This window comes from Ktedonobacter racemifer DSM 44963 (assembly GCF_000178855.1).
Lineage (GTDB): Bacteria > Chloroflexota > Ktedonobacteria > Ktedonobacterales > Ktedonobacteraceae > Ktedonobacter > Ktedonobacter racemifer.
This window is the reverse complement of sequence record NZ_ADVG01000001.1, coordinates 288,358-346,028: the sequence shown is the minus strand read 5'-3', so window position 1 is coordinate 346,028 and position 57,671 is coordinate 288,358. Positions and strand designations below refer to the sequence as shown.

Sequence of the window (57,671 nt, the reverse complement as noted above, 5' to 3'; positions counted from 1 at the left end):
GCAGCAAATCGCTCCAGGGTCCAGACGGCCAGACGCCGAGGGTCAACGTCTCGCGTCATCTGACGTGGCTGCTTGGTTGCCTGAGTATTCCCAGACAGTTGGTGCAGGAGTTGTGTCGTGGCCGTGCCAAAGAGTCGCTCAATGACGGAACCCATGCGCGGCTGCGCCGTTGGGCGGTCTTTTTTGGTGACAGCGTGCCGCGTGAGCAGCGTCTCAAAGTAGACACTTCCGAATTCTGGGCCACGGTCCACAAAACACTCCTGTGGCAAACGCTGGTGACGCTGGACGCAGACCCGCAGCGCCATCATCACCGAGCGATAACTGGGAGGATCGTAGGTGAGATAGCACGCTAAAATGCGTCGGCTGTAGGCGTCGGTAAGCAAGGTGGCCCAGGGTTTGCCAAGTGGTTTGCCAGTGAGCGAGGAAACCAGCACAATATCCAGCTCAGTATGATCCAGGTGGGCGAAGGCAAAGGGGCGTTCTCCGTGGCGAGGAGTCGCCTGATCTAACCAGGAAAACGCTTGAGAGGCGTAGGCAGCACGTGTGCCACGGCGTTTGGCCTCGACTTCATTGGTGGTGAAACGAGCACGAACCCGGTAAAAGGTGGGTTGGCTGACGGGAGGAAGTCCGAGTTTCTCACACTGTTCTCGGTACAAACGGTAAACGGCTGCCGCGCTTTTTCCTTGAGGAGCGGCGTAGTGCGCTTGCAATGCGGCTTCCAGTAGCTGGAGTGAGGCTGGTTCGATGCGCTGATTTCGATTCCCACGTGCGGCCACCCGATCGAGTAATCCCAGATACCCACATCGATGCCTTTCTTGAGCTTCCTGGTAGGCTTTCCACCAGCGTTGGACAGAACGCTTTGGCGCAGTGGTCGTTTCCCCCCGTGCGTAGGCAAGCATATGGATCATCCGTTGATTCGCCGCCCGTTGGGCCTTGGAACCTGCTTTGACCAGGATCTGACGCACCTCTGGGGTCATGGGAGAGGGATCTGCCTCCCCAACAATCCACAAGGAGCCCTCCTGCTTCAAGTGTTCAAACTCGACTCGTGGAAGGGCCAAAATCTCACCGATTTCTGGGCGCAACTGGACCACCTCTTCTCCCCATTCCTCGACGTGCCAGAGCCTTCCATCCCAGGCCAGAAGGGTAGCAGCCAGAGAGGAGGGAAAGGTTGCCATCTTGCTTTGGGATGCGTTGAGAACCTGTGTCGCCTCAGCATAGAGGGCAACAGACTCATGGCGCATGAGCAAGGTGGCCGAGAGATCGGTAAAAACACGACGAGTCCCAAGTAAGGTCCATATGACATCGACGGAGAGATCGGGATACGCCGCTAGCAATTCAGAGAGAAGGATACCAGGATGAGCTTGCAGATGGGCGAGCACAAGTGCTTCTTGTGCTTCGTTTGGAGGAACCTCATGTGCCCAGAAATCCTGCAAAAACTTCAGGTTTTGAATCTCAAGAGGCCGAAACTCAGCGGAAGAACGAAAGCGATAGGTTAAACCAAGCTGCTCAGCATATCTCTCTCCTGGAGGACAACGCCACTGTCCATTCGCCGCAGATTGATACCGGGCGGGTTGGGCTTCAGCCAGAGAAGCCAGCGTCTGCTCTTGCTTCCATTCTTCCCAACCTGCCGACTCGCGACGGAGCACAAAGAAGTCTGGGGTATGCCACTGAGTCGTCCTGCGACCTGATTTGGCCTGATAGCTGAGAGGAATACGCGAGGACTGCTCGTAATATTCCAGCACATCGTCATCTCGTTCCAGCGTGTGGAGCGCCCAGAATTCTACCCGATCACTTTCAAACTGGATAGACACACCCATTTTGGGGCTAGGATAGCGTCCGGTGATATTACTGGCACGCCCACTCACGTGGCGAATCGGGCGAGATGAACGAATGGAGGAGATGAGCGCTTCCGTTTCAGGAGTCAACTGAAGATGCTGGCTCCAGGTATGAAATGCCTCGGATGTCATTTTCATGGCCACGTTCCCTTGCGTTGTGCCGGAATCGCCAGTTTCTTGCTCTCTCAAAAGCAAGTATACTTGAGATTCACCCAAAACGCCGCAGGATGCCCCTGCCCTTTCAGGCATGGGGAGGAATGCGGCGTTCCTTTGTCGGTGGCTTGGGTGGAATACGCCGTAGACATTCTCTCATCTGCTCATGTATTGTTGACAGTCAGATGAAAACTATGGTATAATTTAGCATATGCAAACGGTAGTAACAGCGAAACTCAAATTAAATACAACGCCCGAGCAATTCAAGGCATTACGTACAACGCAACTGGCGTATCGGGATTCTCTCAACTATGTGAGCCAGTACGCCTTTGCGCATGGCAAGATGAGCAATGCTGTTCGTTTGCAAGATGCCACCTACGAAGAGATCCGCCTCCGTTTTCATCTCCCTTCGCAAATGGCCTGTTCTGTTCCTCGCCAAGTTGGTGCCTCGTATAAAACCCTCTGGACAAAGGTCAAGAACAATGCTGTTCATCGTAAGGAAGGGAAGACCAAGAAACGCTACAAAGGGCTTGATAAGGCTCCCAAGTTCATCTCCCCCACGTTGACCTATCAGTACAAGAAAGACTACACCTTCAAGAAAGAGCAGCAGGTGAGCATCCTGACCCTTGAGGGACGTGTTATCGTGCCCTATACTGGCTACAATAAGCATGTGGCATTGATCCAGCGTGGAGCGGAGATTGGTGCATCGAAACTCTGGTATGACAAGCCCAAGAAACAATTTTACCTCCTTGTCTCTCTTGAAATTGAGACGGCTGATCCTACACCTGAAACGCACAAGCAGGTTGCCGGCGTGGATGTGGGGATGCGATACCTTGCCGTCACGGCGACGATGCAAGGGGATTGCACCTTCCATTCAGGCAAACAGATTGTCCCCAAGGCAAACCACTCCGCACGACTGAGAAAACGTCTGCAAAAGAAAGGCACTCGTTCAGCGACAAGAAGGCTCGTTGCCATCAGTGGACGAGAGAGACGGTTGAAGCAGAATACCAATCATGTCGTGAGTAAGCGGATTGTCCTACAGCACCCTCAAAGCTTGATTGGACTGGAGCATCTGACAGACATTCGAGAGCGTACCAAACGACGCAAAGGCAAAAATGCAAAACAGCGAAAAGCCAATCGTACCTTCTCCAAATGGTCCTTCGCTGAGTTGCATAGCATGATTGCCTATAAAGCGCTCTTACATCGAAGTATGGCGATCGAGGTCGATGCCAACTACACCTCCCAGGCCTGCCCCAAATGTGGGCACACCTGCAAAGAGAATAGGCCCAACAAAGGATTGCTCTTCGTCTGTCAGAATTGTCAGTACACGCTCCATGCCGATCTGGTTGGTGCAAGAAACATTGCGATGCGAACGCTTCTTCTCCGGCAAGACTGGAGAGGAACGGGCCTCTTGTCAGTACGCCCTGATGTATCGGACGATGAAGCCAAAGCAGCACGCCTGAAACGGTATGCTGAATTGAGGTGGAGTTCAGACACAACTCCAAGCCCTCGGCTTTAGCCGTAGGGTACTGACTAGAAAATGCGACCACTTTTAAGCATTTCCTGGCGTCTTTCTCAGATATCGTGGCGAGGATGTCAGAGGATCTCAGGAACAAGAGCAATGGAAAGCAACGAAAGAACAAGAAATGATGCAGCGCCAAATTATGTGAGAAAGCTCATCCTCTAAACGCGCCTGACAGCGTGGCGCGTTTTCTGAGAAACCATCAATTTTATCTGATAAATGACACATTTGAGCGTGAAACAGTGGAGAATAGGCAAAATAACAGATGCAAATCCATGTTTTTGCCTGTTTTCCTTGTTTAAACCATGCCGCTTTTGCCGTTTTTCCCTAATTCCTATTATTCCATCATCCGGGAGATACCCCGGACAGGGTCACCGTAAAGGTCGAGCCTTTCCCGACGGTGCTGTCCACCGTGATGGTCCCTCCATGATGTTTAACGATCTCGGCCACAATGTAGAGCCCCATGCCCAGGCCCGGAATCGCTTTCCGCTTGGAATCAGTGACCCGATAGAACCGCTCAAAAATTTTGTCGCGCAGTTCTCGCGGGATGCCCAGGCCATGATCGCGGACATGGATCGTGACCGCATCGTCGGAGGCGGAGAGATCCATCTCAACGGTCTGGGCATCGGGCGAATACTTGATGGCATTGCTGAGCAGGTTGGTGAAGACCTGTCCCAGCCGGTCTCGATCCCCGATCAGGCTGGTCTGCACGCTCCCGCGGACCAGGATGGTATGGCTTGGATGGAGGTGGTGGATGGTGGCGGTGACCTCCCGCAACAACTCGTCGAGGTCCACCCGCTCCCGCCGATACTCGAGGCTCCCTGCCTGCATCCTGGAGACATCCAATAACTCTGCGATCAGACGTTCGAGTTGCTTGACGGGCCCCTCCACCCGGGCAAGCGCGGTGGCCGCCTCGGGCTGGGAGTGCTTTTCCAGTCGTTTGCGCACCAGTTGGATCTGCAGCTTGACCGCCGTGAGCGGGGTCTTCAGTTCATGGTTGGCCATGCTAATAAAGTCATCCTTGCGCTGCTCCAGTTCCTTGCGCGCCGAATTATCCAGCATAAAGGGGTGGAGTGAAGGTTACTGTCACCAGGGGCAGGACATCGGGCATTACGGGCAATTGAAAATTATCTCCCTTATGAATTCTGTTCTTGTTTAAACTAACAGCCTCTACCAGAACGCCAGCAGGCGTTCTGTGAAAGGACACCAACGTTATGATTGGCGAGCCAAAGAGCTAGATGGGAACCAATTTGGGCAGTTTGGGCGTCTTTTTGACGACCGAAAAGCGCTTGGCCTTCCCGATTCTGGTTCCTTTTGCTCGCCCTGGCGATTTTCCGCGGGGTTGGACGGGTCTGGCTGGGGTCCCCAAACGTGGCAACAATTTGCTGATGCCGCGGCGCACATGTTGCGGGGTGGGCACGCGTTGCGTGTTCTCCCACGGACGCAGTTCTGCTGCCTGATTACGCGGGCAACGGTGCCTTCGAGGCTATGGGCAATATCCTGGAGACCGGCAAAGCCACGCTGCTTGTGCCTGGCTATGCCGAGCAGTTAGCGCTCTGCATCGTTGGCGATGCCGTGATTCTGGAACCAGCACACCTGCCCGCCTTTTTGCGCGAGCAATGTCGTGGCGCTCAACGGGTCATCGCGATTACCGTACAGCATGTCGAGTGGCAGAACGGCAACTGGACGGACGCGCTGGTCTATGAACGAGCGCGCGCGCAAATGCTGGCGGAAGCTAGGCGAGCCGCTCAGAGTTGTTCACTATGAGTTTTCGCGAGAAAATGGTGGAGGGCGGGCGCGCATCACACGCCCTCCATATTGGCCAGAAACAGCTAGATCTTATTTCTGGCTGCTTCTGGCCAATAGAGTGGAGACAAGGATTTATTTTAGATGCTGATTTTTGTATGGATAGTGAAGTTGTTTGTCGCCTTCCCAGTTGGCAATGAGTTCCGGCTTTGTGATATCCCAATCGGGACGAATCTTCTGGGTGACGGCACGGAGATCCAGGCGTAACTCCTCGGCAGATGGGCGTCCCCAGAACCAGTAGCCGTTGTAGACCTTGTAGATCACCAGCCCAGGCTCAAGCACCAGCGTGTGAGGGATCATTGGATTGTGATGGGGATCTGTGTATTCCTGGATCTGTAAATCTTGCTGGATCTTGCGCTCCGAATCGGAGAGAAAGGTCCACTGCGCGCCGACCGAGGCGCGGAATTCATTCAACTCAAGAATATTGTCAGTCGAGATGGTCACAATCTGAGTATAGGCAACGGCGATCTTGGGATAAAATGCTGCCAATTCTAGATGGTGCTGATGCTCTTTCGGGCAATAATGTCCACGTGACAAAATCAAGATCATCGGGTCATTGCCCTGTAACTCGCTCAGTTTACGCCGCGTTCTGGCGTGATCGGTGAGCTCATAATCAGGAAAATGTCCTCCAGGAACAATGTCTGAACGCATAAGTAATCCCTTCTTTTCTGAGGATGTGGGCCAATCGCCGAAGGAGCACAGGTACCTCACATCCTTTAATCTTTGTCTGTTTGCACTTAGCCCAATCTCAGGAGACCTAATGTGTAAGAGAGAGCATCCCTCATCTTCGTTGAACACAGGAACGCTGGCTCTATTGCACTACAGGTCTCTGGAACCTGCACTAAGTACAATCGAGTAACTTTCTTGGCAATGAAACTGCTCGCTGAGGGCAGATCATGCTCAAAACCTTGTGTGATTGTACTTAGCGCTGACCTTCGCAGGAAACATACTCTAGAAAGAGAGCCCATTCAAGAGTCATTTTTGTAAATTTCATGGTATCATTTGCTGGAGGCTTCCTTTTCAATCATGTCAAAAAGACGACAAGCACTTCAAAACACAGCAAATCTTTGTCGTTTGAGCCAATTCTCTTCGTTCCTCCGCAGGATAACTTTTTCGTGAGCATATTGTGGATCAGCCTGCAAAGCCAGATTGAATGTCGCTCAAGAAAAAGAGTGGTGCAGCATAACTTTTCCAGACCAGATTGGAACCTTTTTTCGCTACCGTGCCAGATCAAAACACACTCAGTTCTGCACCATAATGTTTCATCTGGCATATCGCAAATGGCTTGAGAAGCAGCTTCATGCAGTGCAGCATAACTTTTCGTCTCTCCAGGAAAAAGGCCGTTTCAGTGGTCTTGATGGAGAGCAAATGAGAATGATGTTGCCTGGAAAAGTTATGCTGCAAAGCACGCATGTTTTGCCTTTTAAGTTCCACAATACCTTGAAAAGATATTCTTCAAACCGAAAAAGAATTGATTCAAATGACATTTATATATATGCTTTTTTGTCTTTCCAATACAAACGATCAGCACGTTTCAGCCACAAGCCGGCAAAAAACGACCGACGCAAGAACATCTTATTACGGGTTCTTAGACACATTCAGTGTGCCTGTTTGCTTCCGCTGACAACCGAGCAAACCTCTGCACAGAAACGATGAAGAGTTTGCTCCTTGAGAGGAGGCTCTTGGCCGTATGATGACTCAGACTCGGAAGAAGCTTCTTCTTGTCAGGACAAGGTGACCTTTGCTCAGGTCAGATGATGGACTGCTCTCGATGAGGCCTCCAGCATAGATGGACCTCGACCTGTCCACACCAGGGCGCAAGGAAAGCGAGCCAGCTGGGCCAGCGTCCCATTCAAGGAGCGTCCAGCTGTCTCTCCTTGAGAGAGCACACGTTCAGGCTCGGAAGTCGGTTGTTTGCCCGACTTCGATGAGATAGTTGTCAGGGTCACGCATGTAGCAGCGAATCTCTCTGCCGTGATCCTTTGGCTCGGTCAGGAATTCGGCTCCTCTGCTGCGCCACTGCTCGTAGCAGGCCCTGATGTCGGCGACACGAATATTCAGGAAGCTGGACACCTCATTGGGGTTCACAGGAGGACGAAGCGTCACGCTGGGTTTATCGTCGGTTGGGCCGCCACCGACGTTCACAATCAGCCAACTATTGGCAATCTGAATGAGGGTGGGTTCCCCGCTGCGAACAACGGTGCCTCCGAGAATGCGCACATAAAACTCCGCGGAGCGGTTCACATCCGCGACGGTCAAGAAGTGTGTCAAGACAAAGCCTTCTTTGGGAGGCAATTGATAGTCTTCTCTGTTGCTCATGGTCTCTTCCCTTCGCGCTGATTTTTCTTGGGTTGATGAGTCTCACGACGTCTCCAGGCAGCATAATCTAGAAAGAGAGTCCCTTCAAGAGTCAATTTTGCAAATTTTATGGTATCATTTGCTGGAGGCTTCCTTTTCTATCATGGCAAAAAGACGACACGCACTTCAAAACACAGCAGATCTTGCCCTCAATCGCACCTTAATGCACCTTCGCACAAGAGCAGCAGCGTGAAAGCGCACAGCAGCCCCTTCGGCCTCACGCCTCGCTTTCAGGAGCCGTCTGCTCGTCTTGCAGGAGGGCAAGACGACGTGGACTCGGGCTGGGTACATAGTAGGTGAAGGCCCAGAAGATCCACAGGCAACTGCACAAGCCCAGACTTACATAGGGATTCCAGAAGGCCAGCAGAGTCGCCAGCAGGTAGAGCGGCAATCCCAGCAGTTGGTTGCGTGTCAGCCTCTTTACCTGGCGGGAAGTCACGGCTGGGTGCAGCAGACGGCGCTGATGCGTGGCTGCCCACCAGAGCAGGTTGTAGGCCACATTGATCACAACAAAGACTCCGGCATAGACGGCACACGCCAGGGACGCCGCGGGCGTGATGAGGTACTGGGCCACCAGTGAGGTGGGAAAGGGCACCACGGTGACTAACAACAGTAGCAAGCCATTGGCGAACAGAAAGGGGGTGTCGGTCTTGTGCACCAATTTGAAAAGGCCATGATGGCTTGCCCACATGATCAAGATCGTGGCAAAACTCGTCATGAACGTGAGGTAAGACGGCCACCGCGCAAGCAGCGCGCTGTCCAACGCGGGCACGGAGATTGCTCCCGGCAGGTGTGGCACCTGCAAATTGAACACCAGCAACGTAATGGCGACGGCAAAGACGCCATCGCTGAAGGATTCGAGGCGACCGGTCTCTTTTTCGACGGCCCCTGCTCGCTGTTCACGGCTCATCCTCTCTCCTTGCAGATACGCCAAGTACGTTGCCGTACATCTTGGGGTAATGGGAGCATCTGTGTCATGTTTTATCTTCTGCTCAAGCTATAGGCTTGGTTTTGTCGCCCTGCGTGAGTTGGCCTGCAATGATAACGACGCTTGCAGCGGCAAGGAAGAGTCCATTGCTCATTGCACCACCGTAGGCGACGCCGGGAGTGAACCAGGGGGCAGGCATACCATCCAGCATGAAGTAGTTCAGACCGAGCAGTCCTGCACCAATGGCGGCAAGCAGCGCCAGGATCACCGGCAGCCGATCGCCATAGGCGAACAGGATCGCACTTCTTCCTCTGAGTGCACGCTTGGCAAATGGGCGCAGCAACGTTACCAGACCAGCGGTAATGAGTCCCAGACCGGCGAGTGTCTCACCCCACTCGACGAGGAAGCCGAAGAGTGCAGCGTTAGGCACAACCAGTCCCTGCAGCAGAGCCACGAAGAGGCCCGGCAAGCGCCCGCTGCTGGTGGTGGTGCGAAGAAGCTCACTGAGCTGATCAGGGAAGGTTCTCAGCAGGATCTTATCGACACCAGCTAGCAACCAGGCATAGCCAACGAGGAGTTGTAGGCCGACCAGCGCCAGATTCGCGGTCGGAATTACGCGTTCTTGAGACGGTCTGTCAGATTGCGGCTTTACAGGTTCTTCTAGTCGTGGTCGAGTTTCACTACGAGGATGAGTCGTTGTATTCATTGCTTTCACCTTTACTAGCCCACCACGCGCCTGAAAATGTGCGGCTGGTGCGCTCTCATCTTTTGTGCCTTTTTGTTTATTTAGGAAGGGACGGTATGTATTTCATTCATTCCTGCTTGACGGTTCGGTACTCCTACACTACCTGGACAGTCAGGTTCATACCGGAATGGATCGTACAATAGAGCTTGAACGTTCCTGCCGTCGTGAAAGGACCAATCGTCTGCGAACTATTGCCTGCAACTTGCAAATCCTTGACCTGCGGTGCACCCGGCTCGGCGCCTGGATGTGCCTTACCCTGCTCCCAGGTTCCATTAGCGATAATGTGCGGCGTTATCGTATCAGCAACCAATGTGACGCTTTCTCCCTTTTTAATAGTGATGGACGACTGGACAAACTGCATACTGCTCATGTGAACAGTATTCTCTGTAGAGTGAGAAGCAGGATTAGTATTGCTAGCAGTGCCACAGGCTGCTAGGAGAAGGACGATAACGCTACATAGGGCCAGGATGACACCTGATGTTCTCAACATATGCTTTATCTCAATTCTAAAATAGTTTGTTGTCTATCTATACAATAGGCGCCATATATATTGTTCGTAGAGTAAATTTTCGCTTTCCCGGTCTCATATAATTTCTAATGAATCCCCTAAAAACGTTCTGGATACAGATTGATGACAGGGTACCGCGAAAATATCCTGACTCAAGAATTGTGTCAGGCAAGCTAGAAATGCACCGCTTCTGCCTCTCAGCTACTGAGATACGCGAATGGTTATGAGTCAAGAAACGAAATTTTCTTCTACGAAGAACGGAACATCTATGAATTCGATCTCGTTGTGCTCAAACCACATTGGTTCCCGTAGCGAGTCCAGAGCAATCAGGTAAAAACCAAAAAACGGGTCATCTTCTTCGCCATCAATGATGTTGACGCGCACAATCGTTCCTTTCATTCCTCGGAACGGACCGTAATTCGTGACCCGTATTCGCTTTCCTTTAGCAAAGTGCTCATGACTCATGATAGGTCAACTCCTTTGTTCATCGCTTGTGCTTCAAGGTGAGAAATCTCTTTCTCTCTAAAGGATTGGAGTTTGGATAACCTAAGAAAAAAGGCAGCCTTGATTGCCAAGAGCCGCCACATCACGTAATGTTCTTTCAACAAGAAAAAACAACAAGAAATGAGCATTACGTGAATGTACTTTAACACATTGATCGATTTTCGTCAGCAGGCCTACGCGTGCTTTGAGCGTGGAGCCGATGCGTTGTTCAATCTCTGTGATGCTTTGCTGAGTGAACCTCAAGCTCGCTCGCTGGTGGAATTGTCGCAATCGCCTTGCTTCCAACGCCGCTGGTCGAGTCTCTATCAAGGATTGAGCACTGGCAAGATCAATGAAGCGGCCTTGCGCACGGTCTGCATCCAGGCGTTCTTGCAGCAGCGAGCGGGCGAGGACCCCATCTGCATCAGTGTCGATAGCAGTAGTGTGCCTCGTCCTGAAGCAGAGACCAGCCCAGATCGTGGCATCATCTACGTCCCCAACATGCCTCGTGCCAGCAAACCAGTGAGTGTGGGATGGCAGTTTTCGACAGTGATGCTCTTGCCCACTTCCCCTGGCAGTTGGGTGGGTATTTTGGACCAACGGCGCATCCGCACCGATCAAACGGCCATCGAGGTGGCCATTACCCAACTGCGCGAGGTCGTTCCTCAGCTCAAGCGTCGGGTGATCATCCTGGCTGATCGCTGGTATGCCACTGCTGACTTCTTGCGTGCTTCTCACCAGTTGGGCTGCCAGGTGCTCATTCGCCTCAAGCGCAACCGCAAGCTCTATCGCAAGCCGGTGCGCAAAAGCTCGAAAGGTCGGATCCCCTTGGATGGACCACTGCTGCAAGGCAGTCGACCAGAGACGCTGGAGGGAGCCGAGAGCAGCTTCAGTGGAACTGATGAGAAGGATGGGGCCATCAGTATTACCCGTTGGAGTGGATTGCACTTCAAGCAAGGTCGTGACGTCGAGGTCTGTGCCGTTCGCGTGGTACGCGAAGGAGCCAAAGACACCAAGCGCGATCCGCGTGAGAGCTGGTTTGTTCAGCTTTCGGCTGAGATGCCTTTGCGAGAGATTGCTCCAACGTATGCCTCTCGCTTTTCTCATGAGCACGGCTATCGTTTCATGAAGCAAGACTTGCTCTGGACTCAGGCCCATGTCCGAACGCCTGAGCAATTTGAGCGCTGGAGTCTGTTGGTGGCTTTGGCCTTGAATCAATTGGTATTGGCTCGTCAGCTTGGACAAGCCGTGTATCGGCCCTGGGAACCGATGCAACGTCCACTGACCCCCCGACAGGTTCGTCGGACGATGCCCTCCCTTTTGGTGCAGTTTGGAACCCCAGCTCGGACGTGCCAACCACGAGGAAATTCGCCAGGACGAGCCTGTGGGTTTCACCCGCAGCCTGCTCCACGCTATGGCGTGGTTCTCAAAAGCAAGCGCAAAGCTAAAACCAAGGGCTAATCTCTCGACGAGAGTCGTCAATGTGAGCATGTTTTCCTTTTTGCAGAACTTGCGTTGCAAGTTCTCACAAGTCCTGTTTATCTAAACAGCAATAAAGGAAAGAGAGCAACACTTGCTCACACATGCATCATTTTATATTTTCCTGCTATCACAGACGCAACACGTTATTACCAGAAAAAGGCGTATGAGAAAGGCGAACACATCAAACGAGCCTTCTGGATCCAAAGACAAACGAATGCAGAGATCACATGCTTCTTCCGCTCACGCCGCTGCCAGCGTGTGGGCCACATTCATACGCAAAAAGATGCTTGAGGTTTCAACATCCTCAAGCATCGCCATCAACGCATCGACAGGCAGCAGCTTCCTAATTTCGCACATCAGCCCCAGAATAATCGCCTGCTCCATCGCCGTGGTGCTCAGGCCAAGACGGCTGGCTTGAGCACTTCCTCACACCACTGGCGAAAGCTGGTAGGGGCGGTGGACTCGGGGGTGCGCGGCTCAGCGTTGTCGATACCGTTGTCCTTGGCCACCATCATATTGACCATGCCCTGCGCCATAGCGTCGGACCACCCGGATCCGGTCAGCTCGGCCTTCAGGGCCTCGCCGGGGATCTGCTGGTAGCGCACTGGCCTGCCTAGCACCTCCGACATGATCTGCGCCATGTCGTTGAAGGACAGGTCCTCAGGGCCAAGCACCGGGACGTTGCCCTGTCCACTCCAGGAGTGATCGAGTAGCAGTCTGGTGGCGACGGAGGCGATGTCGCGGGTGGCGCAGGTTGGGACCTTGCGCTCCCCGGATACCATGTCGAAGAACATACCCTGGCTCTTGATCGACCTGACCTGGCGGAGCAGGTTATCCATGTAGGAGGCTATCGTCAGTGCCCGGTAACTGACCCCCGTGCTTGCGATCAGGTCGTCCTTGGCCAGCAACCCCGCCACCAGCCCGGAGTTTTTTTCCACCGCCGTGCCGCGACCGAGGGCCGAGATCCCAACCACTCGCTTAACCCTCTGACTCTTGAAGGCCTCGCACGCTGGCCTGCTGAAGTCCACGTAGGCGGCCTCGACGCTCGCGGCGTGGGGGGCCGGGGGGACCACCCAGAATACAGAGTCGGCACCTGCGAACGCCCGGTTGACGACGTCGAGGTCGTCATGCGATCCTTGCACGACCTCGACGCGCTCACGTGTGTGCGCGGGAAGGCGAGAGGGATCGCGTACGATCACGCGGATCGGCTCGTTACTATTGAGCAGGTTGTTCAGAACTTGATGGCCGAACTGGCCTGTAGGTGTGGTGACGACAATCATGAAAACTACCTCCAAGGTTGTGAAAAACCTTTTCCCGTATGAGAAATACCTGTTTGTGTCTAGTGCAATCTCAGGAGACCTAATATGTAAGAGAGAGCGTCCCTCATCTTCGTTGAACACAGGAACGCTGGCTCTATTGCGCTACTTGCAGTCAGAACTAGTGCAATCTCAGGAGACCTAGTGTGTAAGAGAGAGCGTCCCTCATTCTTCGTTGAACACAGGAACGCTGGCTCTATTGCACTATAGGTCTCTGGAACCTGCACTAGCGCTGACTTTCGCAGGAAGCATACTCTAGAAAGAGAGTCCCTTCAAGAGTCAATTTTGCACATTTCATGGTATCATTTGCTGGAGGCTTCCTTTTCTATCATGGCAAAAAGACGACAAGCACTTCAAAACACAGCAGATCTTGCCCTCGATCGCACCTTCACGATGCCATTGCATCGCCAGTTGTATGATCGACTGCGTCATGCCATCCTGAGTGGTCAATTGCATCCAGGTCAAGTTCTCCCATCAACACGGGCTCTGGCAAGCGATTTAGGTATTTCTCTGAATACAGTGAGCCATGCCTATGAACAACTCTGTGCTGAAGGCTATATCGAGAGAAAGGTCGGCCAGGGAACCAGGGTGGCGTACGATCTTCCTGAGACCTTTTTCCTTCCAAGAGGAGTTTCACAGAGAAAAACAGCTCCCGACGAAAGCACACACGCCACCCTCTTCTTGTCTCACTTGGGAGAGGATTTAACGCGCCAGGCCCCTGTGTCCTCCATCCAGACCTATCTTCGACCGACTCCCTCACGTGCTTTTCGCACGGGCATCCCAGACCTACGTGCATTTCCCTTTCAACAGTGGAACCAGATCGCGGCTCACTGCGCACGATCTATGCTGAGAAACATGGCCGCTTATCAGGAGATCGCAGGCTATTACCCGCTCCGTGAAATGATCGCCAACCATGTGAACATCACACGAGGCGTGCATTGCCAGGCCGAGCAGGTCATTATTGTGCCAGGAGCGCAGGCAGCATTAGATATGGCAGCACGCCTCCTCCTGAACCCAGGTGATCTTGCCTGGGTGGAAAATCCGGGCTATCTCGGAGCACAACGGGCTCTCCTCAACGCGGGCGCGCAACTGGCTCCTATCCCTGTGACATCGGAAGGGATCAATGTTGAAATTGGGCAAAAGCGGTATCCCCAAGGACGCCTGGCCTACGTCACTCCATCTCATCAATTCCCTTCGGGTATCACCATGCATCTGTCGCAACGCATTGCCCTCCTGCAATGGGCGAAGCAAGCTAATGCCTGGATTCTCGAAGATGATTATGACAGCGATTATCGCTTCAGTGGTCGACCACTTGATGCCTTACAGGGACTTGATCTCGCCCAGCGCGTCATCTACATTGGAACGTTCAGCAAAGTGCTTTTTCCAGCACTTCGTATCGGCTATCTGATCGTCCCCCCGCCACTCGTCCCCCCTTTCCTCTCCCTCTGTAGTTCTACCCATATTCACGTGCCTATTCTTGACCAATTGACCCTGGAAGCCTGGATGACCAAAGGGTATTTTCTGCGTCATATCCGCCGTATGCGCGACCTCTATGCGGCCAGAAGAGCGCTCCTCATCGAGTCGTTGCAGAAGGAACTTGGGGGGAGCATAGAAGTGCAACCTCCTCAAGCCGGTTTACATCTTATGGGGTGGCTTCCGCCGACTCTAGACGATCAGCAGATGGCACAACAAGCAGCAAACTGCGGGCTCGAGATCATTCCCCTGTCCGCGTTGACGCTCGGTTCGTCGCAGCGAGGAGGTCTGGTTCTTGGCTATGGAGCCGTCAATGAGCAGGAGATTCAGGCTGGCGTTCGTCAACTGGCAAGCGTTTTCCCTTCCTAGTTCGAAACCTTTTCAGGGGGAAGATGATTCTGCAGCGAGGCGCGCGAAACGCGCTTCCTGTCCAGCCTTCAGGATGCGAGACAGAAAAAGACGGTGAGAGAAGGATCGACAGGTAAATCGTGTTCTTGCGCAAATTGATCCGGAACAGACGACACTTCGCTGTATGATGGTTGACGCCCGTGGGCAGTCGAATTGAGCAAAAAAGTCACCTCCTAAGAGAGGGTAAACGGGCCTCTTGAGCCGTGCGAGACATTTCTTGCTTCCTGTTTTTTTGCTCAAGTTGGCTGCCCACTCCTGTCAACGCTCATATGACGGGGTGTCTGCCAGCAAAACCAGAGCGAGCTGTCCTGTTGGTATCGCAGCTAATAGCCCATTAGGTGCGATAGCTTGCCCTTTTCCAACGAAAACAGTACACTGGTCCCGCTTACCAGGAGACACGAGATTCCGCATTAGGTGCAATAACGTATGGAGAGATCGGCCCATTTCCCATCGATCACCGTGAGACAGGCCTTCGCGCAGTTCCTCGAAGGCTCCTCCTTTGCCCGACGAACCCGCGAAAGCTATGCTGAAGATCTTCACCCCTTACTCACTCAAATAGGCCAGGCACCGATCACCGCACTCACTGATGACGTTGCCCGCTCCTTTCTGGCCACGCAGGAAGCGCTTGCTCCCGCGACGTACAATCGACGCCTGGCGGCATTGCGCAGTTTCAGCGGCTTTCTCTTCAATCGAAGATGGCTCACCGAAGCGCTTCTGGAGGGTGTTGAGCGCAAACCTGAAAGAAAAGCAGAAGCCCGTGCCCTGGATGCCCAGAAAGTTGAAGCTGTCTTACGTGGGATAGAGAATCCACGCGATCGTGCGCTCTTCTGGCTCACCTATGATGGAGGACTGCGTTGTCAGGAAGCGCTGGCCATCGACATCGACGACATCTCCTGGTCCGATCGCTCGATTCTGCTCCATGGCAAAGGAGGCCGCTCGCGTGAGATTGCCCCGATTTGAAAGAGTCCCGAAAGCTGAGATATACTCGAAGCAGATCAGAAAGGGGCTTATCAATGGGAAAGAGCCAAAAGGTCTACACAAAAGAATTCAAAGAGGAAGCCGTGCGGCTGGCGCAAACATCAGGCAAGCCGATTGCACAAATAGCGCGCGAGCTGGGTATCTCCGACAGCGCGATTCATGGGTGGCGCAAGGAATTAGCAGAACATGGGAAAGAAGCATTTCCAGGCAAAGGGCATCAAACCACGCTTGAGGAAGAAAATCGTCGCTTGAAACGCGAAGTCGAAAGACTCCAGCAGGAGCGTGACATACTAAAAAAAGCAGTGAGCATCTTCTCACGGGAATCCAAATGAAACATCAATTTATTGAACAGCACAAGCATGAATTCTCCATTGTTATCATGTGCGATGTGCTCGGAATCTCGGAAAGCGGCTTTTATGCCTGGCGCAAACGTTCAGCCTGCCTGCGCGAACGAGAAGATGCTCATTTAACGCAGAAGATACGGCAGGTGTTTGTAACTCATCAAGGACGATATGGAAGCCCACGCATTTTGAGAGAGCTGCGTGACGAAGGGATCACCTGCTCACGCAAACGGATCGCCAGGCTCATGCGGCAGAAGAACCTTTCTGCCAGACGTAAACGGCGTCGAGTAGTGACCACAAAAAGAGATATGGCTCATCCAGTCGCTCCCAACCTTTTAAATCGGGAATTTCGTGCTGAAGCGCCAAACAAAAAATGGGTGACGGATATCACGTATATCCCAACTCGACAAGGATGGCTCTATCTCGCGGTCATTTTAGATCTGTATTCACGAATGGTTGTGGGATGGTCGATGTCGAGCAATTGCGATGAGAGATTAATAGAACAGGCACGCTAACCTTGCCCTTGCCCGCCGTCGCCCTAAAGCGGGGTTGCTGCATCACAGTGATAGAGGAAGTCAGTACACTTCAAGAGCGTATCAGGCGTGTTTAGAACAAGCTGGAATACAGTCAAGTATGTCACGTAAAGGAAATTGTTGGGACAATGCCGCGATGGAGAGTTTCTTTGGAACCTTAAAAGATGAATGTGTAGGGGAACGCATTTATTCATCACATGATGAAGCGCGATTAGCACTCTTTACCTACATGGAAGTCTATTATAATCGTGTTCGTCGGCATTCTACACTCGGATACGTAAGTCCACTGAATTATGAGCGGACGGGGAATTAAAAAACATAACGTAACGTTTGACGTAGTACAATTTTTATACTATAATAAAAACGTTAACGTCACGTTGCGTCAAAACATTTTTCACTCTCCTCACCTCAAACCTCTAGAGACTCTACGAAAACGGGGCAAGCTCAATTCCAGGAAAGGAGTGAGTTGTGACCACCAGGCAAACGCCGCCCCAACGACAGGATGCACAAGCACCGGATCAGCAGCTCGCGTTCGACTATTCTCTTCTCGATGAGGAGACGCGTCACTTTGTGTATCAGAAGACGTTGAGACGCAGGGGTACCTGAAACGAACGGCTGAAGATGTCGTGCGCATTGGGCTCAATCTCCGTGCCGTCAAAGATCGCCTCCCGCATGGGCACCTTATGGCCTGGGCGAAAGGCGAACTGGGACTCAGTCGACAAAGCTGCCAGAACTTTATGCGCGTGGCAGAGCGCTTTGGGGAACGCATCCATCGGTTTGGCGCGATCCCCATCAGCGCCCTGTATGAGTTGCTCAATGCCCCTGAGGAAGTGCTCAAGCAGATTGAAGAGCAGCATATCCCACTCACGCGCCCCGCTGTGCGCGCGGCCAAAGAGCAGGCTCGCCAGGAGCAGTAGAACAGAGCACACCAGTGGCAGAGGAACAGAGGCCAGACGAGATCGAACTCTTCCAGCTTCGCAGGCAGGTCACACATCTGGAACAAGAACGCCGACACTTGCTCCAGGAAGTGGCCGACTATCGACACAAGAAACAAGAGGATCCAGTCCTTCCAGCACAGATAGAGCAGCATATCCAGATGTTAGAGCAGCGCGTGAGCGAGCTGACCACACAACGCGAGACCCTCTCACGACACCTTGCCAGCGTGAGCGAGCAAGCGCGCCAACAGGTGCTGGAACACAATAGCTTGAGCCACGAGCAGCAGGCACGTCTGCGCTGGCGCGAAATCACCATGGAATTTCTCCGTAGTAGAGGGATGTTGTTCTCTAACATGCCTTCCCCACTGATGCTGGAGACCTTTGAGGCTGAAGATTGGGCCAGACTGGAACAGATCGAACAGGGTCCTGACACCGTTACTCCAGGCAGTCAATCAGCTCTACTCCCATTCAGCCTCTACTGTTGAAGCTGGGTGATAGAGGTTCGCTTCCCCCGACGAACGCTGTGACGCTTCGGGAAGAACCTCTTGCCTCAATATACTGTCCCACCCACAGACACAAGTTGCCCAATGTGCTTCATTGGGCAACTTGGTAGGTAACATCAAGGATAGGGAAGAAACGCTTATCCCGGTATGGAAACGAGAAAAAGATGGGTGTGGATGGATCGTGCGCCGTGTCGGTGCAGAGAGTAATACCTGTCACAGACAGGAGAGGTCGAGAGTGAAAACCTCTAGGACAAGAGCTAACCCGGAGGGGAAACCCAAAGGCGACTGTAGCATGCTCATAAAGCGAGAAATATCAGAAGGCATGTATGATAGAGTCTCGCAAGTCCTGTGTGCATGAAGCCCCGCTAGGGGGAGAGGTGAAACTGGCTAATTGTTGAACCTACGTTTCCGTGCGATGAAATGCGCATCCATCCTACCATGCCCAAAGGGATGACACTGAGAATACATCATAGGGGATCCAGATGATGGAAACACTCTCTCCAGTGAGCAGCGGGTAATGAACCCGATAGGAAACAAACGGGCACCTAAACACACTCAACGTTCTCTTTGCGCAAAAGCGGGATCGCCTAAAAGACGCGAGTCTCATGGCGACGGAGTTGCCATAGTAGTGCGCCTTTGTGCCACAAATGTCTTCCTTACCCGTCGGGGTAAGCTCACTAGAGCAAGGTGAGTAACACAGCGACTTACCCGTTCTCATAGAGAGCGGGGACACCTTCACCCGAAAGGCGTGGGGGGAAAATAGCATGTCGTGTCAAAGGTGAGTGAAGCTCCAGTCCCAGGAGCCAGAGGCTCATCAGTGAAGCTGTATAGGGTGAAGTCTTGATTGGCTGAATTCAAGTCACGGCGGAAATGGAGCAGCCCACAGGAGAAGGGACTATCGCCTGTGTCCAACGTGTAGGGGAACGGTACTACTTTCCCTACAAGCTCTCGTTGGAGCCAGCCCTCACGGAGAGGGAAATGACGAAATGGGCACCTACGTACAGACTGAGACATTTGATGGAACTAAGGGATCGCCTAAACCCCGTAAGGGGCATGGTGACGGAGCGACCATACGAGTTGGGTATGTACCCAGCAAAGGGTTGCAGGAGGCCACACTCAAAAATGGTGGTTGACACGGATGTGTCAGAAGACCACTGTGGGAGTGGTGCTGAAAAGACACTGGCCTCTGGAGAGCTTCATGCATCGAAAGGGTGCACGTGGAGTTCGGAGGGGAGGGGTTGATGCTCCCGAGCAATCGGGACTTGGCCTCTTACCCTACCTCAAAGGCTTGGAGTAATGTCCGAGACATGGGGAAGGGCAACAGGTTATATGGGAGCGGAAAGGCAAGGGACGCGAAATGCGAAGAGCCAAACCTGAAAACTCCCAGAAGCTGGAGAGCCGGATGCTACGGAAACGGGCATGTCCGGTTCGGTGGGGGGCCGAGGGAAAAGGGCTGCCACAAGGCAATACCTCGCCCGCGGCCTACCCAACTCCATCGTCTCCCCATCCATTTTCCATGCTGTGACCATAGCCACAGACGTCTATGATAGACTACAGTAGAAAAGAGGAAACAGAGCACCATTTTTCCTACATGCGAGACAAAGGTGATAGACGATGGATATGCTTTTGCCATTTCTTGACATATCTGGACCTGATGGGCAACACTTCCAAGTGGAATTGGAGAAGGATGCGGTGACCATTGGACGCTTTGACCAATTCAACGATATTGCCCTCTCCCCCGATCCCCAGCAACTCATTACCCGCAAAGTGCATTGCACCCTTGAGCATGATCTCTATGGCTGGTGGGTCGCCGATAACGGCAGCGTCAACCGAACGTTTGTGCGTCGTGGCGATGACATACAGATCGTGCAAGGTCGCACCCTGCTCAATGAAGGAGAGAGCATCCGCATCCTGGGGAGACTCACCGAGACGGGAGAGCCGCTCTACTGGGAACTGACCTTCAGTGATCCGCTGGGGACGCGTCCTTCCGGTCCGCCACGGCAGGTGGCCTATCTGGAATATGATTGGATTGAGGCCAGACTCTATCGCGTCGAGGGTTCCAGGAGGCTGGAGATCCACGAGATACGGCCCCAGGAGCATAAGCTCATCCGCTATATGGAGCAGCGCAACCGGGCCAATGGCAATGTAGCGGTCATGTGTTCCTATGAAGAACTGCTTGCAGCCGTGTGGGGGGAGGAAGCCTACCACACGGAGGGGGACATAAATCACTTGATCTGGGAACTGCGCAAGAAGCTCGAACCCGACCCAAAAGCGCCGCGTTTTCTTGAGACGGTACGCGGGTTAGGCTATCGGCTCGTCACCTCGCCCAGAGGGAAGGAGGAAGCATGAATAAGCAGAACTGGCAGCAGGGGGATGTGTTGCTTGAACAATACGAGGTACTGGGCACCCTGGGTGAAGGGGGAATGGGCACGGTCTACAAAGTGCACCACCGGGGCTGGAACATTGACCTGGCTGTCAAAAGCCCCCAACCGGAGGTCTTTGTAAGAGCGGACGGCAAAGAGAACTTCATACGTGAAGCGGAAACCTGGGTCAATCTGCCACTGCATCCTCACATCGTGAGTTGTTACTACGTGCGTCTCATCGATGAGATCCCGCGCATCTTTGCCGAATATGTGGCAGGAGGGAGCTTGGGGGACTGGATTGGCAGCCGCCGCCTCTATAAGGGGGGACATCAACAAGCCCTGGAGCGGATGCTCGACCTTGCCATCCAGTTTGCCTGGGGCCTGCATGCTGCGCATGAGCAGGGACTGGTGCACCAGGATATCAAACCTGCCAATGTGATGATGAACCCGGAGGGAGTTGCCAAAGTCACAGACTTCGGTCTGGCGAAAGCACGGGCGATGGCGGGTGAGCAAGGAAGTGAAGAGGACAATGATCGGCGAAGTATTCTGGTGAGTTCTCGTGGCATGACCCCTGCCTACTGCTCCCCCGAGCAGGCAGCCGGCAAAGCGCTGAGCCGCAAGACAGATATCTGGAGTTGGGCCGTCTCGCTGCTCGAGATGTGGACAGGAGAAGTCACCTGGCGTAGTGGGATGCTCGCACGTGAGGCGCTCTCGAACTATGACCCCCAGGACGCAGCCATTCCCCCACTCCCCGCCAAGTTGGTGACATTGCTTGCGCGCTGCTTTGAGTCACAGCCAAAGGAGCGTCCAGCGACCATGTTGGAGGTGGCAATCACTCTCCAAGCGATCTATGCTCACGAGATCGGGCAAACCTATCCAAGGGAAGCATCGCAAGCAGCCACATTGCAAGCGGACACACTCAACAACCGAGCGCTTTCGCTGTTTGACCTAGGCAAAGTCGAGCAGGCAATGCGCGTCTGGGAACAAGCTCTGCGGGCCGATCCTCAGCATCTGGAGGCGAACTACAACCGAGGAGTGGTGCTCTGGCGACAAGGGAAATTATCCGATGACGCGTTGATCGATCGGTTGAAAATGGTTCGATCAGCACAAATCCAATCAGGGTGGGGGTCCTACCTGCTCGCCCAGATCAATCTGGAACAAGGTGACGTCATCACGGCGCTTGAATTGCTTGAAGAAGCCTCACAACTGGCACCTCATGAAGAGGAGATCGAGAAATTGCTCGAACAAGCAAAAACTCTCCCTTCCTCTAATGAGGGATTCTACCTGTACGATATGTATGGGTGGATTCTCTCGGAGAGCTTGAGTGCCAATGGACATTGGCTTGTTTGTGGCTATGAAAATGGCGTGATAAAACTGGGAGACGTCGTGGCAGAATGCTGTCTGCGCACATTTGAGGGCCATACCGCTGAGATCACCGCTGTCAGCATCAGTGAAGATGGGCGCTGGATCGTCTCCGGCAGTCAGGACCACACCATGAGAATCTGGGAGGCCGCTACTGGACAGTGTATGTACACCGTCGAGTGTTGGAATTATGATTGGGTGACCGCAGTGAAATTGAGTAAGGATGGACACTGGATCGTCTCTGGCAGTCAGGAGGGCGACGTAGCTCTCCGGGAAACCGCTACAGGGAGGTGTATCTGCAGCTTTGGCAGTGACAAGGATAACTACAACGCAGCTCTCGATCTTGGCTTTGTTGGTAGTTTCCAGGGCCATATCAGCACTGTCACCGCTATCAGTATCAGCGAGGACAGGCATTGGATTGTCTCCGGCAGTCAGGACTGTATAGTCAAGTTCTGGGATACTCTCGTCAAGCGCTGCCAGCGAACGTTTGAGGGGCATACTGCTGAGGTCACCGCCGTCAGTATCAGTGAGGATGGGCGCTGGATCGCCTCTGGCAGCAAGGACCATACCATGAGGATCTGGGAAGCCACGACTGGACACTGTGCGCATATTTTGCAGGGCCATACTGCTGAGATCACCGCCGTCAGTATCAGTGAGGATGGGCGCTGGATCGTCTCCGGCAGTGAGGACCACACTGTACAGTACTGGGATGCTGTTACTGGATGCAGGGTGCAGGTTTTTCGGAACCTTTTTAATTCGGCAGAAGCGGTTTCTCTAAGTGAAGATGGATGCTGGATCGCTGCTTCCTTCGGAGACGGCACAGCGCAACGTTGGGAAAGAAGACCTTTTCAAAGTCCTCCTTGTTCTTTGGCTCCTTCACGCTTTCTTTCTTTCACGGATGTGATGCAAACGCATGCCTCTGCCAGGACACTCCTCCAGCAAGTTTCTCATGCCCTCAAAACCCAACAATTTGCACAGGCTCTGGATACCTTGAACCAGGTGCGTTCACTGCCCGGTTGGGAGCGCCATTCTCAATGTATGAATGCATGGGCAAGACTTTCGCGTCATTGTTTCCGCGCCCACCTGCGTGCTGCTTGGCATGCCAAAACGGTGGTGGTTGTTCCCCAAGAGATATTGGGTGCTTGTCCAGTCAGTGTCGACGTGAATGGGAACTGGAGCGCCTCTAGCGGTTCAGACGGCGTCATATGGCTGTGGGAAGTTAAGGCCGGACGTTACCTCCAACGTTTTAAGGGCCATCATGAGAGAGCAACCGCAATCGGCATAAGCAGCGATGGACGCTTCCTTGTTTCTGGAAGTTCGGATGCAACGATCCGTCTTTGGGAGACAGCCACCGGGCGCTGCCTACGGATCTTCCAGGGCCACACTGGCTCTGTGACTTCGGTGAGCATCAGTGGAGATGGACGCTGGATCGCCTCGGGAAGTTGGGACAGAACGATCCGTCTATGGGAGACGAGCACCGGGCGCTGTCTACGGATCTTAGAAGGCCATAGGAATGGGTACACCGCGGTGACTTCGGTAAGCCTGAGCAGAGATGGGTGCTGGATTGCCTCTTCTAGCGGCGAGGACCCAGTCGCGCGAGTATGGGAGACAGCCACCGGGCGCTGTGTGCATCAATTGATCGACCATAGCCGCAGTACGGTGATGACCGTTGACCTTAACGCGAATGGCAGCCTGCTGGTGTGTGGGTGCAGCAATGGTACGATCCAGCTTTGGGAGGTGGCGAACGAGCGCTGTTTACACGTCCTAACAGGCCACGTGAAAGGGGTAAATGGACTCCGCCTGAGTTCGGATGAACGTTGGATCGTCTCCGGCGGTGACGACTGCACGGTGCGGTTATGGGAGGCGACAACTGGACGCTGTGTCTATACCCTGGAAGGCCATGGCTATGGGGTGACCTCCGTGAGCTTGAGTTCAGATGGCCGTTGGATCGTCTCCGGCACCTGTGGTTCAACAGCCCGGCTCTGGGAACTCGACTGGGAATTGGAAACACACGACCCTACCGCGTGGGACGAAGGTGCTCGTACCTGCCTGGAGATCTTTCTCACCCTGCACACACCCTATGCGGCTGAAATGCCGCAGGACCGTGAGCCTACGGAGCGGGAAATTCAGCAAGCCCTTACTCGCCGGGGGACGCCCATATGGAAAGAAGAAGATTTCCAGGAATTGATCCATCAGTTGCAAGATACTGGCTATGGTTGGCTACGACCAGAAGGTATACATAGACAACTTGAACATATGGTGCGGGAACGGCAAGAACCATCGTCATTGTCAGAAGAAGAAAAGGGCAATGGTGCCTAGGGTGAGATCTTCACTCACCAGAAAAACGAGAGGTAGGAGCGTATCGATGCTGGGGACACTCATCTTGACCGTCACCGCTGGCCCAATGGAGGGCAAAGGGTTTACCTTCGATGAACATGATACCTTGCTCTGTGGCCGCATGAATGATTGCCATGTCTGCCTGCCAGATGATCGACAGATCTCGCGCCATCACTTTCTGCTGGAAATCAACCCACCCGATGCCCGTATCCGCGATCTGGGCAGCCTGCATGGCACCTACATCAACGGGCAGAAATATGGGGGACGCGAAAAGCATGAAACGCCCGAAGAAGGCGCGAAACACGAGTACTCCCAGGTGGATCTGCAGGATGGGGATGAGGTCAAAGTGGGGGCGACCGTGTTCCAGGTCAGCCTGGAGGGCGCTGCGGCATCGGTGGAGTCTGTACGTTGCCAGCGATGTGGTACCGATGTCTCCGCCGAGATAGGGGCCGCGCCACAGGGAGCATATGTCTGTGCGCGGTGCCGCGAGCAGGTCGAGCAGGACCCGCTTGCCCTGCTGATGGCCGTCCTCGATCGCGCATCACAGCACGAACGGAGGCAGCAGGAAGTCCAGGTCGAGGATTATGAGATGGGCAAGCTGCTTGGCGCGGGCGGCATGGGTGCGGTCTACCTGGCCCGACACAAACGCACGAGAGAACAGGTCGCTGTGAAAGTCATGCTTGCCAAAGTGCGCGTCTCGGATGATGCGCGCAGACAGTTTCTGCGCGCATCATCCGAGACCACACACAGCCTGCGTCATCCGCACATTGTCTGTTTCCTCGGCCATGGCGCGGAGGGGAGTCTCTTCTATTTCTGCTGGAATATTGTGCCGGAGGAAGCGTAGCCGATCTGATGAAACGGCGTGGTGGCCGACTCGCGCTGGAGGAATCCAGACCAATCATGCTTCAGGCGTTGCAAGGGCTAACCTATATTCATGAGCAGGGCTTTGTGCATCGGGATCTCAAGCCTCACAATATTCTGCTGGCAGGGGACGGGGGATCGAGGGTGGCCAAGAACTTTGAGCAGGAGGGGTTGAGCGGCATGACAGCCACCGGCAGCTATGCTGGCTCCTTCCCCTTTATGCCTCGTGAGCAGGTGATCAATTTCAAGCGGGTGCAACCGGTCAGCGATGTGTGGGCGATGGGCGCGACCTGCTATACCATGCTCACAGGCACCTTTCCACGGACCCATCGGAGAGGAGAAGACCCGATGCTGGCCATTTTGCACGGGGAGATTGTGCCCCTTCGCCAGCGTGATCCCCAGCTCCCGGCTCGCCTTGCCGAGGTGATCGACCGGGCGCTTGCCAACAAAGAAGGGGAACGGTTCCGCCATGCTGGAGAGATGTACGAAGCCCTGGTAAAAGCGAGTGAGTAGCACGCCAGGGACACACCGCTTACGTCAACGAGCGGCCCCGACCCGTGAGCGAAAGGAAGGTGAAACATGGAGCAACCTGCACACAAGCCTGTTTCCTGGTCAGTCCGAGCAGCGTGCGCGAGCGATATAGGACGCCACCGCCAGAAGCAGCAAGATCGGTACCTGCTCGCCCCGGAGCGCAAGCTCTTCATCGTCTCAGATGGGATGGGGGGACGCCAGGCCGGTGAAGTCGCCGCGCAGGCCGTAGTCACCGTCCTGCCTGCCCTGCTGGAGCGCGGTCTGGAACGAGCTCACGCCGCTGGGAGTGAGGCGCGGGAACGCGTCCTGCGTGAGAGCATCGTAGAAATGAGCCAGCACCTGCGAGCGGAGAGCATCGGGCGCGTTGGGCTGCATGGTCTGGGCGCGACCGTCGTCGTGGCCTGGCTCTATGATACGCAGGTGTCCCTGGCTCACCTGGGCGATAGCCGTCTCTATCTCTTCCGCGCCGATCGTCTCCTGCTGTTGACCGAGGATCACTCTGTGGTAACGCTCTTGCGGCAACGCGGAGAGATTACCCCGGAAGAGGCGCGCACACATCCAGCACGCGGGCAACTCACTCGCTATGTGGGCATGGAAGGCGAGGTCACGCCTGTTGTCCAGACGCTGCCGCTCCTCGCCGGAGATCGGCTCCTCCTGTGTACCGATGGGCTCACCTCTCTGGTGCCCGATCAGCACATCGCTCAGATCTTGCGAACCTCCCCGCAAGCCGAGGCCGCTTGCCAGGCATTGGTGCATACGACAAATACGGCGGGAGGGAAGGACAACACTACCACGCTTGTGGTTGATTGCATCGCGAGAGGGGGTAGTTCTTGACCATGACGTGGCGATCTACAGTGCTACACTAGACAAGAAAGAGTTCAGGGCTTCACAAAAGTTAGAGTAACCAGGCAAAAGCTTCCTCCAGATGCGATGAAAAACGCCTGATTTGGCGAGCCACATTGGAAACGTGATAGAAATCCATCATAAGAACCACGCCATGCGGGGACCCCTGGCTTTAGCCCTGTCACTTCCACACAAGTGTTGGCGTGCTGAAAAGAAAAGCAAGAACAAGCGAAGGAGGAAGGCTCATGGAACAAGAACCCTTGCAGCATGCCGACACGTGGGCCGCCCAGAACTTTGGAGCAGCAGAATTGGGAGATCCACGTCGTACTGATCGTTTGATCAAGATCGCAAACGCCCTGGCGGAGAACCCATCGGCCTCGTTGCCTCACGCTTTAGAGACCTGGGGAGAAACGCAGGGGGCGTATCGTTTCCTGAATGATCCAGCTTTCAACTATCAGGAGATCCTGATGCCCCATTGGAGTCAGGTCTATCACGAGGCGAGCCAATGCTCACGCACGCTCCTGCTGGCAGACACGACCGAGTTTGACTTCACGACGCATCACGCTCTCAAAGGGCGGGGGCCGGTGGGCAACAGCAAAGAGAATATTGGTTTCAGTCTGCACACGGTGCTCGCGATGCACTCGCAGACGCAGGAGATTTTGGGATGCATGACCCTCTTACCTTTCCTTCGCAAGCTCGCTCCTGTGGGGGAAACGCGCGTCACAGCGCAAGAAGCGAGAGAGAGAATCGCAGGTTTGGGAGCACAGCATCCAACAGATCGGACGGGTCCCTGAGAACCACCAATGGATCTACGTGGGAGATAGCGGCAGCGATGTGTACACCTTTTGGCAGACGTGTGAAGATCTCGGATATGATGCGCGTGTTGCGAGTGGCCCAGGATCGTGATGTGGAGAAACCCGAAGGGGAGACAGAAGCCGTGCTCGATCCGGAGCATCTCAAAACCCTGGTGCGTCACCTGCCAGCCGTCGATGCCCATGCAGTGAGCATTCCCGCCCAGCGTCAGCAGCCCAAACGTGAGGCGATGTTGCAGATCACCTTTCAACACGTACGGGTCCAGCCGCCTCTTCACGGAGCCTCCTTACGCAAAACGGAGATCTGCGCCTGGGTGGTGCGGGTGTGGGAACCACAGCCGCCTGAAGGACAGGAGCCGTTAGAATGGATTTTGTTGACCACGCTGCCGATAACGTGTGCGAGCGATGCCTGGGAGGTGGTGCAATGGTATGGCTGGCGCTGGCTGCTGGAGGATTTCCATAAAGCGCTCAAAACCGGCTGCCGGATGGAACACCACAACGTGCAAAGCATGGATGCCCAGTGGAGATTGCTCGCTATCCTGACCCCGATAGCTTTGCGTTTGCTCGTGATCCGGCGAGCAGCGCAGCAAGCCATCGAGATCCCTGCGACCGCTGTGGTTTCCCAAGAAGCGGTTCAAATCGTCGTCTTGCTGGATCCCCGCCATAGGACTATTGAGACCGCCAAGCAACTGTGGCGCGCCATTGCCCGCTTGGGGGGCTACCTCGACCGCAAGAGTGATGGTCCCCCCGGATGGCAGACTTTATGGAAAGGATGGATGCGGGTCATGGACGTCCTGGAAGGCGTTCATCTCGCCACGCTTCTCCATCCTTTATGATTTTGTGTGTACGTGTAAAGCTTTAGCCATGGGGTATCTGACCAAGGAAAGAACCAGAGAATTCAGAACAGCGAGCATTTGAGCGACTGGAGGAACGCGAACCCCGCATCGGTCTTCCCCGAGCGTGACATCGCGGCGTCCTAACTTTTGCGAAGCCTGTCTTCATTGAGAATGCGAGGCTATTTTTCGAACAGATAGCCCAGGGAATTAGTACAGCGGCCAGTTTGACAACGTTCCAAATGTTGCCAAACTGACCCCTTCCAAACTCTCTTTTACCACAGCCATAGCCACACTTTATGCTTCTTTCGTGTCTTTATGCTTCTAGGAGATCTTTTATGATGATCTTCCTCATTTTAAGCATTGCTTGCATGGCTCTGCCAGCCTTCTCAGGGTCCTTGTCTTGAAGCGCTTCGTTCAACGCATTAGGAATAATCTGCCAGGACAAACCATATTGATCTTTCAACCAGCCACATTGGCCTTCTTCTCCTCCTTTGGAAAGCTTCTCCCACAACTCATCTACCTTTTCCTGCGTCTCGCACTTCACGAAAAACGATATGGCCTCCGTGAAGGTGAATTGCGGTCCACCGTTTAACGCCATGAAATCTTGCCCTTCAAGCTGGAATGTCACTGACATAACTGTTCCCTCTGGCCCGAGCACGGTACTCACAATTTTTGCATCTTGAAAAAGAGACGTATAAAAATGTGCAGCCTCTTCCGCTTGATGGTCGAACCATAAGAATGGGATGATTTTTTGCATAGCATCTCCTCTGAATCATTGTCCGTTTTTTGCTTTCTCGAAAATCGCCTGGAGTTGAGCAAAGATGATAGTCATCTCTGCCGTCCTTCAGTAGAATACCCTAATCAGAGGATCGTGTCTTGTATCAAATGGCAAGTTTTTCAGCTCTATACTCACGGACAATTTGTGCTGGCGTTTGTCCAATCAATTGCTTCATTGACCTGGTCAGATGGGGCTGATCGAAATAGCCAGCCTCGTGAACGGTATCAAGGATCGATTTGCCTTGCCACAAAAGCTCCTCCGCCCGTTTCGCGCGTTCGACTTGACGAATATAACTTTGAGTCAATCCGGTCGCTTGTAAAAAACGATGTCGTACCGTGCGGGATGCCATCTCTTGCGGATGGTTTTGTAACACCGCATTCACGACTGAATCACGAACGAGCACATCATTACGCACAAGCCTGTCTATAAACGTATCGACATTTTCATAGTCTGGAAATTGCCACGTAGAACCATGCAGCCAGAAATATCGACCGGAGGCTTCAGGAAGGCTCGTCTGCCCATCCAGGAGTTGCCTTGTGGGAAGATGGGGCATAAATGTGCCAAGTTGAAACTTGATCCAAATAATCTCAGCCCCTTCTGTGTAAGACACTATGCCAGATGTCGTCAATGGTCCGGCGACTATGAGTTGGGCCTTGCCATGATATCTGACGAAGACCATGTGCCAATGAGTCTCTGCCGGACGGAGAGAAGAACCCTCACCCTCCGTTCGCCCATGCGTAATGGTTTCTACATAAGGTGAGTCCGACAATCTTTCCTCATAAATAAAGCTCATACTTTTGCTCCTCAGATCTCTGAACGTACAGGGCCTCTCAGAATGGCATAACTCTTCCTCATTTTGAGTGAAAGCGGCTACGCATTCGCCAGCATTAAGCCCTTTCAAAAAGGTACGAGGCGTTTGGTGCCGTTACTATACATTTCCCAAAAGCCATTGACATTCCGGAAAAAGCGGTAGTGACTCTAGCTAGTACTAGTATCCCCTGCAAAATGGGCCCCTTCATCCCGCTTCCGAAGCCAAAGGGTCTTGAGCAACACTTGCCTGGGTGCTTGAGTCGCTGGTCAGACGAGGTTCTCTGAAAGCAGAGGGAGGTGACCAGTCCACTTCGAGGCGGTGCTATCCTGAAGGAAAGGAGGAGAGAAAGATGCTCGTCGATGCATATCCACCAGAAAATGTCTTTGCCCGTGTGCCTGAACTGGCTGCCCAGACGGATCCGGTGCTCAAGGAACTGGATCGGCTGTTGGAGGATGATCAGCTCTACCAACAGGTGCGTGCGGATTTGGGGAAGCGACACCGCTTCACACTCGTTCATGGTCGCCCCTCGACGCCGGTGGAAGTGATCTTGCGCATGCTGGTGTGCAAACATCTGTATCAGTGGAGCTATCGGGAAACCGAAGAGCGAGTCAAGGACAGTCTGGTGCTGCGCTGGTTTTGCCGGGTGTATGCGTGAGGCAGTGCCCGATGAAACAACCTTGCTGCGCTGGTTGCGAACCTTGCGCCCCCCAGACGCTGCATGCCTTGAACGATCGCGTGGTGGAGCTGGCAGTGCAAGCCAAGGTAACCAAGGGGCGCAAACTACGATTGGACGCGACCTGCGTGCAAACCGAGATTCATCACCCGACGGACAGTGGACTGCTGGTGGACAGTGTACGGGTCCTCTCTTGCATCGTGAAGAAGGCCAAAGGGATGGTCACGCATCAGGTAAGCTCTCTCCAGGCGACCTGCCGCTCACGGCTGCGCTCAGCCAAACAGACAGCCCAACGGCTGCATCGGCAGCTGAGGCGCAAGGGTGAGGCCAAAGAGGCCGAGCAAAAGCAGCTGTATCAGAAGCTCATCGAGACGGTAGTTGTTCCTTTCGCTCTCTTGCATCACAAGATACGATGTGATATACTTTTCTTCAGTATACTGCACTGCAAGATAGTGAAAGGAAGACCTTCGTGGAGGCACGCTTGACCCAATTGCTCAAGGGCACGTTGGATATGTGTCTGCTGGCCACCATTGCTCAGCGGCCCTGTTATGGCTACGAGATGGTCCAACGCTTGGCCCAGCAAGGACTCTCGCTGGTGAGCGAAGGCAGTATCTATCCTCTTCTCAGCCGTCTGCAACAGCGCGGCTACCTGGAAGGATATCTTGTCCCCTCAACGGATGGCCCTCCGCGCAAGTACTATCGTCTTCTCCCCAAAGGAGCCGAACAATTGGCCGAGTGGCAGGCTGAGTGGGACAGCTTTGCCCAGGCCGTTTCACAGATTTTGAAAGGAGCACATGCTGATGTTGATCCTCGATCAGCCCACCCGCAGCCAGATCTCCGACCTCAGTGAGGCATGTGGGAGGTACTGGGAACTGCGGGGGATTGCGAAGGCGCACAGGAACGAGATGCAACTGGAATTAGAGCACCACCTTCTCCAGGCAGCGATGGATGGAAAATCTCTGGAAACAGTTGTTGGTCCCAATCCTGCCGCCTTTGCCGAAGCCTGGGCCAGAGAAATGCACCCCCATGCCTTGCGGGGAGGAATTCTGCTCCTGCCTGGACTGGTCTACGCCTTGAGTGTCATCAGTACCACAGCCCTCGTGGAACCCCTGTTTGCCCACACATCTTCCTTCACCTTGACCCTCTTCAGCGCCTTTGTGCTTGGAGGCTGTGGAGTGGCGGCACTCTTGCTTCCGCTGGCAGGATTCCTCGTGGTGCGCATGAGAACCCGGGCGGAACGGCGTATGCTGTTGGCTGCCGTTTTCGTCCTGGGTGCGCTGGTCGCCCGTTTGGTGGGGGTACGGGTGAACTGGAGCACGACACTGCTCTCTTGGAACTGGCCGCTGACGTTCTTGTTAATCACCCTGGCAGTGGGGCTGGCTTCCCTGGAGTGCTGGCGGCGAGTCTCCCACGAGCGAATGTCCTCTGGTCGTCGGGGGAAGTTGTGGCGCTCTATGCTGACACTGGCAAGCAGCGTCGTCCTGTTCGACCTGTTTCTGGGTGTGAGCAGCGTGGTCTTCTTCAACGTCTGTGGGCTTGCAGGCAGGGTGCTTTGACTGAACTTGAGGGGGAAGCTGAAGAGCGGGTGTTCCCCTGGCGAAAGAGGAATCAACAGCTCGCCAAAAGGTGGGAGAATGTATGCAAAGAACAGCAAATGGCATACATTCCTTTCCCATTGACATCAGAGAAGAAATGTTCTAGAATAGACATGCATAAAAGTCCTTAGAGTTTAAAAGGTGATCTAAAGAATGATTCGAGCCCACAAAATCCGTCTTCATCCCACTGATGAGCAAAAAGTGTACTTTGCCAAAGCAGCAGGTGTTGCGCGATTTGTGTGGAATTGGGCGCTCGCGGAATGGACCCGGCAATATGAAACCGGGGAGAAGCCCACAGCGTTACAGCTCAAGAAACAATGTAACGAGATTCGGCGCGAGCAGTTCCCTTGGACGTGGGAAATTACCAAGAATGCCTCGGATCAGCCGTTCCTGGACCTGGGCAAAGCCTTCAAGGCCTTCTTCGAGGGAAAGGCACGAAGACCCAGGTTCAAGAGCAAAAAGCGCAGTAAACCAAGCTTTTATCTGGCGAACGATCAGATGGAAGTGGGCGCCCACCGCGTGTGGATACCCAAACTCGGTTGGGTCAACATGGCCGAGAATCTCCGATTCAAGGGAAAGATCACCGGGGCGCGGGTGACACGTACTTCGGACTGGTGGTTCATCGCTATCACGATGGAAGTCCCAGATGAACAGCCCACCAAACGCTCTGCAGCCGTTGGGATCGATATGGGCTTGAATCGACTGGCAACCTTGAGTACCGGTGAGGAATTTGAGAACCAAAAATATCTCACCACGGCCCTCAAAAAGCTGCGTCAGGCCAACAAGCGGCTGCATCGGCGGAAACCTGGCTCAAAGAACCGGGAGAGAGCCCGTCGCCAGGTGGCACGGCTCCACTATCGCATTACCTGCCTGCGAGATGATGCGCTGCACAAACTGACCACCAAGCTTGCCACTTGTTACGGGATCGTCGGTGTCGAGGATCTCCATCTCAAGGGGTTGCTCAAAAATCGCAAGCTGGCTCGCTCGTTCTCCGATGCCGCACTTGGCAAACTGGTGAACCTGCTCACCAGGAAGGTTGAACAGCGTGGCGGGCAGGTGGTGAAGGTGGGACGCTTTTTCCCTTCCAGTAAGACCTGTCATGCTTGCGGTTGGAGGTGGGAAGACATGCAGCTCTCTGATCGGGTCTTCCTGTGCCAGAATCACCAATGCGCATACCATCTCTTCCCCCAGGATAGGGATGGGAATGCCTCGTTGAACATCCTGTACGAAGCCCTTCGCTTGATCGGGCTCAGTGATCAAGTCGTCGGCGGCACTGGCTCGGACGCGACGTAAAACTCGGCTGTGGACTTGGTGTAAGACCAAAAGGCGCATAGTGCCTGGAGGCTGCGAAGATTGAAACAGCAACAACAAAATTCTGTGTGGATGTGTGTTTGCATACATTTGCATATGAAAATTGGAGCAGTGTGAACTATGGAACGTATCTCAATTCCTCTTGCTTTTCTCATCAATTGGGGATGGATTCAAATCGGCCCATACATCCATCTGAACATCAACCCGGTCCTGTTCTCCATGGGTCCGCTGGCCCTGCATTGGTACGGCCTGATGTATGTCGTAGCCATTGTGATGGGCCTCTGGTTGATTCGCAAGTATACCGCACGCCAGGGCCTCAAAGAAGAACAGATCTACCGGATGCTCTGGTGGTGCGTCGTGGCTGGTCTTGTTGGCGGGCGCCTCTATTTTGTCATCCAGCAGCCCGACCTGGTGCCGGATTACCTTCTGAAACCCCAGCATATCCTGGCAACCTGGGAAGGCGGCATGGCGTTTTACGGTGCGGTTTTTCTGATCGTGCCGGTGCTGTTCTGGCGAGCCATGAAAGAGCGGCTTAATCCCCTGGTGGTGCTTGATGCAGGCGCGCTCTTTGCCGCTTGCGCCCAGCCATTCGCGCGAATCGGTAATCTCATTAACGGCGATATCATTGGGTATTCCAGCATGCTTCCCTGGTCCACGGTGTATGACAATCCGGCCAGTTGGGCTTGTCAGAATCCGGAAGCAGGCACCTGCCATGTCCCGGTACAACCGGCAGCCGCCTACGAGATCCTGTTCAACCTTCTGCTGATTGGAATACTCCTGCTGCTGGCCCGATGGTATCGCCGCCCCGGTATGCGCTTGCTCATCTATCTGGGTGGCTATGCCCTTACCCAGTTTCTGGCCTTCTTTACCCGTGCGAATACCGTCGTGCCGCTCTTCACGCTGGATTGGGGGCTCAAGCAAGCCCAATGGACCTCGCTCATTGTCTTACTGCTTTTGATCCCACTGACGTTGTGGGTGAGACACTGGCGTTTTGCTCAGCCTATTCCGGAAGGGGAGATTCCCGCAACCTACGGCATGCCCCTATCGAAGCACAAAGCGGTGCGAGCAAATATCGAGGAGGAAACCGTCCATGTTTCTCACCTGGAGTAGTGTGCTTGTGACTTTTGGAGCCGGTCTCCTGTTGTTTCTCTCACCAGGCCTTTCGCACCTTGCCAGCACGATCCTCATCTTCGTGGGGATTTCTCTCCTCTTCGGTCTGTTTAGCACGGCTGGGTAACCATACGCGGAGACAGACACGCGCGTACGCCCAACTCACGCCTGGAGAACGCCCATGCAGCCACCATTTTGGCAACCACCAGCGAACCTTTCGGCACAAGAAGAGCAACTTGTGACGCGCATACGACATGCGAAACTCTTTGTGTTCCTGCGCCATCATCGACACGAATTGTTCGATGAATCGTTCCAACAGGAACTGGCGAATCTCTACCAGCCAAGCAAGCGAGGACACCCACCCATCGCTCCTGCGCAGTTGGCTCTGGCTGTCATTCTGCAAGCATACACGGGCGCGTCCGATGATGAGGTGGTCGAAACAACGCTCATGGGTCGGCGCAGGCAATTGGTGTTGGGTTGTCTGGATACTGATCAGCCATCGTTCACTGAAGCTCCCCGCACTAAAGCGTTTACACTTACACACAAATCATGAAGGATGGAGAAGCGTGGCGAGATGAACGCCTTCCAGGACGTCCATGATCCGCATCCATCCTTTCCATAAGGTCTGCCATCCGGGGGGACCATCACTCTTGCGGTCGAGGTAGCCCCCCAAGCGGGCAATGGCGCGCCACAGTTGCTTGGCGGTCTCAATAGTCCTATGGCGATGATCCAGCAAGACGACAATTTGAATCGCTTCTTGGGACACCACAGCGGTCGCAGGGATCTCGATGGCTTGCTGTGCTGCTCGCCGGATCACGAGCAAACGCAAAGCAATCGGAGTCAGGATAGCGAGCAATCTCCACTGGGCATCCATGCTTTGCACGTTGTGGTGTTCCATCCGGCAGCCGGTTTTGAGCGCTTTATGGAAATCCTCCAGCAGCCAGCGCCAGCCATACCATTGCACCACCTCCCAGGCGTCGCTCGCGCACGTTATCGGCAGCGTGGAAAACCGCGATCCATTCTAACGGCTCCTGTCCTTCAGGCGGCTGTGGTTCCCACACCCGGACAACCCAGGCGCAGATCTCCGTTTTGCGTAAGGAGGCTCCGTGAAGAGGCGGCTGGACCCGTACGTGTTGAAAGGTGATCTGGAACATCGCTTCACGTTTGGGCTGCTGACGCTGGGCGGGAATGCTCACTGCATGGGCATCGGCGGCTGACAGGTAACGCGCCAGAGTTTTGAGATGCGCGGGATCGAGCACTGCTTCTGTCTCCCCTTCGGGTTTCTCCACATCACGATCCTGGGCCACTCGCAACACACGCGTCATATCCGAGATCTTCACACGTCTGCCAAAAGGTGTACACATCGCTGCCACTCTCTCCCACATAGATCCATTGGTGGTTTTCAGGGACCCGTCCGATCTGTTGGATGCTGTGCTCCCAAACCTGCGATTCTCTCTCTCGCTTCTTGCGCTGTGACGCGCGTTTCCCCGACAGGAGCGAGCTTGCGAAGGAAAGGTGAGAGCATCATGCATCCCAAGATCTCCTGTGTTTGCGGGTCCATCGCGAGCACAGTGTGCAAACTGAAACCGATATCTTCTCGGCTGTTGCCCACTGGCCCCCGTCCTTTGAGTGCGTTATGGGTCGTGAAGTCAAACTCGGTTATGTCAGCCAACAGGAGCGTACGAGAGCATTGGGTCGCCGCGTTGTAGGTTTGACTCCAGTGGGGAAGCAAGAGATCTTCATATCTGAATGCAGGGTTGCTCAAGAAACGATATCCCCCCTGCGTTTCCCCCCAGGTCTCGAAGGCGTGAGGCAATGAGGCCGATGGGTTCTCCGCCAAGGCGTTTGCGATCTTGATCAAACGATCAGTACGACGCGGATCGCCCAATTCTGCTGCTCCGAAGGTCTGGGCGGTCCATGTGTCGGCATGCTGTAAAGGTTCTTGTTCCATGAGCCTTCCTCCTTCGCTTGTTCTTGCTTTTCTTTTCAGCACGCCAACACTTGTGTGGAAGTGTCAGCACTAAAGCGCTGGGGGTTCCAGGGATTCGTTCCACGCTTCCAGTCCTTCCCACTGATGCAGGAAAGCTGGCTCTTGTGGTGGTTCCCCTGGACTTTTGGGCAGACGCGCTCCGGCTCTGGGGATGCCAAAGCTTCGGGGCAAGGACTGCCCCTCTCTCGCGCGTTGTGCTAGACGCTCGTGTGCTGCCCGCAGGCGCGCTTCCGCACCCTCCCAATACCCCTGGTATCGGGCACACGAGGGAATAGGTTCTGCTGGATCGAGATAGGCGGCCAGGAAGGCCGAATACAGGTCGCGTTGCACCGGTCCTACGCCGCAAGTGATGCCAGCGCTGAGAAAGCGGCTTCTTGACCCGTCTGCCACAGCCGTGGCACCATTGGCTCAGCGCCGTCGTGCGTGTGGGAACCTCGACCAGGGTGCCGCCCGTGCTTGCAACGGTGCGTCTCAAGAGTTCGACAAACATCCCTGGTGCTCGCAGTCCCACACTCTTGCCAAACTGCTTCTGCCATGCCTTGTAGGAAATCTTTTCGATGATGATGGTGGTGCCCAGCTTCACCACCTGATGCACCTTGCGCCCATGCAGGCTCTTGCGGTGCGCTGCCAGCTTGCGCTCTTTGGTCGCCTTGCGTCGTCGGGTGGCCTGGTAGCGCTTGCTCTGTTTCCACCGCAACTTCATGTTGCCCTGCTTTTTGATGCGCCCCTTTTCGTCGTAGTTTTCAGGATTGGCTGCTCGCCTCTGCCGCTCCATTTGCCGCTGCAAGCGACGAATGGCACGGGCCTGGGGAGCCAGTTCGGCGCAGAACACCTCCAGGCTCGCCTCTCCTTCCTGAGGAAAGAGGGCCAGGGTGGAGAGACCAAGGTCTCCGCCAACGATACCCATGCCAACCGTGTGCTTTTTCTTCCAGTGGGGCTTGCCTTCCAGGGCCAACTGCACGGCGTAGCGGTAGCCCTCTTCATCAGCGCCCGCCGCTCTGGGACTACTGGCAGGACGCTGGATGAGGCGAGCAAACTTGATGCGGTGCCTGAGCCCATGGGTCACGACTTCATCCTTCCAATCGATGAGAGCGGGTAACTGATCTCCGTTCCAGAGCAGATACCCTGCGTTTCCCTCCTCGGGTGGTTGCAGGACAAAGCGCAGGCTGGTATCGTTGCGTTTATTCTCAATGCTGGAGAAGCCGCGTCCTCGGCTTTTGAAACGCACCCGCCTGGCTTGGCCCAGGCAGACGCGGTTGAGGGCGCGATAGGCACGGGTCGCCAGGGTTTGGGCGAGGACCGCCTCGATATGCTCGGCAATCCAGCCCACGCGCAAGCCTTTGACGGCTTCATGCAACGCCGCCTCTGTGAAGCCATACGTTTTGCGCAAGGTGGTGAATGCAGCGGCTCGTTCGGCCTTGTGGGTGCGAGGAATGGCGCGGGTCTCTTGCCAGGCGGGGTCAGCGCGCATGCGGCGCTGGCGCTGTTGGCCTTGGGAGAGGATGGCATTATAGAGTTGGCGAGCGGCTTCCAGGTGAGCACGCAGACGGGCGGCTTGCCCTGCATCGATGACCAGGGGCAATTCGAGCAGGAAGGTGGGGGTCGCAGGTCGCTTCTCCTGCTGTTCCTTCTGTTTGTGTTGCCCCTGACACTTCTTCGACATTCTGGCCCCTTCTTCGAACATACACGTGATCTCGATTCACTGACGTCTATTGTACCAGAGGAACGGGAAGAACACAGGTTCTATGTATCTGACCCTGCTCTCTTTCCTCTCATCCAGCAGAGGCGGCGATTCATCCCCGGCATGAATGCCCGGGGCTTTCTCGCCGCGTTCTCTGTAATTCATGGGGATTCATTTCCCTGATGAACATGTCACTTCCCTCTAAGTGCTGTTTCAGTCAACTTGACAGGCAGCCAAGAAGAGCCATCGCTCTGATTGAGTGCTGGCCTCTCCCATTTGAACTATCTTACCATAGGGCAGATCTCCCCCAAATCATTAAGTCCTTGTATTCTAAGGAAATCTGCTCCTCTGGTTATGCGTCTGTTGGCCAGAAGCCCCATGAGTGAATGCCTGATTCTTACCCACATCTTTTTAGAGGATCTTCAGAAGCCAATCGCTATGAATGTGTTTGCAAATTCTTTCATTTTACTTACCATTCTATCTTTTTATGCTTTATTAATTGCCAAAATGCATCATATTTGTTAAAGTTTATTGTGCAGATAACAACACCAGGATAAGCATAGAACTAAAGCCGTACATTGATCAACACCTATTTCCACCTGTAGTCATGAACCCCGGTTTTTCAAACCGGGGCTTGCTGAGCGGTTCGCCGCTGAGCAGGCCCTCATGAGCAGACTCAGTTTGGAGCTTGCTCCGAGCTCTGTTCGCGACGAAATTAGGTACCAGTGGGTGCGAGGCCAGCCCGCTGCTCTACGGCGATGGGTTAAACAGGCTGAGGGGTAAAGCCAGTGCTCATCGCGCTAAACCGTCGCTGAACCTTGTCGAGGCCAACATCACCTGCGCAAGCAGAGATCCGAAAGGATTGAGAGATGTCCAAGGTGTTGGTGGTTGATACCACTCACAAGCCGCTAGATCCCGTGCATCCGGGTCAAGCCAGACGCTTATTGAAACAGGGGAAAGCCGCCGTGTGGCGCCGGTTCCCTTTTACCATCATACTCAAGAAAGAGGTCACACAGCCCCAGACACAGCCCTTCCGCCTCAAGCTCGATCCAGGGAGCCGTACCACCGGCATCGCCCTGGTCAATGATGCCTCGGGCGAGGTTGTGTTTGCCGCAGAGCTCACCCATCGCGGAGAACAGGTCAAGGAGGCCCTTGAGACCCGTCGAGGGGCCCGCAGAGGGAGGCGCGCCCGCAAGACGAGGTACCGCCGAGCCCGCTTCCACAATCGCAGGCGCCCCAAGGGGTGGCTGCCTCCCTCCTTGGAGAGCCGCCTAAGCAACATCCTGACCTGGGTCCGGCGGCTGTGTCGGTACGCTCCGGTGGCCTGCATCAGCCAGGAGTTGGTGCGCTTTGACATGCAGCTGCTCGAAAACCCATCTATCCAGGGAGAGGAGTATCAGCAAGGCGAGCTCGCCGGATACGAGGCACGGGAGTACCTGCTGGAGAAATGGGAGCGACGTTGTGCCTATTGTGGCAAGAGCCATCTCCCGCTGCAAATCGAGCATATCGTGCCCCGTGTCAAAGGGGGAACCAATCGTCTGAGCAATTTGACGCTGGCCTGCGAGTCCTGCAATCAGGCCAAAGGGAGCCAGGACCTCGAAGACTTCCTCAAGAAGCACCCGAAGCGGTTGCAGCAGATCCAGGCTCAGGCGAAAGCGCCCTTGAAGGATGCTGCCGCGGTGAATGCGACGCGCTGGGCGCTCTTTGAACGCCTGATGGCGATGGGGCTACCCGTCGAAGTGGGATCAGGAGGGCTCACCAAGTACAATCGCAGCATCCGAGGCCTCCCAAAGACGCACTGGCTGGATGCGGTGTGCGTGGGCCGCTCCACGCCTGAGCAGCTTCAGACGAGCGGCGTGGTTCCTCTTGAGATCCGTGCGCAGGGGCACGGGTGTCGGCGGGTGCGCAATGTCAATGGCCTTGGCTTTCCCTGTTCCGCGCCAAAGCGAGCCAAAAAGGTGCAAGGCTTCCAGACGGGAGATATCTGTCGAGCGCGGGTCACGAGGGGGAAGAAACAAGGAACCTATACTGGACGGGTATTGGTACGTACCAGCGGCTCCTTTGATCTGACCACGCGGAGCGGACGCATAACAGGGCTCAACATGCGCTTTTTTACGCCGCTGCATCGATGCGATGGATACAGCTACCAGAAAGGAGGCGTGCATTCCTCCCCGGCCTAAAGGCACGGGGCTTCCTGCACGCTTCATTGTGATAAATACAGGGCAATTTGTCGTCGTAACATGCACAAGTTTTTATTTTAAGGGCTTCAGGGTAAAAAATGCCACTCGATGGATTGCAGATACATAATTACCGCTTGCTTCGACTGGTGGGAAACGGAGGCATGGGCGAGATCTATCTCGCTGACGACATGCGCCTCGCGCGCCAGGTCGCGGTAAAGATCGTTCGCACCAATGAGGCGGAGGATGAGAGCGGCGAGGCAAGCAGTAAGGCATTGCGCATCTTTCAGCGCGAGGCGCGCATGATCTCGATGCTGGATCATCCCCATATTTTGCCCCTCTTCGACTATGGGGTGACCATGTTGAATGCTGCCCAACTCACGTATCTCGTGATGCCGTATCATGCCGCGGGCTCGCTTGACATATGGCTGCGCAAGCTGCACCGTGCAAAGCTACCTCCTCTGATGGTAGAGCCGTTCGTGCGCCAGGCGGCGAATGCGCTTCAATACGCTCACGACCATCAGGTCGTTCACCAGGACGTAAAGTCATCGAACTTTCTGGTCAGTAATAGTTATATCCAGCCCGACGTGCCCCACCTCCTGCTCTCGGACTTTGGGCTGGCTCGCCTGCGCCTGGGCTCCTCCAATTCAAGCAAACACGCCCGCGGCACGCCAAACTACATGGCCCCCGAACAGTGGCGTGGAGAGGCTGTGCCCGCCAGCGACCAGTATTCCCTGGCAATCATGAGCTACAAATTGCTCACCGGGCACTATCCCTTTCAAGGTGATGCCGTTACCATCCTCTACCAGCATATCCAGACCGTGCCACCCGATGCCAGTCAGCTTGATCCGCAGATCTCCCCTGAGTTGAGCGCGGTCATCCAGCGAGGTCTGGCGAAGAAGCCCGAGGAGCGTTATCCCACCATAGTCGCCTTCGCGCAGGCCTTTCACCAGGCCCTCCACGGCGCATCAGCCTCCGCCGAACCAGTGCTCGAGCACTCGATATCAGAGTGCAGTGCCGAATTGCCCAGCCAACTCTCCCTAGCTGAGTCTCGCCCTGTCTCACGGAGCGTCTCATCCCATAGTGCAAACAGTCCCCGCACTCCTTCGAGCGGCTATGGGACGCCATCGTCCCCCATCACAGGAGTAGATTGGCCAGATCCCTCACTCCGTACGAGCGAGCCTGCTGATTCTGCGGAAGAACCGCCAGTACCCTTACCACAGATAGGCGAGTATCAACTCAAACAGGCATCTAGCGAGCTGAAACAATCGAAGCAGATCCCTACATTCACCCCTATCAATAAAAAAGGAGGCGAGCAAGAGCCCACTCTATCCATGTGGAGCACAGCCAGTAGCAATGACAGAGAGCGCAAGAAGAGGCACGGGAGATTGCTCCTGAGCGCAGCTATGCTTCTTATCATTCTCGGACTTCTAGGAACACTTGCAATGAACACAGTCCTCAATAGCTATGCCTCAACATTTATGCCCGGCATCTCTCTGCAGGCTCAAACGCCCATTCCCCCTTTAGCAACTCAAACACTTGTCAAATCTTCAACAGCTCAAACTCCTTCCACCTCTCCAGCAGCTCAGACTCCTGGCACTCCTCCAACAACCCAAACTCCTGCCACCCTTCCAGCAACTCAAACGCCTGGCGCAACAGGCAGCCCGGCCATTGGCAAGACGCCCGGAAGTACTCAGGCGAGTCCAACATCCCCCGGGGTCTCAGGAGCGCCTCCCCCAGCCCCTACAGCCGGACCCACTGGCACATCGACCAGACCAACGCCTATCCCACCTGGGAGCGGGGCATCGAAGGCAATCAATCCCTTCCAGGTGCAAGGAGTCGATATCACTTTCGATTCCCCTACCATCTCGGCCTCCTGTGGGGGTATCGCCACCACAACCTATATCGCGACGATCACAGTCAGCGACAACAGCCCTGGCGGCGTGGTTGCCGTCCAATACTCATCCGATAACGGAGTAAGCTATAACACAACGACACTCACCTTTGCCGCGGGTGAGACCCGCAAAAGCTTTAGCTTTAGTCGTCAGCTCACCATTTCGCTCAACCTGCTCAACCTCATAAAGCTCGACGTTGAGCATACCGGCATCATCACCACGACCAGTCCCAATGTCGTCACCAAAAGCGCCGCACCATCCGAGACGTGCCACCTATAACTCAATAAAATAAGTGACCGTGCCCTACGTAAAGCCCTGAAGTATCCATTTTGTATAAGCAACCATCACAAAGTATCATCATCTCTTGCATATCTCAAGCAGATAGAGTATACTTGGATGTATGAAGTTATCGAGTTATGCCAAGAAGATTGGGATCAGTTATAACAGCGCCTGGCGTATGTGGAAACGCGGCCAGATTCCCGGCTATCAATTGCCCACCGGCACCGTGATCATTGATCCGCCAGAGCTTCGCTCGGTTCCGGTCCACGCCGTCGCTGTGTATGCTCGTGTTTCAAGCAGCGAAAACAAAGACAACCTGGAAAGGCAAACCGAGCGGCTGGTGACCTGGTGCAATGCCCAAGGCTGGTCGGTCAGCAAAGTCGTCAAAGAGTGCGGCAGTGGCATCAACGATCAGCGGCCCAAGTTTCTGGCGCTGCTGGCAGATCCCAAAATCGGGCAGATCGTGGTTGAACACAAAGATCGCGCTTCTCGCTTTGGCGTGGCCTATATTCAGACCTTGTTGGCTATGCAAGGACGGAAACTGGTCATCGTCAACACCGCTGATACCGCCGACGATGATCTCATGGGCGATTTTATCAGCATCATTCCCTCGTTTTGCGCTCGTCTTTATGGTCGCAGACAAGCCAAACGCAAGACGGAACAAGTGCTAGCGGCTTTGCAGCAGAATGGACCCGCCTGTGAGCAAGAAGCCCCAAAAAGCCTCGCTTGATGAGAAAAAAAAGCGCAAGCGCAAAAAGAAGACGAAGCAGACCATCACTCGAGCGGTGACCCATATCCGTCTCATTGAGGCCAATCCTGGCAAACTTGAGGCGCTCGATCAGCTTGTGGCGGTTTACTTGCCGCTGTGCCAACAGTACACCACCCTGTTTTGCGAGGCCGAGACAAGCCCGGACAAGTACCAAGAAACCGTCTTCAAAACCGATCTTTCCGACCGCTTGCATCGAGTGGCAATACAGCAAGCCGCAGGCATTGCCAAAAGCGTTCGCACGAATCGAGCGAACGCCTATCAGGCATACCTGGAAGATGTGGCTGATTACGCTCAGGCCAAGGCTCAGGCGGAAGGCCGGATGTCCGCCTTCAAACGCCGCGAACCGACCTGGACCGAATGGGATCTCCCTGTGCTGCGTGTGCCAGTCATCCAAGCCAATGTCAACGTGGTGGTGCTCGAGAAGTCGGAGGACTCCACGTTCGACTACTGGCTGCGCGTGTCCACCTTAGATGTCGGGAATCCGCTTCGAGTCCCAGTCAAACTCGCCTCCTATCACAAACGAGCACTCGAAGGCCGCACGCTCAATGCATCCACAACACTTCACAAGCGCAATGGAGTCTGGTGGCTGACGCTCTCCTTTGACGAGGACGTTCCTCTTCAAACCAAGCCTGACGCCCCTACAGTAGGCGTCGATGTGGGCATTGCCCATTTCCTCACGACCTCCACCAATAAAGCGTATGGCAGTTTTCATGGCAAGATGGCCCGACAGCACAAGCACGATCGGGAAAAGCGTCGCCGCAAGGCGAAACTGCGAGCCTGTCTGGAAAAGAAAGGCGTCCCAAAGGGCAAGCTTCCTTCGACAAGTTCTGAAACGTCGCAACGCTTGAGCCGTCACGTCAAGCAAGAGATCAACCGGGCGGTCAATGCGTTGGTCAAAGATCATCGAGATGCCAGACTCATTTATGAGGACCTCAATGTGGCCTCGATGCGCTTCAAAGCAAGGGTGATGAACAGTTATCTGTATGCTTCTCACCTGGGGCATATCCCAGAGCAACTGGCCTGGGCCGCCGCCAAACAGGGCATGGCAGCCCACACGGTCCGAGCCGCCTATTCCTCTCAGGAATGCCCCCGCTGCCATTATGTCGATCGCGCTAATCGGCCGAACCAGAAAACCTTCAAGTGCCTGGTCTGTGGTTACGCAGACCAGGCCGACCGCAAAGCCGCACAGACGCTCGCGGGACGCTGGGGGGATCGGAAACTGGCGGCATGTCGCTCGACCTCGGAGGTCAAGGCGCTCCTCATGACGCGGCATGAAGCGTGGAAACAGCAGAATCAGCAGAGGATCCAGGATGCCGGGCCTCCCGTCCAGTTGAGCTTCTGGGATCCCCCAGAGATGTTCCTGGAATCATCTCACGAGTGAACATCTCTCAGTAGAGAGAGGTGCATAGGATGCTCGTAGTGCATCCTCCCGCCTAGTCCGCTGTTTGGTAAACAGGCGTAGGTTAAAGTGAGAAGGATAATCATTGCAATAGATGGTTATGCTTTGATCAACTATTTCATGCACGCATATCAGATCCGTGATGAGAGAGGAGAAATCTTCGCACTCAAAACACACGCCTTTAGGCATACAAAAGCTATTGAGCTATTGAACAACGGGTTGCCCTTCATCTATGTCCAATAATGGATGGCACATGCCTCTCCGGAAATGACGCTGGTTTACGCGCGTATTCTTGACGAGACGATGCAACGAAAATGGGAAGAGGCGGTGGCGCAGGGTGCTGTTCAGATCAAAAATTGGGGGAAGCTGCAGGGCGGAGCCATTGGGTCGAGGCAAATCGACGCAAGCTGATCAAACTCACTCCCATTGCGGAATTGCTGCGTACAGGCCAAGTCCACCAACCAATGGAGAAACACAAACGGGAGTATATGCCCTCAGAGGACAAAAACTAACGAAGCTTTCCCAGGAGAGAAAGGATGACTAAGAAGACCTGGCAAAGAAACACCAACGGCCTCGTCGCTCATGCAAAGCGACGAGCTGAGCACAAACAGCAACAGGTCGATCAAGCGATTGACAAACTCCTTCGAGAGAAGAAACCAATTAACTTCAACGCCGTTGCGACAGCAGCTGAAGTCGCCAAGGCATATCTGTATCATCATCCTGAGCTTCGCAATCGTATTGAGATGCTACGAGCATCTCAGAGGAAACTTGTTCCTCCTCATCGGTCTCCCTCAGAACGGACGGAGAGCAGTCGCGAGGTGCTTCTCGCCGCGAAAGATCGCCGGATCAAAGAGCAAGAGCAAGAGCAAGAAAACCAGCGACTAAAAGAGGCGCTGAAAATGGCTCTCGGGAGGTTGTACGAACAGGTCTAATGCACTCCCGCCAAAGTAGCAGCAAATATGATATGCTAGAGCCTGTGACGAACGAACGCAGACCAGAGCCAGGAAGGCAGAAGATATCGATGAAGACCTATGACGACATTGCCGAGTGGTACGATCAGTGGATCGGAACACACTCGATGAGCGAAGATCCTTTTTTTCTAGAATCGTAAACAGGCCTTGGAGGAAGGAGTAAACTGTACAGAAAGAGGTGCATCAGGAGAAAACGTAGATGAGAGGAAGAAGAGTTGCCCGTCCCCAGGCAGAGCAGCAGGTCCGTTTAGAGCCACACGAGGAGCATTGTCGCTCGTGTGGAACATGGATGCCGGTGGCCTATCATGCGCATCGGAAGATCCTTACCGTCAAGGGGTTAGTCCAGTTACGCTTGGTCGTTCGTCGTTGTCCCAATCCAGCATGCCAGGCCTATAAACAGCCCTACCGACCAGAGGAAGAAGGCCGATGGGCGTTACCCCATGGAGAATGTGGTCTGGATCTGATCGCGTTGGTGGGCAGATTGCGCTATCGAGAACAGCGCTCAGCTCCCGAAATGCAGCGGATCTTGCAGGAGCGAGGACTGCGGGTCTGTGAACGGACCGTTGAGCATCTGATGCACCGCTACGAGGAATTGGTGACGCTGCATCTCTCCTGCCGGCAACGACTGCACACCCGTTTCTCCTCTCAAGGGCGAGTGATCCTGGCCATCGATGGGTTGCAACCCGATGTGGGCCATGAGGTCCTTTGGGTGATCCGGGAAGTGCTCACAGGGGAGATCGTGCTAGCTAGAGCGCTTCTCAGTTCAACCCAAGAAGATCTCTCCGGCCTGCTCACCGAGGTGAAAGAGATCCTTTCTGTCCCGGTTCATGGGATCATCTCCGATGGGCAGCTCTCCATTCGCCGGGCAGTTGCCAGTGTCTTCCCTGAGGTTCCTCATCAGCTCTGCCACTTTCATTACCTGCGTGAAGCGGGCAAACTCATCTTTGAGGCGGATCGGCACGCCAAAAAGGAACTGAAAAAGCAGGTTCGCGGTGTGCGGCCCATCGAACGAGCCGTGGAAAGCAGGACCGATGCTGAGGCGGAAGTGATTCACGAGTACGCTTTGGCGGTTCGAGCCAGCCTGACCGACGATGGCTTGCCACCGCTCTCGGCTTCTGGCTTACGTTTGCAGGAACGACTTCAAGCGATCCATGATTCACTTGAGCGAGTGGGAGAAAAAAGGGGCTTCCCAGCGCGCTTGAACGATTGAAGCGTGTGCTCAACAAAGGGCTGGGGGCCACCAAGGAGCCCTTTGAGGTCGTGCGTCCGCTCTTTACGCTGCTTTTCGAGGTGGCCCATGTCTTGAGTAACCAGCAACAGCACGAGGCAAAAGACGTGCACAAGCGCTTTGAGAACCATCTCATGCGGATGCAAGAGCAGGTCGGACAGTCGGAGGCTATGAGGCCGGCGCTCGTGCACTTCCTGAAAGTGACCGAAAGTTATGCCCCCCATCTCTTCTTCTGTTATCAGGTGGCGGGTCTGCCCAAAACCAACAACGATCTGGAGCAGGCCTTTGGCAAGGTCCGAGCTGGTGAGCGCCGAGCCACGGGACGCAAAGGAGCCATCCCTGGACTGGTGGTGCATGGACCAGTGCGGGTGACCGCGGCACTGGCGACACGCTTGCATTCGTTCAGCGCCGAGGAACTGATCCCATACGATCTGACCCGCTGGCAGCACGTGCGGTCAGGAATCTCCTCTCGGCAAGAGGCTCGTCGCAAGCAGTTTCGTTTTCGCAAAGATCCCACCGCCTATCTGGCTCGTTTGGAGGAACAACTTTCTAAGATGAGTTTACGATTCTAGTTTTTTTTCTGCTGTAGAAGGTCTCATGGGCGCAGTCGAGGGATCCCGCATCTGTGATCTCGCCTGTGGCCAAGGCAGAGTAGCACGCTATTTGGCAGACCAAGGGGCGCATATCATCGGCATTGATCTTTCAGAGAAGTTACTAACGATCGCACGCCGTCAGGAGGAAAACAACCCGCGAGGAATTGAGTATGTGCAAGCTGACGCCCAGAACCTTGACGAGCAGGTGCTTGGCCTCTTCGATGGCGTTGTGTGCTTTATGGCATTGATGGATATTCCTGAGCTGGCCCCAACACTCCATAGTGTTGCACGCATTCTTCGACCCGGCGGATGGTTTGTCTTTGCCATTCTTCACCCCTGCTTTCATACCTCGCAATCAGGAGAAATGGAGACTCCAGAGGGAGCAGTACGAACCATTGGCAAATATCTTGTGGAAGGGTATTGGCGATCAGATATCCGACCGGGACCACCCGGAAAAGTTGGCAGCTATCACCGGACTCTCTCGACCTATGTCAATACGCTCACAGATGCAGGACTCCAGCTCGTGCGCCTAAGCGAACCGGGCGGAACTGCCGCTAGTGGCGATTCGCTATCTCTGTCGCGCTTAAACCGGCCAGTATGGGAGCAGGTCCCAACCGTCTTGGTGGCAAGTTGCAGGAAACCAAAGGAAAGCGTCTAGCCCAAACGAGAGGAGTTTTGCGTCGCTGCCAAGTTTTCTGGCTTCTGCCCGTGGGGAATCAGCCCCTCCAATTGAGGTGTGACTGTAAATTTTGGAATTACGTGAGCGGTAAAACGAGCAAACAGCTAAATAGACCATAAACAGCGATAAGTTGCAAACATTTTGTATACGCTTACTCGTTTGGTAGAGCCACATTAAGATATTGTTGGCGAATGAGCAGAAGCTACGCAACAGCTACTTGCTTGACAGAAGCGAGCAATTCTGCAAAGCGAGATGTTGGGGTGGTTGCCAGCTTCGCTTCTGCGATCCAATGACAAGCCCGAAGCATGTTGATGGAGGTCGCCGTAAGAAACGCCTGGAGATTAAGTTTTTTCATGCCAATGTATCGGGACCTCCGTATCTCACAGGTACGTACACTTTGAGCAACGGTTCCTTCAATGCCCGCTCGCGCTGCATACAAGGCTCGAAATTCAGCGGTTTCCTGACGTTTTCGAGCCTGCTGAAGTGCCACATAGGTGGCTTCATCTGGTCGCAGAATGAGCACTTTGGCTGCGGTTGACGAACACTTCTCATGAAGCGTGCAAACCCGACAAAGGGGAAGAGGGAACCGGATACGCAGACGTGGCTTCCCATGTCGATCAGGGATGTGTCCCCAATCTCGGCTTGTCTGTCCAGCCGGACACAGGACCTGTTTGGCCTTCCAATCGATGTGGAAGTGGCTATGATCAAAACGCCCAGCTTCTTTTGAGGCCCAACTGGTATCAGGAAGAACCGGTCCAACGAGGTCAATCTGATGACGATGCTGACTCGTGGCAAGCAGTTCGGCATCCACATAGCCTTTATCAACTAGGTGCTGGCTGGGAAGGAGCCGATTGTCAGCCAAGCGTTCATGAAGATCTTCCATGACCTCTCCATCTGGGAGCGTGGATGCTGTCGTTGTGACTTCTAGCACAAAATGAGGCTGATCAGCATCGCATCCTGTGAAATGCACTTTGTAGCCAACCCATCCAGTCTGCTTCTTCTTGCTGTATCGCGCCTCCATATCATATGGCGATTGGATCATGAGCTTGCCCCGTTTTCGTAGAGTCTCTAGAGGTTTGAGGTGAGGAGAGTGAAAAATGTTTTGACGCAACGTGACGTTAACGTTTTTATTATAGTATAAAAATTGTACTACGTCAAACGTTACGTTATGTTTTTTAATTCCCCGTCCGCTCATAATTCAGTGGACTTACGTATCCGAGTGTAGAATGCCGACGAACACGATTATAATAGACTTCCATGTAGGTAAAGAGTGCTAATCGCGCTTCATCATGTGATGAATAAATGCGTTCCCCTACACATTCATCTTTTAAGGTTCCAAAGAAACTCTCCATCGCGGCATTGTCCCAACAATTTCCTTTACGTGACATACTTGACTGTATTCCAGCTTGTTCTAAACACGCCTGATACGCTCTTGAAGTGTACTGACTTCCTCTATCACTGTGATGCAGCAACCCCGCTTTAGGGCGACGGCGGGCAAGGGCAAGGTTAGCGTGCCTGTTCTATTAATCTCTCATCGCAATTGCTCGACATCGACCATCCCACAACCATTCGTGAATACAGATCTAAAATGACCGCGAGATAGAGCCATCCTTGTCGAGTTGGGATATACGTGATATCCGTCACCCATTTTTTGTTTGGCGCTTCAGCACGAAATTCCCGATTTAAAAGGTTGGGAGCGACTGGATGAGCCATATCTCTTTTTGTGGTCACTACTCGACGCCGTTTACGTCTGGCAGAAAGGTTCTTCTGCCGCATGAGCCTGGCGATCCGTTTGCGTGAGCAGGTGATCCCTTCGTCACGCAGCTCTCTCAAAATGCGTGGGCTTCCATATCGTCCTTGATGAGTTACAAACACCTGCCGTATCTTCTGCGTTAAATGAGCATCTTCTCGTTCGCGCAGGCAGGCTGAACGTTTGCGCCAGGCATAAAAGCCGCTTTCCGAGATTCCGAGCACATCGCACATGATAACAATGGAGAATTCATGCTTGTGCTGTTCAATAAATTGATGTTTCATTTGGATTCCCGTGAGAAGATGCTCACTGCTTTTTTTAGTATGTCACGCTCCTGCTGGAGTCTTTCGACTTCGCGTTTCAAGCGACGATTTTCTTCCTCAAGCGTGGTTTGATGCCCTTTGCCTGGAAATGCTTCTTTCCCTTGTTCTGCCAATTCCTTGCGCCACCCATGAATCGCGCTGTCGGAGATACCCAGCTCGCGCGCTATTTGTGCAATCGGCTTGCCTGATGTTTGCGCCAGCCGCACGGCTTCCTCTTTGAATTCTTTTGTGTAGACCTTTTGGCTCTTTCCCATTGATAAGCCCCTTTCTGATCTGCTTCGAGTATATCTCAGCTTTAGGGACTCTTTCAAATCGGGGCAATCTCACTCTCCAGTTAGGGGAGATGATAGAGTCTGGAGAGAGCAATTGCTCGGTACACATACTCTCCGTACGGAGGTGTGGTTTGACTGGGAAGCAAGCAATGGTGTTTTGCCAGATACCCTGGCTAGTGGAGGATAAGACAAACATGTTTCTCTCATACACCGGCAACGGTGCCTATTGTTACGCGAATAGCCTGCATATGAGCTTGCTCGGAGCGGGGGCAAACCCGAAAGACCTTCCTGATCCCGGCTTTCTGGAATGTTTAACGGGTGGACCATTTGGGAAATTGTATTTGCGCCTTGAGAATGGTCCTCTGGTGCTCTTCAGTTCGCCTCTCAGCGATCCTGACCTGGGCTTGAAACGAGCGATAGCACTGCTCGGTTGGGAATGTGAGGAGTGGTACGGTGATGAGAGTCAGGAAGCACTCTCACGGCTACGCGAGGCAGTTCAGGTGGCTCCTGCCCTGATCGGTCCGGTTGATCAGGGATATCTTTCGTACTATCCAGACTATCACCACGCCTCTGGCTACGATCATTTTGTGGTGGCCTTGGCAATCGAGGACGATCATGTACTCTTGCAAGATCCAGGCGGTTATCCTTGCGCAGTTCTGCCCATCAAAAACTTTTTAGAAGCCTGGCGAGCCGAGCGTATTGGATATGGGCGCGGCCCCTACACGCTGCGTAGCCACTTTCGGCAGGTGTGCCATCTTGGTCGCCACGAGATCATCCAACAAGCACTGCCCTTTCTTCACGAGGATATCCGTGCCAATCCCAGTGGACCAGTAGCGTATGGTGGAGTGGAAGCGCTGCATCTGCTCGCCAACGACCTGCGAGGTGAGGTTCCTGCCAGCATAAGCACCAGCTTGGTCCAGTTCGTCCTTCCCCTTGCCAGTCGTCGAAGTCTGGATGCCGCAGCCTTCCTGCGAGAAGCTGGGAAAGCAGAAGCTGCAGTGCTGATGGAACGTCAGGCGTTGCTCGTTGGCCAGGCCCAAAGTATGGCTGTCCAACAGCAATGGTCTGCTGTTGTTCCAGTGGTTGAACAGCTCATCCACATAGAACAGCAACTGGTGATCTGTCTCTAACAGTGCCTGGGATCATTCAGCTAAGCGTAAGATGCAAGAGCCAGATGATCACACAAACGACTGGAGTACATTCCATGATCAGAATCGGAGATTTCTCAAAGCTGAGCCAGGTCTCGATCAAGACTCTCCGTTACTACGACGAGATGGGACTCCTCAAACCACTCAATGTTGATCGCTTTACTGGCTATCGCTACTATTCGGTGAGCCAACTTCCCAGGCTCAATCGCATTCTGGCGCTCAAAGACCTGGGGTTCGAGCTTTCGCAAATCGCCCAGGTCGTGGGCGAAGGTGTCTCGTCGGAGCAGCTACGCGGCATGCTGCGACTCAAGTACGCTGAATTGCAGCAGCAAATAGCGGACTCACAGGAGCGCCTGGCACGGATCGAGGCTCGACTCAACGATATTGAGAGGGAGGATACTCTGCCAAACTACGATGTGGTTCTCAAGCAAGCCGATGCACAATTGGTCGCCGGGGTTCGTGATACTCTTTCCAACTATCCCGAGGTTGGCCGCCTCTTAAATAAAGTTTACGACTACCTGGCCCGCTCTGGCGTCAACGGACTCTCCCTGACCGGAGCCGCGATCTGGCATGATGACGAGTACAAGACCGGCGATATTGATGGTGAGGCGGTTGTCTACCTGAAGCAGCCTGTTCCCGCAGATGGGCATGTCAAGGTCTACGAGCTTCCCGAGGCCCTGGTGGCCAGTGTCATCCACAAGGGAGCTTACAACAAATTCAGCCAGGCGTATGAAGCTCTCGGGCATTGGATCGAGGCCAATGGCTATACGGTTGTTGGCCCCAATCGCGAAATCTACCTGGAATGCTTGGAGCCAGTACGCCAGGATGACGATTCCTATGTGACTGAGATCCAGTTCCCTATCGCAAAGAAGGAACCAGACCACTCATGAAGCCAGATAGTCAGGGTCATGAATTCATGACCCTGACTATCTGGCTTCATGAGCCATTTTTCACGGCTTTTTAGACGGCCTCAGTTCTCTCATGCCCACTCGATTGCCCACCTCAATTTTTAGAGGCTCTCTGATGGGAGCATGCTGCCACTCCTTTGGACAAAAGCGTGATGTCGCCGAGCGACGTGAATGCGAATGAAAATGCATAGCACAGCCATTTCACCTCCATAGAGGGTCTATTTTGGGAGGAACATATTCATGATGAACGCTTCCTTCGCCTCATCAAGGGATTGCTCCAGGCGGGATATTTGGAAGAGTGGAGATACAACGTGACCCTGAGCGGAGCACCGCAGGGTGGGATTATCTCACCAATACTCAGCAATATATACCTCGATAAATTTGACAAGTACATCGAGCAGGTCCTCATGCCAGCGTACACCAAAGGCGACGAGCGAAAAGACAATACCCCCTATTACAGGTTGATCAGTCTCGCCTACGTCTGGAGGAAGAAAGGAAAGCGAAAAGAGGCAAATGCGTTGCGCAAGCAAGCGCAGCAGTTGCCAACTTTCGATCCCAACGACCCCGACTACAGACGACTGAAATATGTGAGATATGCCGACGACTGGTGCATCGGGTACATAGGGACAAAGGCGGAGGCCCTCGAAATCAAAAACCAGATCAAGGAGTTTTTGCAAAGGGAACTTGGTCTGACCCTTTCAGAGGAAAAGACCTTGATCACGCATGCAAAAACTGAGGCGGCTCGATTTCTTGGCTACTACATCTCGATTATGCAAGACAATACCTATCGGACGACGAGGAGGAAGAAGCGGAATGCGAACGGGAAAGTCAAGCTGAGTGTGCCACCAGATGTCCTGAAACAAAAATGCCAACGATATCAACGCCACGGAAAGCCGATCCATCGACCGGAGTTGACCAACAATACGGTCTACTCCATCGTGGCGCAATATCAGTCGGAGTATCGTGGAGTCGTCGAATACTATCAGTTGGCAAATGACATTTACAAGTTTAACCGCTTGAAATGGGTCATGGAAACCTCGCTCACGAAGACGCTGGCAGCCAAACTCAGGCTCTTCGTCGAATTTGGTGCAGGATGAGCTTCGCTCATTGCCGTCATCTTCTTTTCATGCAGGAGCCAGACCGAAGACGCACTCAATGACGAGTTGAGGACCACCATCGCCGAAGAGCCTGAGTGTTGCGCCGGACTTTGCAAAGAGGAGCTTCTTGTGCTTCCACACCAGCAGCGACGTGATATACTGGTGAAATGAACATATTTTCTATTAAAAACTTCCCGGGACTGACTCTCATGACGTGGCGCGTTCCTTATGGGCTGAGCACAATCGTGGGATACGAATAGCGGGAAGCGGTCAACATCGATTGGAGGTTGGTCTTGGCTCTTTCCCATTTTCTTCCCTCGCCTCCCCTGTCGGCATATATTGAGGCTTTCTGCTTCTCTGACGGAGATGCATCACAACCTCCCAAGAAGGAACGCTGCCTTCCCAATGGCCAGGTGGCGATGGTAGTCAATCTGGGCCATGACACGCTTCGAGTTTCCAACGCGCCTACTTCTGACCAGCTTCAGAGCTTTCACGGCGGCGTGCTCCACGGTGCCTTTTCGCGATTTTCCGTCATTGATACGACTACCCTGGTCACAACCATGAGCATCTGCTTCAAACCAGGTAGTGCGTGCCTCTTTCTGCCAATGCCTGCCGCCGAGTTGGCCAACCAGGTGGTTGATCTTTCCTGCATCTTCGGAACCGCCGCCCTTGATCTGCGCGAGCAATTGCAGGCGGCCCAGACGAACGATGAGCGGGTGTGTATTCTCGAACGCTTCCTCCTGGAGCGCATCGCCAGGGAGCAAGCGCCTCATCCCGCTGTCATGTTCGCCCTGACCTCGTTCCAGGCCGAAAAAGCGCGGCGCTCCATCTCGGAGGTGACCACACAGCTTGGTCTGAGTCCCAAGCGTTTCATCTCTCTGTTTGAAGAAGCCGTCGGACTCACGCCGAAAGTGTTCTGCCGTGTGCTACGCTTTCAGGAGGTGCTGCAGCGGATCACAGAAGGGCAATCCGTCCGGTGGGCAGACCTCGCACTGGACTCCGGCTATTTTGACCAGGCCCATTTCATCCACGACTTTCAGACGTTTGCTGGACTGACTCCCAGCGCCTACCTGGCGCAACGGGGGGAGCATCACAATCATGTGCCCCTCCCCCAATGACCGAAAAATTTTTACAAGACAGGTCGCTTTGCTTTCTGTTAGCATACGAGCCATGCTCCTGGCCCGATGCTTCTCGCGCTTCACGGTAGAAATGAAGACGGGCTCTCCCGTACCGTTCCAGATCGGGTTGCGGCGCACAATCAGAAAACCGATGAGGAGAAACAAGAGATGATAGGTGACAAGATACCAGAGGCCAGTGCCAATCTCAGCGCGCTCAGCGATCTCTGCACCCCCTGGTGCATCCATGTGGTGGCGACCTTGCGGATCGCCGACCACATCGCTGCCGGCAAAACTTCCATTACAACACTTGCCCAGGAGGCTGGGTGCGATAGCGACTCCCTGCAACGAGTGCTCCGACATCTGGTGGGCAAAGGCGTCTTTGAGGAGCCAACGCCCGGCCGCTTCGCGCTCAATGAGATAGCTCTAGGATTGCTCGACCCAGCGCAGCAACTCGGCCTGGACCTCACTGGCTTCGGTGGTCGCATGGTCTCTGCATGGGGGAGCCTTCTCAGCGCTGTCCGGACAGGTGCTTCTGCCTACCATGAGATTTTCGGCTTGCCCTTCTGGGAGGACCTAGAAGCGCATCCTGACATCGCAGCGAGCTTTGACGCGTTCATGGGGCCATTGGGTCATGGCACTCCTGACCCGGAGGTGCTCGTCACGGGAGGTTGGGAGGAGGTTAAGACGGTGGTGGATGTTGGCGGTGGGACGGGAGCGTTGCTCACAGAGATCCTGCGTACCCGACCCCAGATCCAGGGCACACTGGTCGATTTCCCCAGGACGGTGGCCCGCGCAGAGGCGCTCTTGCAGGCGGCTGGCGTGGGTGAACGTGCCCGAACGGTCGGGCAGAGTTTCTTCGAGCCGCTGCCAGCCGGCGCGGATCTCTATCTCCTGAAGTCTATTCTCAACGACTGCCCCGACCGGGAAGCAAAGCTGATATTGAGTCGCTGTGCCCAGGCAGCACGTCCCAGCGGTCGCATTGTGATCCTGGGCGGTGTGTCGCCAGATGACAGAGCCGACCCCCAGTTGCTGATGATGGTCTTGCTGGGGAGCAAGGAGCGCACGCTCACGGAGTTTGGAGAGCTGGCGAACGAGGCTTCGCTCAAAGTTCAGGCAGCCGGGCGGCTCCCGTCTGGCCGCTTTGCTGTCGAGTGTCGTCCGATATGATACCACTGCCATATGATCAAAGGAGGGGTGTATGAGGAGCCAACCAGTCGTCGTAAGTATCGCTCCGTGGCTATCTGTGGCCAATGCAACGCAAGCAGTAGCCTACTACAAGATGGCATTCGGCGCGGTTGAGGTGGAACGCCTCGAAGAGGAACCGGGGAGCGTGGTAGTCGCTCACCTCTCGATCGGTGGAGCGACCTTCTGGGTGCAACAGGACACAGACTCGTGTCCGCAAGCCCTGGACGGCAGGTCGTCCGTCCGGATAATCTTGACCGTCGATGATCCAGACACGGTGTTCGAGCAGGCCATTGCCGCAGGAGCAACCGAAGTCGGAGCGGTTTCCGAGGGCCATGGTTGGCGGATTGGACGCGTCGCCGACCCGTTTGGTCACCACTGGGAGATCGGCAAGCCGCTTCGCTGATTCGCTGCGCAGAGGTGCTTCTCGCAGCCTTTTCAGCGAGAAGCACCTCATGCTCTTGTTGCGCGATCAGAAAAAAATGAAAAATAGGTCGTGCCTCAATTCGGGCAGCATGGATTCGTTGATTCGAGGGAAGCTACCCAGGTTTCCTCTCGATCTGGTGTGAAAAGAAGATGACGGCAATGAGCAAAGCTCATCCTGCACCAAATTCGACGAAGAGCCTACGTTTGACGCTTTCTCAACTGCCAACCAGGTCGCCCTGTAAAAAGGCAAGAGTGGCCTGATTGAAAACCAGGGGACGATCAAACATGCTCACGTGCCCGGCCTTTTGGAGAATCAGCAGTTGCGCATTGGGGAGTGTCTGCAGAAGTTGAATACCTGTGGTGAGAGGAATGACAATATCATGTTCGCCCCAGACGAGCAGTGTAGGCTGACAGATGATAGATAGCTCTTCGTTGAGGTCAAGTAGGATCAGGTCATGTGTAGTGCGTAGGAGCAGGCGTGGTCCCGCGCGTAATGCGTCATAAAGAAGCAGGGGTAAGAATGTGGGCCGAACATAACGAGTTGATAGGATTAAAGGGCGCATGTAGCCCAGAATCGAGTGGAATTGGGGTTGCACGGCGGGCGAGACAAGTATCATTCTCATCACGCGTTCAGGATAGGTAGCAGCCAGGTGCATACAGATATATCCGCCCATCGAATGCCCTACCAGGTGCGCCCGCTCAATCCCAACCGCCTTCATCCATGCCAGCAACCAGGTAGTGGCATTCGCCAGCGTAAACTGACGCGCCAGACGACGCATCGTGCCAAAGCCGGGTAGGTCGATAAGGTAGACGCGATAATCCTGTGCTAGCGCGAAAATATTATGAGTCCACCAAAGCGTTGAGCCGCTCAGTCCGTGCACCAGGATCACGGCTTCCTGCGTCATATCCTCTCCAATGACTCGATAGTGTATAGGATATCCCTCGACCTCCACACTTCGTGTAATGATCTTTAACTTCTGCCTGGTTGCATCCATATTATAGGTTCCTGTCTATTCTTTGCGAAGAGCTGGTATTTTGTGCCACCCCTCGAACAGTTTTTGTATGAGCTGTGGAACACTTTGCATGAACCATCGAACAGCAGAGGTTAGACGCCTGTTCGTGCATGCTCCATTCTACTGTGCACCAACAATAATGTCTGCTACTGAGAATAATGTTCGCTATTCACGAATAAGGGACCCATTCAATCTGGGTGCTCATAAGGCCGCCAATCTCTGTGTAGGAGTTCTCTATCGATA

48 protein-coding genes and 7 pseudogenes (1 of these 55 running past the window's edge) are annotated in these 57,671 nt (G+C 54.3%); 35 read left to right on the top strand and 20 right to left on the bottom strand.

Annotation, left to right across the window (positions count from 1 at the left end; genetic code table 11):
• Positions 1-1,973 carry the 5' portion of a TnsA endonuclease N-terminal domain-containing protein gene (locus tag KRAC_RS01605; protein ID WP_007903974.1) on the bottom strand. Its footprint begins 661 nt before the window's first position, so the window shows 1,973 of its 2,634 coding nt (coding positions 1-1,973); the start codon lies at positions 1,971-1,973; the stop codon falls past the left edge of the window.
• Between the two features lie 226 nt (positions 1,974-2,199).
• Here KRAC_RS01605 and KRAC_RS01600 point away from each other — a divergent pair, with 226 nt between their 5' ends.
• Positions 2,200-3,507 carry an RNA-guided endonuclease InsQ/TnpB family protein gene (locus tag KRAC_RS01600; RefSeq protein WP_007903973.1) on the top strand — a complete coding sequence of 436 codons (1,308 nt, stop codon included), beginning with the start codon at positions 2,200-2,202 and terminating at the stop codon, positions 3,505-3,507.
• Positions 3,508-3,855: 348 nt separating this feature from the next.
• Here KRAC_RS01600 and KRAC_RS01595 read toward each other — a convergent pair.
• A pseudogene (locus KRAC_RS01595) lies at positions 3,856-4,575 on the bottom strand (sensor histidine kinase); the annotation flags it as partial.
• A gap of 169 nt (positions 4,576-4,744) precedes the next feature.
• Positions 4,745-4,957 (bottom strand): annotated as a pseudogene (locus tag KRAC_RS73535) (NF041680 family putative transposase); the annotation flags it as partial.
• A 41-nt stretch (positions 4,958-4,998) separates the two neighbouring features.
• On the opposite strand from KRAC_RS73535, the gene KRAC_RS01585 reads away from it, so the two are divergent.
• On the top strand, positions 4,999-5,277 hold the full coding sequence (locus KRAC_RS01585; protein WP_007903970.1) for a hypothetical protein: 279 nt from the start codon (positions 4,999-5,001) through the stop codon (positions 5,275-5,277).
• Positions 5,278-5,391: 114 nt separating this feature from the next.
• Here the strand turns inward: KRAC_RS01585 and KRAC_RS01580 are convergent, their stop codons facing one another.
• The 6 genes from KRAC_RS01580 to KRAC_RS01550 all read right to left on the bottom strand — a co-directional run bounded on the left by KRAC_RS01580 (position 5,392) and on the right by KRAC_RS01550 (position 10,320).
• The gene (locus KRAC_RS01580; protein WP_007903966.1) at positions 5,392-5,967 is read right to left on the bottom strand and encodes a redoxin domain-containing protein; all 576 of its coding nucleotides are present in this window, start codon (positions 5,965-5,967) and stop codon (positions 5,392-5,394) included.
• Between the two features lie 1,242 nt (positions 5,968-7,209).
• A complete protein-coding gene (locus KRAC_RS01570) occupies positions 7,210-7,635 on the bottom strand; it encodes a VOC family protein (RefSeq protein ID WP_007903963.1) in 426 nt (141 codons plus the stop codon).
• 256 nt (positions 7,636-7,891) lie between these two features.
• A complete protein-coding gene (locus KRAC_RS01565; RefSeq protein WP_007903962.1) occupies positions 7,892-8,584 on the bottom strand; it encodes a TMEM175 family protein in 693 nt (230 codons plus the stop codon).
• Positions 8,585-8,666: 82 nt separating this feature from the next.
• A complete protein-coding gene (locus KRAC_RS60515) occupies positions 8,667-9,308 on the bottom strand; it encodes a hypothetical protein (protein WP_007903961.1) in 642 nt (213 codons plus the stop codon).
• Between the two features lie 133 nt (positions 9,309-9,441).
• Positions 9,442-9,837 (bottom strand): cupredoxin domain-containing protein, encoded by a 396-nt coding sequence (locus KRAC_RS01555; RefSeq protein ID WP_007903959.1) that lies wholly within the window; start codon positions 9,835-9,837, stop codon positions 9,442-9,444.
• A gap of 246 nt (positions 9,838-10,083) precedes the next feature.
• Complete coding sequence (locus tag KRAC_RS01550; RefSeq protein WP_007903958.1) at positions 10,084-10,320, bottom strand: hypothetical protein; 237 nt, start codon at positions 10,318-10,320, stop codon at positions 10,084-10,086.
• 174 nt (positions 10,321-10,494) lie between these two features.
• On the opposite strand from KRAC_RS01550, the gene KRAC_RS01545 reads away from it, so the two are divergent.
• Complete coding sequence (locus KRAC_RS01545) at positions 10,495-11,799, top strand: NF041680 family putative transposase (protein WP_007903957.1); 1,305 nt, start codon at positions 10,495-10,497, stop codon at positions 11,797-11,799.
• Between the two features lie 261 nt (positions 11,800-12,060).
• Here KRAC_RS01545 and KRAC_RS70550 read toward each other — a convergent pair whose 3' ends face one another.
• Together KRAC_RS70550 and KRAC_RS01540 are read right to left on the bottom strand one after the other, a co-directional pair.
• Entirely contained in the window at positions 12,061-12,204 is a 144-nt protein-coding gene (locus KRAC_RS70550) for a hypothetical protein (protein ID WP_007903956.1), read from the bottom strand.
• Positions 12,205-12,215: 11 nt separating this feature from the next.
• Positions 12,216-13,100, bottom strand: coding sequence for an NmrA family NAD(P)-binding protein (locus tag KRAC_RS01540; RefSeq protein ID WP_007903955.1), 885 nt, complete (start codon positions 13,098-13,100; stop codon positions 12,216-12,218).
• 366 nt (positions 13,101-13,466) lie between these two features.
• On the opposite strand from KRAC_RS01540, the gene pdxR reads away from it, so the two are divergent.
• From pdxR to KRAC_RS01480, 13 genes and pseudogenes are all read left to right on the top strand, one after another.
• Positions 13,467-14,978, top strand: a complete 1,512-nt coding sequence (pdxR, locus tag KRAC_RS01535; protein ID WP_007903954.1) for a MocR-like pyridoxine biosynthesis transcription factor PdxR — start codon at positions 13,467-13,469, stop codon at positions 14,976-14,978.
• A gap of 465 nt (positions 14,979-15,443) precedes the next feature.
• Complete coding sequence (locus KRAC_RS01530; protein WP_007903953.1) at positions 15,444-15,977, top strand: tyrosine-type recombinase/integrase; 534 nt, start codon at positions 15,444-15,446, stop codon at positions 15,975-15,977.
• Between the two features lie 53 nt (positions 15,978-16,030).
• Positions 16,031-17,182, top strand: a pseudogene (locus KRAC_RS79185) (IS3 family transposase).
• A gap of 155 nt (positions 17,183-17,337) precedes the next feature.
• Positions 17,338-17,475: a hypothetical protein gene (locus KRAC_RS75220; RefSeq protein WP_244421919.1), complete on the top strand. Its 138-nt coding sequence runs from the start codon at positions 17,338-17,340 to the stop codon at positions 17,473-17,475.
• Positions 17,476-17,495: 20 nt separating this feature from the next.
• Positions 17,496-17,786 carry a DUF3102 domain-containing protein gene (locus KRAC_RS75215; protein ID WP_040441727.1) on the top strand — a complete coding sequence of 97 codons (291 nt, stop codon included), beginning with the start codon at positions 17,496-17,498 and terminating at the stop codon, positions 17,784-17,786.
• Positions 17,787-17,800: 14 nt separating this feature from the next.
• Positions 17,801-18,289, top strand: a complete 489-nt coding sequence (locus tag KRAC_RS75210) for a hypothetical protein (RefSeq protein ID WP_007903949.1) — start codon at positions 17,801-17,803, stop codon at positions 18,287-18,289.
• A gap of 1,375 nt (positions 18,290-19,664) precedes the next feature.
• Entirely contained in the window at positions 19,665-19,832 is a 168-nt protein-coding gene (locus tag KRAC_RS70545) for a hypothetical protein (RefSeq protein ID WP_157506256.1), read from the top strand.
• A gap of 89 nt (positions 19,833-19,921) precedes the next feature.
• Positions 19,922-20,656, top strand: coding sequence for a winged helix-turn-helix domain-containing protein (locus KRAC_RS60510; RefSeq protein ID WP_007903948.1), 735 nt, complete (start codon positions 19,922-19,924; stop codon positions 20,654-20,656).
• Positions 20,653-24,351 (top strand): protein kinase domain-containing protein, encoded by a 3,699-nt coding sequence (locus tag KRAC_RS01500; protein ID WP_007903947.1) that lies wholly within the window; start codon positions 20,653-20,655, stop codon positions 24,349-24,351. Before KRAC_RS60510 ends, KRAC_RS01500 begins: the two co-directional genes overlap by 4 nt.
• A pseudogene (locus KRAC_RS65045) lies at positions 24,245-25,743 on the top strand (protein kinase domain-containing protein). The gene KRAC_RS01500 and the pseudogene KRAC_RS65045 overlap by 107 nt, the downstream one beginning before the upstream one ends.
• A gap of 66 nt (positions 25,744-25,809) precedes the next feature.
• Complete coding sequence (locus KRAC_RS01490) at positions 25,810-26,595, top strand: PP2C family protein-serine/threonine phosphatase (RefSeq protein ID WP_007903945.1); 786 nt, start codon at positions 25,810-25,812, stop codon at positions 26,593-26,595.
• A gap of 254 nt (positions 26,596-26,849) precedes the next feature.
• Positions 26,850-27,398 (top strand): IS4/Tn5 family transposase DNA-binding protein, encoded by a 549-nt coding sequence (locus KRAC_RS60495; RefSeq protein WP_052567843.1) that lies wholly within the window; start codon positions 26,850-26,852, stop codon positions 27,396-27,398.
• Positions 27,399-27,436: 38 nt separating this feature from the next.
• A complete protein-coding gene (locus tag KRAC_RS01480; protein ID WP_157506255.1) occupies positions 27,437-28,252 on the top strand; it encodes an IS4 family transposase in 816 nt (271 codons plus the stop codon).
• A gap of 313 nt (positions 28,253-28,565) precedes the next feature.
• Here KRAC_RS01480 and KRAC_RS01475 read toward each other — a convergent pair whose 3' ends face one another.
• Positions 28,566-29,009: a VOC family protein gene (locus KRAC_RS01475; protein ID WP_007903944.1), complete on the bottom strand. Its 444-nt coding sequence runs from the start codon at positions 29,007-29,009 to the stop codon at positions 28,566-28,568.
• Positions 29,010-29,133: 124 nt separating this feature from the next.
• The gene (locus KRAC_RS01470; protein ID WP_007903943.1) at positions 29,134-29,823 is read right to left on the bottom strand and encodes a helix-turn-helix domain-containing protein; all 690 of its coding nucleotides are present in this window, start codon (positions 29,821-29,823) and stop codon (positions 29,134-29,136) included.
• Between the two features lie 367 nt (positions 29,824-30,190).
• Between KRAC_RS01470 and KRAC_RS68820 the strand changes: the two are divergent.
• From KRAC_RS68820 to KRAC_RS01435, 6 genes and pseudogenes are all read left to right on the top strand, one after another.
• Positions 30,191-30,888 (top strand): annotated as a pseudogene (locus KRAC_RS68820) (transposase); the annotation flags it as partial.
• Between the two features lie 95 nt (positions 30,889-30,983).
• Positions 30,984-31,364, top strand: coding sequence for a PadR family transcriptional regulator (locus KRAC_RS01455; RefSeq protein WP_007903942.1), 381 nt, complete (start codon positions 30,984-30,986; stop codon positions 31,362-31,364).
• Positions 31,315-32,070, top strand: coding sequence for a hypothetical protein (locus KRAC_RS01450; protein WP_007903938.1), 756 nt, complete (start codon positions 31,315-31,317; stop codon positions 32,068-32,070). The genes KRAC_RS01455 and KRAC_RS01450 overlap by 50 nt, the downstream gene beginning before the upstream one ends.
• A gap of 192 nt (positions 32,071-32,262) precedes the next feature.
• Positions 32,263-33,402: an RNA-guided endonuclease InsQ/TnpB family protein gene (locus KRAC_RS01445; protein ID WP_007903932.1), complete on the top strand. Its 1,140-nt coding sequence runs from the start codon at positions 32,263-32,265 to the stop codon at positions 33,400-33,402.
• A 138-nt stretch (positions 33,403-33,540) separates the two neighbouring features.
• On the top strand, positions 33,541-34,530 hold the full coding sequence (gene lgt / locus KRAC_RS01440; RefSeq protein WP_007903930.1) for a prolipoprotein diacylglyceryl transferase: 990 nt from the start codon (positions 33,541-33,543) through the stop codon (positions 34,528-34,530).
• A gap of 181 nt (positions 34,531-34,711) precedes the next feature.
• Positions 34,712-35,083 (top strand): transposase, encoded by a 372-nt coding sequence (locus KRAC_RS01435; RefSeq protein ID WP_007903928.1) that lies wholly within the window; start codon positions 34,712-34,714, stop codon positions 35,081-35,083.
• On the opposite strand, the gene KRAC_RS01430 is transcribed toward KRAC_RS01435, so the two are convergent.
• The 4 genes and pseudogenes from KRAC_RS01430 to KRAC_RS01415 all read right to left on the bottom strand — a co-directional run bounded on the left by KRAC_RS01430 (position 35,078) and on the right by KRAC_RS01415 (position 38,183).
• Complete coding sequence (locus tag KRAC_RS01430) at positions 35,078-35,404, bottom strand: IS4 family transposase (RefSeq protein WP_244422080.1); 327 nt, start codon at positions 35,402-35,404, stop codon at positions 35,078-35,080. The genes KRAC_RS01435 and KRAC_RS01430 overlap by 6 nt on opposite strands.
• A 46-nt stretch (positions 35,405-35,450) precedes the next feature.
• A complete protein-coding gene (locus KRAC_RS01425; protein WP_040441721.1) occupies positions 35,451-35,894 on the bottom strand; it encodes a hypothetical protein in 444 nt (147 codons plus the stop codon).
• A 38-nt stretch (positions 35,895-35,932) separates the two neighbouring features.
• Complete coding sequence (locus KRAC_RS01420) at positions 35,933-36,481, bottom strand: IS4/Tn5 family transposase DNA-binding protein (protein WP_075164138.1); 549 nt, start codon at positions 36,479-36,481, stop codon at positions 35,933-35,935.
• Positions 36,482-36,550: 69 nt separating this feature from the next.
• Positions 36,551-38,183, bottom strand: a pseudogene (locus KRAC_RS01415) (nuclease/transposase family protein).
• Between the two features lie 887 nt (positions 38,184-39,070).
• Between KRAC_RS01415 and iscB the strand changes: the two are divergent.
• The 7 genes from iscB (at position 39,071) to KRAC_RS01370 (ending at position 48,170) form a co-directional block, all read left to right on the top strand.
• A complete protein-coding gene (iscB, locus tag KRAC_RS01410) occupies positions 39,071-40,381 on the top strand; it encodes an RNA-guided endonuclease IscB (protein ID WP_007903925.1) in 1,311 nt (436 codons plus the stop codon).
• A 98-nt stretch (positions 40,382-40,479) separates the two neighbouring features.
• On the top strand, positions 40,480-42,552 hold the full coding sequence (locus tag KRAC_RS01405; protein ID WP_007903924.1) for a serine/threonine-protein kinase: 2,073 nt from the start codon (positions 40,480-40,482) through the stop codon (positions 42,550-42,552).
• 121 nt (positions 42,553-42,673) lie between these two features.
• Positions 42,674-43,282 (top strand): IS607 family transposase, encoded by a 609-nt coding sequence (locus KRAC_RS01400; protein WP_007903921.1) that lies wholly within the window; start codon positions 42,674-42,676, stop codon positions 43,280-43,282.
• A complete protein-coding gene (locus KRAC_RS01395) occupies positions 43,251-44,702 on the top strand; it encodes an RNA-guided endonuclease TnpB family protein (protein ID WP_040441717.1) in 1,452 nt (483 codons plus the stop codon). The genes KRAC_RS01400 and KRAC_RS01395 overlap by 32 nt, the downstream gene beginning before the upstream one ends.
• Positions 44,703-45,256: 554 nt before the next feature.
• Entirely contained in the window at positions 45,257-45,652 is a 396-nt protein-coding gene (locus tag KRAC_RS01390) for a DUF6262 family protein (protein WP_007903911.1), read from the top strand.
• Between the two features lie 328 nt (positions 45,653-45,980).
• A protein-coding gene (locus KRAC_RS65040) for a transposase (RefSeq protein WP_085954385.1) occupies positions 45,981-47,491 on the top strand; the annotation gives its coding sequence in 2 pieces (ribosomal slippage) (positions 45,981-46,863 and positions 46,863-47,491; 1,512 coding nt in all).
• A 25-nt stretch (positions 47,492-47,516) separates the two neighbouring features.
• Entirely contained in the window at positions 47,517-48,170 is a 654-nt protein-coding gene (locus tag KRAC_RS01370; protein WP_007903906.1) for a class I SAM-dependent methyltransferase, read from the top strand.
• 223 nt (positions 48,171-48,393) lie between these two features.
• Here the strand turns inward: KRAC_RS01370 and KRAC_RS01365 are convergent, their stop codons facing one another.
• A complete protein-coding gene (locus KRAC_RS01365; RefSeq protein WP_052567841.1) occupies positions 48,394-49,233 on the bottom strand; it encodes a transposase in 840 nt (279 codons plus the stop codon).
• A gap of 133 nt (positions 49,234-49,366) precedes the next feature.
• Positions 49,367-50,518: pseudogene (locus KRAC_RS79180) on the bottom strand (IS3 family transposase).
• Between the two features lie 212 nt (positions 50,519-50,730).
• On the opposite strand from KRAC_RS79180, the gene KRAC_RS60490 reads away from it, so the two are divergent.
• The 6 genes from KRAC_RS60490 (at position 50,731) to KRAC_RS01325 (ending at position 56,395) form a co-directional block, all read left to right on the top strand.
• Positions 50,731-51,666, top strand: a complete 936-nt coding sequence (locus KRAC_RS60490; protein ID WP_007903898.1) for a cysteine peptidase family C39 domain-containing protein — start codon at positions 50,731-50,733, stop codon at positions 51,664-51,666.
• Positions 51,667-51,740: 74 nt separating this feature from the next.
• Positions 51,741-52,574 (top strand): MerR family transcriptional regulator, encoded by an 834-nt coding sequence (locus tag KRAC_RS01345; protein WP_007903896.1) that lies wholly within the window; start codon positions 51,741-51,743, stop codon positions 52,572-52,574.
• Between the two features lie 329 nt (positions 52,575-52,903).
• Complete coding sequence (locus KRAC_RS01340; protein ID WP_052567840.1) at positions 52,904-53,689, top strand: reverse transcriptase/maturase family protein; 786 nt, start codon at positions 52,904-52,906, stop codon at positions 53,687-53,689.
• A gap of 293 nt (positions 53,690-53,982) precedes the next feature.
• Positions 53,983-54,807, top strand: coding sequence for a DUF6597 domain-containing transcriptional factor (locus KRAC_RS01335; protein ID WP_007903894.1), 825 nt, complete (start codon positions 53,983-53,985; stop codon positions 54,805-54,807).
• A gap of 168 nt (positions 54,808-54,975) precedes the next feature.
• The gene (locus tag KRAC_RS01330; RefSeq protein ID WP_007903891.1) at positions 54,976-55,974 is read left to right on the top strand and encodes a methyltransferase; all 999 of its coding nucleotides are present in this window, start codon (positions 54,976-54,978) and stop codon (positions 55,972-55,974) included.
• A 31-nt stretch (positions 55,975-56,005) separates the two neighbouring features.
• Positions 56,006-56,395 (top strand): VOC family protein, encoded by a 390-nt coding sequence (locus tag KRAC_RS01325; protein ID WP_007903889.1) that lies wholly within the window; start codon positions 56,006-56,008, stop codon positions 56,393-56,395.
• Positions 56,396-56,630: 235 nt separating this feature from the next.
• Here KRAC_RS01325 and KRAC_RS01320 read toward each other — a convergent pair whose 3' ends face one another.
• Complete coding sequence (locus KRAC_RS01320) at positions 56,631-57,410, bottom strand: alpha/beta fold hydrolase (RefSeq protein WP_007903887.1); 780 nt, start codon at positions 57,408-57,410, stop codon at positions 56,631-56,633.
• Positions 57,411-57,671: the final 261 nt, after the last annotated feature.

Bases quoted from the DNA above. Each gene is read 5' to 3' on its own strand.
- KRAC_RS01370 (WP_007903906.1), top strand. From the start codon at position 47,517: ATGGGCGCAGTCGAGGGATCCCGCATCTGTGATCTCGCCTGTGGCCAA.
- KRAC_RS01405 (WP_007903924.1), top strand. From the start codon at position 40,480: ATGCCACTCGATGGATTGCAGATACATAATTACCGCTTGCTTCGACTG.
- KRAC_RS60510 (WP_007903948.1), top strand. From the start codon at position 19,922: ATGGATATGCTTTTGCCATTTCTTGACATATCTGGACCTGATGGGCAA.
- KRAC_RS01430 (WP_244422080.1), bottom strand. From the start codon at position 35,404: ATGGATGCCCAGTGGAGATTGCTCGCTATCCTGACTCCGATTGCTTTG.
- KRAC_RS01325 (WP_007903889.1), top strand. From the start codon at position 56,006: ATGAGGAGCCAACCAGTCGTCGTAAGTATCGCTCCGTGGCTATCTGTG.
- KRAC_RS01320 (WP_007903887.1), bottom strand. From the start codon at position 57,410: ATGGATGCAACCAGGCAGAAGTTAAAGATCATTACACGAAGTGTGGAG.
- KRAC_RS01480 (WP_157506255.1), top strand. From the start codon at position 27,437: ATGTGTACACCTTTTGGCAGACGTGTGAAGATCTCGGATATGATGCGC.
- KRAC_RS01365 (WP_052567841.1), bottom strand. From the start codon at position 49,233: ATGATCCAATCGCCATATGATATGGAGGCGCGATACAGCAAGAAGAAG.
- KRAC_RS01585 (WP_007903970.1), top strand. From the start codon at position 4,999: ATGGGCAATATCCTGGAGACCGGCAAAGCCACGCTGCTTGTGCCTGGC.
- KRAC_RS01565 (WP_007903962.1), bottom strand. From the start codon at position 8,584: ATGAGCCGTGAACAGCGAGCAGGGGCCGTCGAAAAAGAGACCGGTCGC.
- KRAC_RS01445 (WP_007903932.1), top strand. From the start codon at position 32,263: ATGATTCGAGCCCACAAAATCCGTCTTCATCCCACTGATGAGCAAAAA.
- KRAC_RS01550 (WP_007903958.1), bottom strand. From the start codon at position 10,320: ATGAGTCATGAGCACTTTGCTAAAGGAAAGCGAATACGGGTCACGAAT.
- pdxR (WP_007903954.1), top strand. From the start codon at position 13,467: ATGGCAAAAAGACGACAAGCACTTCAAAACACAGCAGATCTTGCCCTC.
- KRAC_RS01425 (WP_040441721.1), bottom strand. From the start codon at position 35,894: ATGTGTACACCTTTTGGCAGACGTGTGAAGATCTCGGATATGACGCGT.
- KRAC_RS01435 (WP_007903928.1), top strand. From the start codon at position 34,712: ATGCAGCCACCATTTTGGCAACCACCAGCGAACCTTTCGGCACAAGAA.
- KRAC_RS01475 (WP_007903944.1), bottom strand. From the start codon at position 29,009: ATGCAAAAAATCATCCCATTCTTATGGTTCGACCATCAAGCGGAAGAG.
- KRAC_RS01450 (WP_007903938.1), top strand. From the start codon at position 31,315: ATGTTGATCCTCGATCAGCCCACCCGCAGCCAGATCTCCGACCTCAGT.
- KRAC_RS01420 (WP_075164138.1), bottom strand. From the start codon at position 36,481: ATGGAACAAGAACCTTTACAGCATGCCGACACATGGACCGCCCAGACC.
- KRAC_RS01490 (WP_007903945.1), top strand. From the start codon at position 25,810: ATGGAGCAACCTGCACACAAGCCTGTTTCCTGGTCAGTCCGAGCAGCG.
- KRAC_RS01540 (WP_007903955.1), bottom strand. From the start codon at position 13,100: ATGATTGTCGTCACCACACCTACAGGCCAGTTCGGCCATCAAGTTCTG.
- KRAC_RS01500 (WP_007903947.1), top strand. From the start codon at position 20,653: ATGAATAAGCAGAACTGGCAGCAGGGGGATGTGTTGCTTGAACAATAC.
- KRAC_RS60495 (WP_052567843.1), top strand. From the start codon at position 26,850: ATGGAACAAGAACCCTTGCAGCATGCCGACACGTGGGCCGCCCAGAAC.
- KRAC_RS70550 (WP_007903956.1), bottom strand. From the start codon at position 12,204: ATGGAGCAGGCGATTATTCTGGGGCTGATGTGCGAAATTAGGAAGCTG.
- KRAC_RS01400 (WP_007903921.1), top strand. From the start codon at position 42,674: ATGAAGTTATCGAGTTATGCCAAGAAGATTGGGATCAGTTATAACAGC.
- KRAC_RS01555 (WP_007903959.1), bottom strand. From the start codon at position 9,837: ATGTTGAGAACATCAGGTGTCATCCTGGCCCTATGTAGCGTTATCGTC.
- KRAC_RS01545 (WP_007903957.1), top strand. From the start codon at position 10,495: ATGTACTTTAACACATTGATCGATTTTCGTCAGCAGGCCTACGCGTGC.
- KRAC_RS60515 (WP_007903961.1), bottom strand. From the start codon at position 9,308: ATGAATACAACGACTCATCCTCGTAGTGAAACTCGACCACGACTAGAA.
- lgt (WP_007903930.1), top strand. From the start codon at position 33,541: ATGGAACGTATCTCAATTCCTCTTGCTTTTCTCATCAATTGGGGATGG.
- KRAC_RS01470 (WP_007903943.1), bottom strand. From the start codon at position 29,823: ATGAGCTTTATTTATGAGGAAAGATTGTCGGACTCACCTTATGTAGAA.
- KRAC_RS01330 (WP_007903891.1), top strand. From the start codon at position 54,976: ATGATAGGTGACAAGATACCAGAGGCCAGTGCCAATCTCAGCGCGCTC.
- KRAC_RS01580 (WP_007903966.1), bottom strand. From the start codon at position 5,967: ATGCGTTCAGACATTGTTCCTGGAGGACATTTTCCTGATTATGAGCTC.
- iscB (WP_007903925.1), top strand. From the start codon at position 39,071: ATGTCCAAGGTGTTGGTGGTTGATACCACTCACAAGCCGCTAGATCCC.
- KRAC_RS01570 (WP_007903963.1), bottom strand. From the start codon at position 7,635: ATGAGCAACAGAGAAGACTATCAATTGCCTCCCAAAGAAGGCTTTGTC.
- KRAC_RS01390 (WP_007903911.1), top strand. From the start codon at position 45,257: ATGACTAAGAAGACCTGGCAAAGAAACACCAACGGCCTCGTCGCTCAT.
- KRAC_RS70545 (WP_157506256.1), top strand. From the start codon at position 19,665: ATGCGAAGAGCCAAACCTGAAAACTCCCAGAAGCTGGAGAGCCGGATG.
- KRAC_RS60490 (WP_007903898.1), top strand. From the start codon at position 50,731: ATGTTTCTCTCATACACCGGCAACGGTGCCTATTGTTACGCGAATAGC.
- KRAC_RS01345 (WP_007903896.1), top strand. From the start codon at position 51,741: ATGATCAGAATCGGAGATTTCTCAAAGCTGAGCCAGGTCTCGATCAAG.
- KRAC_RS01530 (WP_007903953.1), top strand. From the start codon at position 15,444: ATGGAGAGATCGGCCCATTTCCCATCGATCACCGTGAGACAGGCCTTC.
- KRAC_RS01600 (WP_007903973.1), top strand. From the start codon at position 2,200: ATGCAAACGGTAGTAACAGCGAAACTCAAATTAAATACAACGCCCGAG.